At 67.4% G+C, this 52,320-nt stretch carries 41 protein-coding genes; 17 read left to right on the top strand and 24 right to left on the bottom strand.

The window, feature by feature from the left end:
* Positions 1 to 729: formate--tetrahydrofolate ligase (locus OXF11_17540; GenBank protein MCY4488903.1), on the top strand; the 729-nt coding region annotated here is incomplete at its 5' end.
* 40 nt (positions 730 to 769) lie between these two features.
* Here the strand turns inward: OXF11_17540 and OXF11_17535 are convergent.
* The 12 genes from OXF11_17535 to OXF11_17480 all read right to left on the bottom strand — a co-directional run bounded on the left by OXF11_17535 (position 770) and on the right by OXF11_17480 (position 15,729).
* Complete coding sequence (locus OXF11_17535) at positions 770 to 1,714, bottom strand: hypothetical protein (protein ID MCY4488902.1); 945 nt, start codon at positions 1,712 to 1,714, stop codon at positions 770 to 772.
* Positions 1,711 to 2,812 (bottom strand): peptide chain release factor 2 gene (gene prfB / locus OXF11_17530; GenBank protein ID MCY4488901.1). Its coding sequence is split into 2 segments (ribosomal slippage): positions 1,711 to 2,742 and positions 2,744 to 2,812, totalling 1,101 coding nucleotides; the frame shifts between segments, so codons are not numbered across the junction. Before prfB ends, OXF11_17535 begins: the two co-directional genes overlap by 4 nt.
* Before the next feature lie 162 nt (positions 2,813 to 2,974).
* Complete coding sequence (gene ybeY / locus OXF11_17525) at positions 2,975 to 3,448, bottom strand: rRNA maturation RNase YbeY (GenBank protein ID MCY4488900.1); 474 nt, start codon at positions 3,446 to 3,448, stop codon at positions 2,975 to 2,977.
* Positions 3,449 to 3,518: 70 nt separating this feature from the next.
* Positions 3,519 to 4,502, bottom strand: a complete 984-nt coding sequence (locus tag OXF11_17520) for a PhoH family protein (GenBank protein MCY4488899.1) — start codon at positions 4,500 to 4,502, stop codon at positions 3,519 to 3,521.
* A 25-nt stretch (positions 4,503 to 4,527) separates the two neighbouring features.
* Positions 4,528 to 7,176, bottom strand: a complete 2,649-nt coding sequence (gene alaS / locus OXF11_17515) for an alanine--tRNA ligase (GenBank protein MCY4488898.1) — start codon at positions 7,174 to 7,176, stop codon at positions 4,528 to 4,530.
* A gap of 84 nt (positions 7,177 to 7,260) precedes the next feature.
* Positions 7,261 to 8,286 carry a recombinase RecA gene (gene recA / locus OXF11_17510; GenBank protein MCY4488897.1) on the bottom strand — a complete coding sequence of 342 codons (1,026 nt, stop codon included), beginning with the start codon at positions 8,284 to 8,286 and terminating at the stop codon, positions 7,261 to 7,263.
* A 31-nt stretch (positions 8,287 to 8,317) separates the two neighbouring features.
* Positions 8,318 to 8,965 (bottom strand): RNA 2',3'-cyclic phosphodiesterase, encoded by a 648-nt coding sequence (thpR, locus tag OXF11_17505; GenBank protein ID MCY4488896.1) that lies wholly within the window; start codon positions 8,963 to 8,965, stop codon positions 8,318 to 8,320.
* Positions 8,962 to 11,601, bottom strand: a complete 2,640-nt coding sequence (locus OXF11_17500; protein MCY4488895.1) for a peptidoglycan DD-metalloendopeptidase family protein — start codon at positions 11,599 to 11,601, stop codon at positions 8,962 to 8,964. Before OXF11_17500 ends, thpR begins: the two co-directional genes overlap by 4 nt.
* A gap of 177 nt (positions 11,602 to 11,778) precedes the next feature.
* Positions 11,779 to 12,939 carry an acyl-CoA dehydrogenase family protein gene (locus tag OXF11_17495; protein ID MCY4488894.1) on the bottom strand — a complete coding sequence of 387 codons (1,161 nt, stop codon included), beginning with the start codon at positions 12,937 to 12,939 and terminating at the stop codon, positions 11,779 to 11,781.
* Positions 12,940 to 12,974: 35 nt separating this feature from the next.
* Positions 12,975 to 14,120 carry an acyl-CoA dehydrogenase family protein gene (locus OXF11_17490; protein MCY4488893.1) on the bottom strand — a complete coding sequence of 382 codons (1,146 nt, stop codon included), beginning with the start codon at positions 14,118 to 14,120 and terminating at the stop codon, positions 12,975 to 12,977.
* 2 nt (positions 14,121 to 14,122) lie between these two features.
* Positions 14,123 to 14,956, bottom strand: a complete 834-nt coding sequence (locus OXF11_17485; GenBank protein MCY4488892.1) for an enoyl-CoA hydratase family protein — start codon at positions 14,954 to 14,956, stop codon at positions 14,123 to 14,125.
* On the bottom strand, positions 14,953 to 15,729 hold the full coding sequence (locus tag OXF11_17480) for an SDR family NAD(P)-dependent oxidoreductase (GenBank protein MCY4488891.1): 777 nt from the start codon (positions 15,727 to 15,729) through the stop codon (positions 14,953 to 14,955). The genes OXF11_17485 and OXF11_17480 overlap by 4 nt, the downstream gene beginning before the upstream one ends.
* Positions 15,730 to 15,983: 254 nt before the next feature.
* On the opposite strand from OXF11_17480, the gene OXF11_17475 reads away from it, so the two are divergent.
* Positions 15,984 to 17,273, top strand: coding sequence for a TolC family protein (locus tag OXF11_17475; GenBank protein MCY4488890.1), 1,290 nt, complete (start codon positions 15,984 to 15,986; stop codon positions 17,271 to 17,273).
* Between the two features lie 15 nt (positions 17,274 to 17,288).
* On the opposite strand, the gene bamD is transcribed toward OXF11_17475, so the two are convergent.
* Positions 17,289 to 18,773, bottom strand: a complete 1,485-nt coding sequence (bamD, locus tag OXF11_17470; protein ID MCY4488889.1) for an outer membrane protein assembly factor BamD — start codon at positions 18,771 to 18,773, stop codon at positions 17,289 to 17,291.
* 696 nt (positions 18,774 to 19,469) lie between these two features.
* The gene (locus OXF11_17465) at positions 19,470 to 21,557 is read right to left on the bottom strand and encodes a hypothetical protein (protein ID MCY4488888.1); all 2,088 of its coding nucleotides are present in this window, start codon (positions 21,555 to 21,557) and stop codon (positions 19,470 to 19,472) included.
* A 376-nt stretch (positions 21,558 to 21,933) separates the two neighbouring features.
* Here OXF11_17465 and OXF11_17460 point away from each other — a divergent pair, with 376 nt between their 5' ends.
* Positions 21,934 to 23,493, top strand: coding sequence for a response regulator (locus OXF11_17460; GenBank protein ID MCY4488887.1), 1,560 nt, complete (start codon positions 21,934 to 21,936; stop codon positions 23,491 to 23,493).
* A 316-nt stretch (positions 23,494 to 23,809) separates the two neighbouring features.
* Positions 23,810 to 25,639, top strand: a complete 1,830-nt coding sequence (locus OXF11_17455) for a response regulator (protein MCY4488886.1) — start codon at positions 23,810 to 23,812, stop codon at positions 25,637 to 25,639.
* 6 nt (positions 25,640 to 25,645) lie between these two features.
* Here OXF11_17455 and OXF11_17450 read toward each other — a convergent pair whose 3' ends face one another.
* Together OXF11_17450 and OXF11_17445 are read right to left on the bottom strand one after the other, a co-directional pair.
* Positions 25,646 to 27,346 carry an NAD-binding protein gene (locus OXF11_17450; protein ID MCY4488885.1) on the bottom strand — a complete coding sequence of 567 codons (1,701 nt, stop codon included), beginning with the start codon at positions 27,344 to 27,346 and terminating at the stop codon, positions 25,646 to 25,648.
* Positions 27,347 to 27,404: 58 nt separating this feature from the next.
* Entirely contained in the window at positions 27,405 to 28,763 is a 1,359-nt protein-coding gene (locus OXF11_17445) for an amidase (GenBank protein MCY4488884.1), read from the bottom strand.
* 143 nt (positions 28,764 to 28,906) lie between these two features.
* On the opposite strand from OXF11_17445, the gene modA reads away from it, so the two are divergent.
* The 7 genes from modA (at position 28,907) to OXF11_17410 (ending at position 35,269) form a co-directional block, all read left to right on the top strand.
* Positions 28,907 to 29,683: a molybdate ABC transporter substrate-binding protein gene (modA, locus tag OXF11_17440; protein ID MCY4488883.1), complete on the top strand. Its 777-nt coding sequence runs from the start codon at positions 28,907 to 28,909 to the stop codon at positions 29,681 to 29,683.
* A gap of 46 nt (positions 29,684 to 29,729) precedes the next feature.
* Positions 29,730 to 30,437, top strand: coding sequence for a molybdate ABC transporter permease subunit (gene modB, locus OXF11_17435; GenBank protein ID MCY4488882.1), 708 nt, complete (start codon positions 29,730 to 29,732; stop codon positions 30,435 to 30,437).
* Positions 30,430 to 31,557 carry a molybdenum ABC transporter ATP-binding protein gene (modC, locus tag OXF11_17430; protein MCY4488881.1) on the top strand — a complete coding sequence of 376 codons (1,128 nt, stop codon included), beginning with the start codon at positions 30,430 to 30,432 and terminating at the stop codon, positions 31,555 to 31,557. The genes modB and modC overlap by 8 nt, the downstream gene beginning before the upstream one ends.
* The gene (locus OXF11_17425; protein MCY4488880.1) at positions 31,554 to 32,777 is read left to right on the top strand and encodes an MFS transporter; all 1,224 of its coding nucleotides are present in this window, start codon (positions 31,554 to 31,556) and stop codon (positions 32,775 to 32,777) included. Before modC ends, OXF11_17425 begins: the two co-directional genes overlap by 4 nt.
* Before the next feature lie 82 nt (positions 32,778 to 32,859).
* A complete protein-coding gene (locus OXF11_17420) occupies positions 32,860 to 33,246 on the top strand; it encodes a type II toxin-antitoxin system HicB family antitoxin (GenBank protein MCY4488879.1) in 387 nt (128 codons plus the stop codon).
* 48 nt (positions 33,247 to 33,294) lie between these two features.
* Complete coding sequence (locus tag OXF11_17415; protein MCY4488878.1) at positions 33,295 to 34,635, top strand: aromatic ring-hydroxylating dioxygenase subunit alpha; 1,341 nt, start codon at positions 33,295 to 33,297, stop codon at positions 34,633 to 34,635.
* Entirely contained in the window at positions 34,622 to 35,269 is a 648-nt protein-coding gene (locus OXF11_17410) for a 3-phenylpropionate/cinnamic acid dioxygenase subunit beta (protein MCY4488877.1), read from the top strand. Before OXF11_17415 ends, OXF11_17410 begins: the two co-directional genes overlap by 14 nt.
* A gap of 50 nt (positions 35,270 to 35,319) precedes the next feature.
* On the opposite strand, the gene OXF11_17405 is transcribed toward OXF11_17410, so the two are convergent.
* The 4 genes from OXF11_17405 to OXF11_17390 all read right to left on the bottom strand — a co-directional run bounded on the left by OXF11_17405 (position 35,320) and on the right by OXF11_17390 (position 39,190).
* Entirely contained in the window at positions 35,320 to 36,297 is a 978-nt protein-coding gene (locus tag OXF11_17405) for a PhnD/SsuA/transferrin family substrate-binding protein (GenBank protein ID MCY4488876.1), read from the bottom strand.
* 183 nt (positions 36,298 to 36,480) lie between these two features.
* On the bottom strand, positions 36,481 to 37,080 hold the full coding sequence (locus OXF11_17400) for a hypothetical protein (protein ID MCY4488875.1): 600 nt from the start codon (positions 37,078 to 37,080) through the stop codon (positions 36,481 to 36,483).
* Positions 37,081 to 37,115: 35 nt separating this feature from the next.
* Positions 37,116 to 38,024 carry a site-specific DNA-methyltransferase gene (locus OXF11_17395; GenBank protein MCY4488874.1) on the bottom strand — a complete coding sequence of 303 codons (909 nt, stop codon included), beginning with the start codon at positions 38,022 to 38,024 and terminating at the stop codon, positions 37,116 to 37,118.
* Positions 38,025 to 38,272: 248 nt separating this feature from the next.
* The gene (locus OXF11_17390; GenBank protein MCY4488873.1) at positions 38,273 to 39,190 is read right to left on the bottom strand and encodes an MBL fold metallo-hydrolase; all 918 of its coding nucleotides are present in this window, start codon (positions 39,188 to 39,190) and stop codon (positions 38,273 to 38,275) included.
* Between the two features lie 324 nt (positions 39,191 to 39,514).
* Between OXF11_17390 and OXF11_17385 the strand changes: the two genes are divergently transcribed.
* Positions 39,515 to 39,970 (top strand): hypothetical protein, encoded by a 456-nt coding sequence (locus tag OXF11_17385; GenBank protein ID MCY4488872.1) that lies wholly within the window; start codon positions 39,515 to 39,517, stop codon positions 39,968 to 39,970.
* Positions 39,971 to 40,214: 244 nt separating this feature from the next.
* Here OXF11_17385 and OXF11_17380 read toward each other — a convergent pair whose 3' ends face one another.
* Complete coding sequence (locus OXF11_17380; GenBank protein MCY4488871.1) at positions 40,215 to 41,525, bottom strand: serine hydroxymethyltransferase; 1,311 nt, start codon at positions 41,523 to 41,525, stop codon at positions 40,215 to 40,217.
* 419 nt (positions 41,526 to 41,944) lie between these two features.
* Here OXF11_17380 and hpnC point away from each other — a divergent pair, with 419 nt between their 5' ends.
* The 4 genes from hpnC (at position 41,945) to ispH (ending at position 46,044) form a co-directional block, all read left to right on the top strand.
* Complete coding sequence (hpnC, locus tag OXF11_17375; GenBank protein MCY4488870.1) at positions 41,945 to 42,856, top strand: squalene synthase HpnC; 912 nt, start codon at positions 41,945 to 41,947, stop codon at positions 42,854 to 42,856.
* Positions 42,843 to 43,727, top strand: coding sequence for a presqualene diphosphate synthase HpnD (gene hpnD / locus OXF11_17370; protein ID MCY4488869.1), 885 nt, complete (start codon positions 42,843 to 42,845; stop codon positions 43,725 to 43,727). The genes hpnC and hpnD overlap by 14 nt, the downstream gene beginning before the upstream one ends.
* A gap of 12 nt (positions 43,728 to 43,739) precedes the next feature.
* A complete protein-coding gene (gene hpnE / locus OXF11_17365; protein ID MCY4488868.1) occupies positions 43,740 to 44,999 on the top strand; it encodes a hydroxysqualene dehydroxylase HpnE in 1,260 nt (419 codons plus the stop codon).
* Positions 45,000 to 45,087: 88 nt separating this feature from the next.
* Positions 45,088 to 46,044 (top strand): 4-hydroxy-3-methylbut-2-enyl diphosphate reductase, encoded by a 957-nt coding sequence (ispH, locus tag OXF11_17360; GenBank protein ID MCY4488867.1) that lies wholly within the window; start codon positions 45,088 to 45,090, stop codon positions 46,042 to 46,044.
* 35 nt (positions 46,045 to 46,079) lie between these two features.
* Here the strand turns inward: ispH and OXF11_17355 are convergent, their stop codons facing one another.
* Genes OXF11_17355 through OXF11_17345 form a run of 3 tightly spaced genes read right to left on the bottom strand, consistent with a single transcriptional unit; the run spans position 46,080 to position 50,439 of the window.
* Positions 46,080 to 47,348 (bottom strand): hypothetical protein, encoded by a 1,269-nt coding sequence (locus OXF11_17355; GenBank protein ID MCY4488866.1) that lies wholly within the window; start codon positions 47,346 to 47,348, stop codon positions 46,080 to 46,082.
* Complete coding sequence (locus OXF11_17350; GenBank protein ID MCY4488865.1) at positions 47,348 to 48,151, bottom strand: outer membrane lipoprotein-sorting protein; 804 nt, start codon at positions 48,149 to 48,151, stop codon at positions 47,348 to 47,350. The genes OXF11_17355 and OXF11_17350 overlap by 1 nt, the downstream gene beginning before the upstream one ends.
* Entirely contained in the window at positions 48,148 to 50,439 is a 2,292-nt protein-coding gene (locus OXF11_17345; GenBank protein MCY4488864.1) for an MMPL family transporter, read from the bottom strand. The genes OXF11_17350 and OXF11_17345 overlap by 4 nt, the downstream gene beginning before the upstream one ends.
* Before the next feature lie 297 nt (positions 50,440 to 50,736).
* On the opposite strand from OXF11_17345, the gene OXF11_17340 reads away from it, so the two are divergent.
* Positions 50,737 to 51,906, top strand: a complete 1,170-nt coding sequence (locus tag OXF11_17340; GenBank protein ID MCY4488863.1) for an oxygenase MpaB family protein — start codon at positions 50,737 to 50,739, stop codon at positions 51,904 to 51,906.
* Positions 51,907 to 52,320: the final 414 nt, after the last annotated feature.

The raw sequence follows: 52,320 nt of genomic DNA, 5'->3' as shown, positions 1-52,320 counted from the left end.
TGCCGCAAGGCCGGCCTCGCGCCCGACGCCGTCGTGGTGGTGGCCACCGCGCGGGCGCTGAAGATGCACGGCGGCGTGGCGCTGGCCGCTCTCGGCAACGAGAACGTGGCCGCGGTCAAGGCGGGCGGCGCCAACCTGGCGCGCCATCTCGCCAACGTGCGGCAGTTCGGGGTGCCGGCGCTGGTGGCCGTGAACCGGTTTCCGAGCGACACGGAGGCCGAACTCCAGGCGGTGACGGAGGTCGCGGCCGCGCTGGACGTCCCCGCCCTGGTGTGCACCCACTGGGCCGACGGCGGCGCCGGCACCGAAGCCCTGGCGCGCCGGGTGGTGGAGGTTGTCGAGGCGGGAGAGGCGGACTTCCGCCCCCTGTATCCCGACGATATGCCGCTGTGGGACAAGGTCGAGACGGTGGCGAAGCGCATCTACCACGCTGGCGGGGTCACCGCCACGCCGGCGGTGCGCAACCGCTTCAAGGCGCTACAGGACGGCGGCTACGGCCACTATCCGGTGTGCATGGCCAAGACCCAGTACAGTTTCTCCACCGACCCCGCCCTCAAGGGCGCCCCGGAGGGCCACGAGGTGCAGGTGCGCGAACTGCGCCTGTCCGCGGGCGCGGAGTTCGTGGTGGCCATTTGCGGCGACATGATGACCATGCCGGGCCTGCCCAGGACGCCGGCCGCAGAGAGCATCCACGTCAACGCCCAGGGGCAGGTAGAGGGTCTTTCTTGAGGGTACTGCTCCACGTGGAGCCCGTTAGTGCGGGAACGTATCAGTCGTTACGGTTCGCGCCGAACGCGCCGGCGAGGCCCTCTCGATGGAACAGACCGCCGATTTCCTCGTGGTTGGGCCCGTAGAATTGGCCGAAGACGCCGCCCCCTCGTGAAGCAGGGAATCCTTCCGTGCCGAAGTATCCATCGCCGTGGTTGTGCAGGACATTGCCCGCGGCGAATTGTCCGCCCTCCAATGCCAGATTCTCCCAGGAAATGTTGCTGATTCGCGCCCCCGTGTCTTCACGGGTGATGCTTGCGAATTCGACGTCAACCAGAGCCGCGCGAGAGCCACCGGGGTAGGCAACCGTTACCGTGGCGTCTCCCCGGACGAAGACAGCGTCATCATCGGAAGATGATGCCATGACGCCGGCCATGACCCCCGACCACGTCCCGCTCACCGAAACGGCTGGTTTCGTCGGAGTCGGGCGCCCCATGTAGTAGGTTCTGTAGCTGAAATCGGCGTGTGGGCCTTCGTGCAGCGTCTCCACCAGGAAGAAGCCGTGTTCCATCCAGCCGCCCAGCGTCCGGCGGCTGATGAAGTGGTCTCCCATGCCGGAGCTCCGCGATTTCGTTGCCAGCGACACGGCGCGGCGTCGTTCGATGAAATCGAAACCCGAGAAATCGAGCCGCCCGTGAACGGGGCGCACGTGGTTGACGTGGATCGCGTCGGGAACCGGACAGCCCAATGCCGTGCAGGTAACGACAGCGCCGCCGAAGCTGAACGGTTCGGGAGGTTTCGTCTGTTGCGACAGCCTGTTCAGCGTACCTTCGATTTCCGCCGCGGTGGGCGTCTCCAATTCGGTCGGCCGCTCCAACTCGGCGGAGGAGCCGCCAACGCTGACTCCAGCGCCGCAGCCGCACAGCGCCGCCAGAGAAACCACGGCTATCGCGATCCGCGAGAGCCGGTTTGCTCCGCCAGGCATCTTGGCCGGGCCGATGGTCAACCCTCCTCCCCCTCCATCAGATAGCTCTGGATGAACCGGTCGATGTCGCCGTCGAGGACGGCGTCGGCGTTGCCGACTTCCAGGTTGGTGCGGTGGTCCTTGACCATGCGGTAGGGGTGCAGGACGTAGGAGCGGATCTGGCTGCCCCAGGCGATGTCCTTCTTGGCCTTGGCGTAGCTGTCCATCAACTCGCGCTGCTTCTGCACCTCGAGCTCGTAGAGCCGGGAGCGCAGGATGCGCATGGCCATGGCCTTGTTCTTGTGCTGCGAGCGTTCGTTCTGGCAGGCGGCGACGACGTTGGTGGGGAGGTGGGTGATGCGCACCGCGGAGTCGGTCTTGTTGACGTGCTGGCCGCCGGCGCCGCTGGCGCGGTAGGTGTCGATGCGCAGGTCGGACTCGTTGATCTCCACGTCGATAGTGTCGTCCACCTCGGGATAGACGAACACCGAGGCGAAGGATGTGTGGCGCCGCGAGTTGGCATCGAAGGGGGAGATGCGCACCAGCCGGTGAATGCCGGCCTCGCACTTCATGTAGCCGTAGGCGTAGTCGCCGGCGATGGTGAAGGTGACGCGCTTGACGCCGGCCTCCTCGCCCGGCTGATACTCCATGATTTCGGTCTTGTAGCCGCGCCGGTCGCCCCAGCGAAGATACATGCGCAGCAGCATTTCGGCCCAGTCCTGAGACTCGGTGCCGCCGGCGCCGGGGTGAAGGGTGACGATGGCGTCGCGGCGGTCGTCGGTGCCGCCCAGGAGCCGGCGCAGCTCCATCCCGGCCACGCTGTCGGTGACTTCGCGCAGGCGGGTTTCGGTCTCTTCCAGGGCCTCGGCGTCGTTCTCTTCCTCCGCCAGCTCCAGGAAGAAGCGCGCCTCTTCGATGCTGGTCTGGCACTTGCCGTAGTCGTCCACGGCTTCGCGCAGCAGGGACTGTTCCTTGAGGACCTCCTGGGCCCTGTCGGCGTCGTTCCAGAAGTCGGGCTTGGCGGTGAGGGTTACGAGCTCGTCGATGCGCTTCTGCTTGGTTTCGACGTCAAAGGCGCCTCCGTAGCAGTCTTAGCTTGTCCTCGAGTTGGGTCAGTTGTTCGCGTGCTTCGTCAAACATGGTGGGCTCCTGCAACGGTTGGTTTCGCAACGTCGGGTGATCGATGGTGCTACTCAATATAGCCGATGTTGCGTGGACGGCAATAACGCAGTTCCTGACTCCCGCCTTCCGGGCGGTGTCAAACTCCGCTCGGCCACGTAGCGGCGCCACCACCCCGAGTCGTCATTCCCGCGAAAGCGGGAATCCAGGAGGGGCCTTCAACTCCCTGCGCAGGCGCCGTTCCAGGGCGCGCATCTCGCGTTCGTCCTCGGGCGAGCGCTCGTGGTCGTAGCCCAGGTTGTGCAGGATGCCGTGGATGAGCAGCACTTCCAGTTCGTCTTCGAGGGTGCGGCGGCGTTGCCGCGCCTGGCGGGCGGCCTTCTCCACGGAGATGATGACGTCGCCGATGAGCCGGGGGCCGGAGGGCAACGACTCGTCCACGGGGAAGGAGAGCACGTCGGTGGGCTCGTCGCGCGAGCGATAGCGCCCGTTCAGCTCGCGGATTTCGCCGTCACCTACCAGCGCCACGCTCAACTCGCAGTCGCTTTGCTCCAGCAACCGCAGGATGCGGCGCGCCTTGGCCTTGAATCCGCGTGTCGAGACGCGTCTCGCCGGCCCGCGGCGCACGATGTCGACGGTGAGGACGCTCTCAGCCATGGTGGTCGAGGGAACAGCCCGTGCGCCGGCGGCCAGCCATCGCCGGGCCGCCCGGGTGCGCCCGGTTGCCCTAGGCGTCACCGGCGTCGCGCTCGTACGCGGTGATGATTTCCTGCACCAGGCGGTGCCGGGCCACGTCCTTCTCGGTGAAGGTGCTGAAGCGGATGCCATCGACCCCGCGCAGGATGCGCCAGGCTTCCTTGAGGCCGGAGAGCCGGCCGGCGGGCAGGTCGATCTGGGTGACGTCGCCGGTGATGACCGCCTTGGAGCCGTAGCCCAGTCGGGTGAGGAACATCTTCATCTGCTCGGGAGTGGTGTTCTGCCCTTCGTCGAGGATGACGAAGGAGTCGTTGAGGGTGCGGCCGCGCATGAACGCCAGCGGCGCCACCTCGATGCTGCCCCGCTCCAGCAGGCGCCGCGCCTTGTCGAAATCCACCATGTCGTGCATGGCGTCGTACAGCGGCCGCAGGTAGGGATTCACCTTCTCGGCGAGGTCGCCGGGCAAAAAGCCGAGCCTTTCCCCGGCCTCCACCGCCGGGCGGGTGAGGATGATGCGCGCGTAGTTGTTCTTCATCAGCTCGGACACGGCCATGGCCATGGCGAGGTAGGTCTTGCCGGTGCCCGCCGGGCCGATGCCGAAGACGATGTCGTGGCGCCGGATGGCGTCGATGTAGGCCTTTTGGGCGACGCTCTTGGGGGTGATGGTGCGCTTGTGCGACGAGATGTAGATGGTGTCGAGAAAGATCTCCTGCAGGTTGGCCCTGGCGTTGCTGCTGAGGATGCGGATGGCGTAGTCCACGTCGCTGCCGTACACGGGGTAGCCTCGTTCCAGCAGCCCGTAGAGCTGGCGCATGACCTCCTGTGCCAGCTCCGCGTCGGGCGGGTCGCCGACGATCTCCATCTCCGTGCCGCGCACCTGGAACTTCACGCCCAGCGCCCGCTGCGCGATCTTCAGGTGCTCGTCCTGGTTGCCCAGAAGCTCCCGGAAGAGCCGCGGGTCGTTGAACGCCAAGTGCGGCACCGTCAGCATGCTCTCGACAGTGGCTTGACTCACTCGGTACCTCCCAGAGACTCGCGCATCAAGAAATACCGGACACGATTTCCCGGGCCAGACGCAGCGCCTCATCGGTCTTCTGGGGCTGCTTTCCGCCCGCCTGGGCGAAGTCCGCGCGGCCGCCGCCGCCGCCGCCCACGGCGGGCGCCACCTGCTTGATGATGTTCCCGGCGTGATAGCGTCCGTCGAGTCCGCCGCCGGCCCCCGCCGCCAGCATCACGTTCGTTTCGCCGGGGCACGCGAGGAACACGAAGGCGTCGGGCATCTGCTGGCGGAGCTGGTCCACGGTCTCCCGAAGCTGTTTGGCGTCCATCCCGTCGACCTTCTCGACGATGAAGCTCGCCCCCGCGGCATTCTTTCGGGCCTTGGCGAGCAGGTCCGGCACCCGGTTCTGGCCGAGCTGGCCCTTGAGCTCGGCCACCTGCCGTTCCAGCTCCTTCTGCCGCTCCAGCAGGCGCCGCACCTTCTCCACGGCGTCCTCGTTGGTGCTCCGCAGCAGTCCGGCGATCTCGCCCAGGACCGCGTCGTAGGCGCGCATGACGTCGAAGGCGGTGGCGCCGGTGACGGCCTCGATGCGCCGCACGCCGGCGGAGACGCCGCCCTCGGAACTCAGCCGGAAGAGCCCGATGTCGCCGGCCTGATGGATGTGGGTGCCGCCGCACAGCTCGGTGGAGAAGTCGCCGATGCGCACCACGCGCACGCGGTCGCCGTACTTGTCGCCGAAGAACGCCATGGCGCCGGCGCGGATGGCGTCGTCGTAGGCCATCTCCTCGGTGGAGACGCCCCCGTTGTCACGCACGCGCTCGTTCACTTCGCGTTCGATGCGTTCGAGGATTTCCGGATCCACGGGGCCGTCGTGGGTGAAGTCGAAGCGCAGCCGGTCGGGTGCCACCAGCGAGCCGGCCTGACGCACGTTCATGCCCAGCTCCTCGCGCAGGATCGCGTGCAGGATGTGGGTGGCCGAGTGGTTCAGCATGGCGCGCCGGCGCCGTTCGCCGTCCACCGCCAGCTCCACTTCGTCCCCGGCCGCGACCCGGCCGTTGACGACCTTGCCCCGGTGCACCGACACCGCGGGCGTCGGGTGCCACGTGTCCAGCACCTCCACGATGTCGCCGCGGGCCGTGCGGATGACGCCTCGGTCGCCCACCTGTCCGCCGGACTCGGCGTAGAACGGGGTCTCGGCGACGACGATCTCCACCTCGTCGCCCTCCTGCGCCTCCTCGGCCGGCGCGTCGCCGCGATAGAGGCCGGTCACCCGCGACTCGTGTTCCAGGCGGTCGTAGCCCATGAAATGGCTGGAGGGGAGGCCGTCGGCGACGTTCAGGCTCTCGCCGTGGGCGGTGGTGTCCCGGGCGGCTCGGCCCCGGGTTCGCTGCTCCTCCATCAGCCGTTCGAACCCTTCGTGGTCGACGGTGATGCCCTCGCCCCGGAGGATGTCCTCGGTCAAGTCCACCGGAAACCCGTAGGTGTCGTACAAACGGAACGCCACGTCTCCGGGCAGCGATCCCTCACCGGACTTGCGCAGCTCCGACAGCGAGTCCTCCAGCAGCACAAGCCCCTTGTCCAGGGTCTCGGCGAAGCGTCCCTCCTCGGCCCGGACGGTCCCCACGATACGCTCCGTCTCGGCGCGCAGCTCGGGGTAGGCTTCACCCAGAACGCGGGCCACGGGCTCCACCAGGCGGCACAGGAACGGCTCCTCGAAGCCCAGGAGACGCCCGTGGCGCGCCGCCCGCCGGAGCAGCCGGCGCAGCACGTAGCCGCGGCCGTCGTTGCTCGGCAGCACGCCGTCGGCGATGAGCGAGCTGACCGCGCGCGCGTGGTCGGCGATGACGCGAAACGAGATGTCCGCGTCGTCGTTGTCGCCGTAGGCCTTTCCGGCCAGTTCCTCGGTGGCGCTGATGATGTCGCGGAACAGGTCCACGTCGTAGTTGGAGAAGACGCCCTGGAGCACCGCGGTGATGCGTTCGAGCCCCATGCCGGTGTCCACGTGCTTGGCCGGCAACTCGTGCAGCGTCCCCGCGGCGTCGCGGTTGTACTGGATGAACACCAGGTTCCACAGCTCGATGTAGCGCGCGCAGCCGGCGTTCACGGCGCACACGTGGCCGGGCTCGCCGGTAAGGTCGCAGGCCTCGGCGCCCCGGTCCAGGTGGATCTCGCTGCACGGCCCGCAGGGGCCGGTGTCGCCCATCTCCCAGAAGTTGTCCTTCTCGTCGAAGCGCTGCACCCGCTCCGCCGGCAGGCCGCTGATGCGGTGCCACAGCCCTTCCGCCTCGTCGTCGTCGCGAAACACCGTGGCGTAGAGCCGGTCCTTGGGCAGGCCCCATTCCCGCGTGAGCAGGTTCCAGGCCCAGTCGATGGCCTCTTCCTTGTAGTAGTCGCCGAAGGACCAGTTGCCCAGCATTTCGAAGAACGTGTGGTGGTAGGTGTCCCGTCCCACCGCCTCCAGGTCGTTGTGCTTGCCGCTGATGCGCAGGCACTTCTGGGCGCTGGCGGCGCGCTTGAACGCGGGCCGCTCCACCCCCAGGAAGATGTTCTTGAACTGGACCATCCCCGCGTTGGTGAAGAGCAGGGTGGGGTCCTGTTGCGGCACCAGAGACGAGCTCTGCACCGCCGTGTGGGCCTTGTCCTTGAAGAAGTCGAGGAAGCTGTCGCGAATCGCTTTGCCGGACGTCATGACGCCCCTTGATAGCATTCCCGCGCGCGCGAAGGCAATGTCAAATGCCCCGCGGCGGGGGCGCCGGGCCTGCGCGGCGCATGATCATTCGGCGCCGTTGGCGGCCTCCTGCCCGGGGCGCTTGAGTCCCGCCTTGGCGCGTATCAGCTCGGCCAACTGCTCGGCGATGTCCGTGTGCTCGCGCAGGAACTGCTTGACGTTTTCCCGGCCTTGTCCGATGCGGTCGCCCTCGAACGAGTACCAGGCGCCGCTCTTGCCGAGGATGCCCATGTCGGCGCCGATGTCCACGAGTTCCCCTTCCCGGGAGATGCCGGTGCCGTAGAGGATGTCGAACTCGGCCTCGCGAAAAGGCGGCGCCATCTTGTTCTTCACCACCTTCACGCGCGTGCGTCCGCCGATGACCGAGTCCGCGTCCTTGAGCGCGCCGGTGCGGCGGATCTCCATGCGCAGCGAGGCGTAGAACTTGAGCGCGTTGCCGCCGGTGGTGGTTTCGGGGTTGCCGAACATGACGCCGATCTTCATGCGGATCTGGTTGATGAAGACCACCACCGAGTGGGACCGGGAGATGGTGCCGGTGAGCTTGCGCAGGGCCTGGGACATGAGGCGCGCCTGGAGGCCCATGTGCGAATCGCCCATCTCGCCTTCGATCTCGGCGCGGGGCACCAGCGCCGCCACCGAGTCGACGACCAGCACGTCGATGGCGCCGCTGCGCACCAGGGTCTCGGCGATCTCCAGGGCCTGCTCGCCGTGGTCGGGCTGCGAAATCAGCAACTCGTCGGTCTTGACGCCCAGCTTCTGCGCGTAGCTCAGGTCGAGAGCGTGCTCGGCGTCCACGAACGCGACCATCCCCCCCTGCCGTTGCGCCTCGGCGAGGACGTGCAGCGCCAGGGTGGTTTTGCCGGAAGACTCGGGGCCGTAGATCTCCACCACCCGGCCGCGCGGCACGCCGCCGACGCCCAGGGCGATGTCCAGGCCGATGGAGCCGGTGGAGATGGTCGGGATGTCGCGCGGCTGCACGCCCTCCCCGAGCTTCATGATCGCACCTTTGCCGAACTGTCTCTCGATTTGGCTCACCGCCAGCTCGATGGCCTTTTCCTTGTTCGCGTCCATGGCTCTCCTCGATCGGGTTCTGAAACTTGGTCTAGTGGTTCCGGCTGCCTTCCCTGGCCGAAGGGTTCCCGCCGGGCTTCAACGGGAAGACCTCCAGCGGAGAATAGATCGCGCCGGCGGACCGGAGCGTGCTGCGGAAGAGCGTCACCTCGTCCACCGGGAACTTCCCGAATTCGTGGTCCCGCCAGCGCGCCAGCGCCGGGCGCCGGCGCGGGTCCCGCGGCGCGGGGCGGCGCCAACGTCCTACGGTCACGTGGGGCCGGAACGGGGTCGCCGGCTGTTCGACGCCGAAAGGCGCCAACGCCCGTTCCACGCCGCGGGCCATCGCCGTCAGAGGCGGCGCGTCGAGCCCGATCCACAGGACGCGTGGGCGGTTGGCATCCGGGAAGACCCCCAGGCCCCGCGCCGTGGCCGCGAACCCCTCGGTGCCGGACAGGGCCTCCCCCAAGGCCGAGCCGATGGCGGCAACACGGGTCTCTTCAATGTTGCCCAGGAACTTCAGCGTCACGTGCAGGTTCTCGTCGGGCACCCAGCGAATCGCAGCGCCTTCGAAACCGCCCCGCACGGTCGCCCAGGCCCGAACGACCGCAGCCCCGACGGGGACGCCAACGAAAGCGCGCAAGGTCCGTACACTATCTTTTTCGGCGGGCGGAGAGAGTTCTTTAGCCGCCGTGCTCATGAAGGTCGCGGCGCGGGCGCCGTCGCACGTTTGTGTCCGTTTTCCAAACGGTCGAAGAAGAGATGCTTGGTGCCCTTGAAGATTTCCAGCAACAAGGGGTCGAGCTGGCGGTCCACGGGGATGTTGGCGCGCAACGGGTCCACGTACCGGTCGTCCTGCCACATCTCGAAATGCAGGTGCGGACCGGTGCATAGCCCGGAACAACCCACGTATCCGATGGTCTGCCCTTGTTGCACGGACCTGCCGCGACGGATGCCGGGTCCGTAACGCCTCAAGTGCGCGTAACGCGTCTTCATCGCGCCGCCGTGGCTGATCTCCACCAGACGACCGTAGCCCCCCTTCCAGCCACGGTACGTGATGCGGCCGTCCGCCGCGGCCCTTATGGGGGTCCCCGTCGGAGCGGCGAAGTCCACGCCGTAGTGTGGCCGCCGCACCTTGAGCACGGGATGGAAGCGGCTCAGCGAGAAACGCGAGCTGATGCGCCTGAACTCGACGGGGTAACGTAGAAAGGACCGCGACACCGAGCGCCCCTTGCCGTCGTAGTAATGCCCCTCGCCGTCCGCGTCCTCGAAGTAGACGGCTGAGTGCGTGCGCCCCGCGTTGACGACTTCCGCGGCAAGTACCTGGACCCGATCGGCTTCGGGATGGCCGGGGCGGTACTTTCTTCGGTAGAGCACCCGGTAGCTGTCACCCGGCTGAAGGTCCCTCTGGAAGTTGATGTCCCACCCGAGAATGTCCACCATGCGGGAGATGACGGTCATGTCCGCGCCCGCCTTCTTGGCGTGTTGGTAGAGCGAGCCGTTGGGGATCACCCCGCTGATGGAACGCACCTCCTGCTGGTAGGGGACTTCATCCTTGTAGAACCGGATGCCCTTTTCGTCGCGGTACCAGGTCAGGCGCAGGTCGGAGCGTAGCGCGATCTGGAGGGCCTGGAGCCGTCCGGCCCCGGCCCCGTTGCCGTTGGACGTGTGATTGCCGTTTCCATTGGACCCATGCGCGCCGTTGCCGTTGGCGGGCGTCGCGAAGTAGAGGTTGATGTCGCTGCCGGTGCGCAACCGGCGCACGGCCTTGTGCTGGCGCAGCCCGGTGAGCCACAGCCGCTGTTCCCGCTTGTCATCCTCATAGCGCCGCAGCACGCCCCACAGGTGTTCGCCCCTTCTCAGTGTGTGCGTCACCTGTTCGGTGTCTTCCAGCGACGGCAGCGCGTGGTTGCCGTTGGATTGCTCCTGCGACGGCGGGATGTACTCCAGCAAGCCGTTCCTCTGCTTGATCCGGGCCAGTGCATATTCCGACAGGAAGGCGTCGTCATGTGGCGCGGGCGTCGTTCCGTTGGCCACGGAACCCACGCCCGTCGGGCTTTCTTGTCCGCGCTCCGGTAACCGTCCCTTGGTGAAGCGGATCGCTTTGCCGACCCGTTGCCAACTCAGGTTGCGCCCCTTCTTCACCTCCAGCTCGATGGCCTTCAGTCCGGCGCTCCGGCGTTCCGCGGACACCGCCTCAAAATACAGGTGGAGCCGCTGACCCGGCTTGAGGCGAGTGACGGGATACTGCCGGTCAAAGGCATCGAACCACTCTTCGGCTTCCTTGCCGGAAATCCCGAGAGGCCGGAAGATCCGCCCGAGAGTCTGGCCCGGGCCGATGGTGCGGGTGACCTTGTCCAAGGGCTCGAACGACCGGATGGGCGCGGACGGTTGGGACGTGGGTGCGCTTGGCTCGGACGCGGCCGGTTGGGCGACCGGCTTGGGCGTCGTGGTGGGCGTGGCCTTGGCCGCGGGCTTGGGCGCCGTCACGAGCTCGCCGGGCACCACTTGGTGATTCCTGCCGCGGTAGACGATGCGCCCGTCGGTCCATTGCCACGTCAGCAGGGCGCCGCCTCGCGATTCGATCTGCAAGGCGCGCAAGGTCCGGCCGCCGCCATCGCCGGAAGCCGCGGCGACGAAGTAGAGAACGATCTTGCGGCCCGGATACAACTGTTTCAGCGAATACTGCTTGCGGATGGCGTCGATCCAGGGCTGCTGCGTCTTCAGGGAAACGCCGAGGCGCCGCAGCACGCGGCCGAGTGTCTCGCCCTTGCGCAGCACATGGGTCACCGGCTTCACGGCATCCTCGCCGGCGGTGGATGCCGCGGCCGCCGCCGGGGCACGGGCCGGTTCGGCCTTCGGCTCGGACGAGGCTCGTGCACCGGCTTGTTCGCGGGGCTTTTCGTCCGGCGATGGCGGCTCGGGCGCGGCCAGCGTCGGACGCGGCTTCTTCTCTCTGTGGTAGGCGATCTCGCCGCCCTTGTAGTCCCAGGACCCGCGTCCCAGGCCGGCTCGCTCGATGCGCAGGGCGGTCAACCGTCCGAGTTCCGACGAACCCCACGAGGACGTGAAGTAGAAGTGGACCGTGTCCCCTTCCTTCAGAACATTGTTCACGCCCAGTTCCTTCGCCACCGCGAAATGCCAGCGATAGCGGGCCGCCTCCGGTACGCCGAGGTCCGTCAACAGTCTTGGCAGGGTGTCGCTGGCGCCGGCGAGCTTGGTGATGCGTTGTTCGCGGAGGGTTGTCGCGTCCGGAGCCGTTTGCTGAGCGAGTACGAGCGTGCGGCCCGCCTGGGCCGCGAGGCCCGCGGCCAGCGTTGCGGCGGCGATGGCCAAGGCGTACCGGCGCCACCGCCCGATGCGGGGCTTACCCGACGACGAAGGAGGGTTAGCGGAGGTGGAAACGGGGTCGATCACTTGAAAGCCACTGTCCTAATATTACCTTGTCAGGAGACGGAAACAATAGGTCTTAAAGCGCCGGGGCGTCAAGCGCACGAGCGGGTTTTCGCGTGCCTAATCCGGCGCACGATTCGCCCTCCGGTAACCCAGGGCGTCCTGGGCGATAATCAGCTTGTGGATGTTCGAGGAACCTTCCACGATCTGGTACGACTTGGCGTCCCGCAGGTAGCGCTCCACCGGAAACTCCGTCGAATATCCGTAGGCGCCCAGGATCTTGAAAGCGCCGTCGGCGGCGTGCGCGGCGGCCTCGGCGGCGGCGTACTTGGCCATGGACACTTCCAGGTTGTTGGGCTGCCCGCGGTCCGCCAGGTGGGCCGCCCGGTACACCAGCAAGCGCGCCGCCTCCTCCTCCACGATGATCTGGGCGAGGCTGTCCTGGATCATCTGGAAACGGCCGATGGGCTGGCCGAACTGCTGGCGCTGGTTGGCATAGGCCAGCGCCGCCTCGCGCGCGGCGCGCGCCACTCCGAGGGCGCCGGCGGCGCAGCTCAGGCGCGTCTGGTTGAGCTGCCACATGCACATGGCGAAGCCCTGGCCCTCGGCGCCGACGCGCTGGTCCGCCGGCACCGGCACGTCGGCGAATTCCAGCGTGCCGGTGGGCGAGGCCAGCGCTCCCATCTTGTCCAGGGTCGTGCGCCGGACCCCGGCGCTGTCCAGCTCCACCATGAAGGCGGAAAGGCCGCGGTGCCGCGCGTCCCGATCCGTCACGGCGTAGACCAGCCCCCAGTCGGCGATGGGCGCGTTGGAGATCCAGGTCTTGGTGCCGCTGAGCACGTAGCCGTCGTCCGTGCGCCTGGCCCGGGTGGACATGGCGGCAACGTCCGAGCCGGAATCGGGCTCGGTGATGGCGAAACAGCCCACCCGCGATCCCTCCACCAGACCCGGCACCCAGCGGCGCTGCTGTTCCTCGGTGCCGAACCGGGCCAGCGTCACCGCGGGGGCGAGCTGGGTGTTGATGTGCACGCGCATCGAGCTGTGCACCCGCGCGATCTCCTCGGTGAGAAGCACCATGGCGAGATAGCCCAGGCCCGAGCCCCCGCAACTCTCGGGAACCACGCAGCCGAAGAACCCCAACTGTCCCATCTTCTCGAAGATGTCCCGGCGGAAGCGGTGGTCGCGGTCGTCCGCGGCCGCGGTGGGCGCGATCTCCCTGTCCGCGAAATCGCGCCCCAACTCCCTGACCGCAAGCAGTTCCTCCGAGAGATCGAAATCCATGGTTCCTCCCGAGGGGCGACCCCTCGAACCCCTTATTATGCCCTCCCGAGCACCTCCCGCGCAATGATCAGCCGCTGGATCTCCGAGGTCCCTTCGTAGATGCGCAGCGCGCGCACGTCGCGGTACAGCCGTTCCATGATGCTGCCCTCCACCAGGCCGCGGCCGCCGTGGATCTGCAGCGATTCGTCGACGATGCGCTGGGCCGCCTCGGTGGCGAACAGCTTGGCCATGGAAGATGCCCGCGCCGCATCGGCGGCGCCTTGATCATGGGCACGGGCCGCCCGGTAGACCAGCAAGCGCGCGGCCTCGAGCTCGGTGGCCATGTCCGCGATCTTGAACCGGATGGCCTGGAAACGCGCCAGCGGGCGGCCGAACTGGCGCCGCTCGCGGGCGTGGCGGACCGCCTCCGCCAGCGCCCGGGCGGCCATGCCGCAGGCGGCGGCGCCGACGCTGCAACGAAGCGCCTCCAGGGTCGCCAGGGCGATCTCGAGGCCCTTGCCGGGCGCGCCGAGGAGCTGGCTTTCGGGAACGCGGCAGCCGGCGAAGGTCACGGTGCCGATGGGGTGGGGCGAGACCAGGGCGAGGCGCTCGGTCACGGCCACTCCCGCGCTGCCGGCCTCCACCACGAACGCGCTGAGCCCCTTGCCCTTGCGCGCCGGATGGGTGCTGCCGAATACGATGTAGAGTCGCGCCAGGCCGGCATTGGAGATGAGGCTCTTGACGCCGTCGAGGACGTAGTCCGCGCCGCGCTTGCGCGCTCGCAACCGGACGGAGGCCGGGTCCGAGCCCGCGTCCGGCTCGGTGAGCGCGAAGGCGCCGACGTCGGTGCCCGCCGCCAGCCGCGGCAGATACGCCCGCCGCTGAGCGGGAGTCCCCGCCGCCGCCAGCGGATACGCCGCCAGCGCCTGCACCGCGAACAGGGTGTCGGCCAGCGGGGACACGCCCGCCAGCACTTCCCGGATGACGCACAGGTCACCCGCCTGGACGCGCCGGCGCGCGCCCCCGAACCCGCGTGGCGCCACGTAGCGGAAGAGTCCGCGGCCGGCGAGCTTGCGGAACACGGCGAGCGCGGCCTCGTCGCCGGCGCCGGCGTCGATCCCGTCGAGCTCGGCCTCCACCCATGTGGCCAACGCGCCGCGCAGCCGAAGCTGCGGCGCGGACAGCCACGCTTGCACGCCCATCGCTACTCCTCGCCTCCCTGATTGAAACGCGGCGTCTCCCGCGCCATGAACGCGCGAAAGCCCTCGTGGAAGTCGGCCGTCTGCATGCAGTGGGCCTGGGTCGTGGCTTCCATCTCCAGGGCCGCCTCGACATCCATGCCCGCCTCCAGGTCCAGCAGCTTCTTGGTCACCCCGATGGCGTAGCGCGGCCCGTCCCGCAGCCGCCGGGCCAGGCGCAGGGCTTCGGGCATGAGGTCGTCGTGGGGCACCACCTTGTTGGCCAGGCCGATCCGGTGGGCCTCCGCCGCGTCGATGCGGTCGCCCAGGGAAAGCAGCTCCATGGCCCGCCCCAGGCCCACGATGCGCGGCAGCAGGTGGATGGCGCCCATGTCCGAGCCGGCGAGGCCCACCTTGACGAACAGGAACGCCATGCTCGCCCGGTCCGACAGCAGGCGGAAGTCGCTGGCCAGGGCCAGGGCCGCGCCGGCGCCGGCGGCCACGCCGTTGACCGCCGCGATGATGGGTTTCTCCACGCGGCGCATGTTGCCCACGACCTCGCAGGTGAGCCGGGTGAAGCGGTACAGTCCGGCCGCGTCCATCTTCAGCAGCTCGCCGATGATGTCGTCGACGCTGCCGCCCGAGCAGAAGGCCTTGCCGGCTCCGGTGAGCACCAGCACGTGCACCCGCCGGTCGGCAGCCAGCGAACCGGTGAGTTCCGCCAGCTCTTCGTAGGTGCGGAAGGTCAGGGCGTTGAGCTGCGCGGGATTGTCGAGACGGACCGTGGCAATGCCGCCGTCGAGATCGTAGTCGAAACTGTCGTATGCCATGCTGTCCGTCCTGTTCTCCGCGTCGTTCAGGCCATGACCGCGCCGCCGTCCACGTCGATGGCCTGTCCGGTGACGGCGTCGCCGGCGGGGCTTGCCAGCAAGACCGCCATGTCCGCCACCTCGCCCGCGCCGATCAGCCGCCCTTGCGGGGAGGTCCCGGCGAAGCGCTCCAGCACCGCGGGCGCGGTGCCGCCGATGCGCGCGGCCATCAGGCGCGCGTTCTCGTGCGTGAGCGGCGTGTCCGCATAGCCGGGACAGATGGCGTTGACCGTCACGCCTTTCCGCGCCGTTTCCAGGGCCAGCACGCGGGTGAGGCCCAGCACCGCGTGCTTGGACGCGGTGTAGGCGGCCGTGTGGGGATACCCGGTCTTGGCGGTGGTCGAGGCGATGTTGATGATCCGCCCCCAACCGGCGGCGATCATCGGCTCCAGAAACCGTTTGCAGCAGTAGTACGTGCCCATGAAGTTGACGCGCATCACCTCTTCCAGCAGCGCGTCGTCCATTTCCAGGAAGCCGGCCGCCGGCGCGATGCCCGCGCTGTTCACGAGGACCTGCACCACCCCGGCGCGACGCGCGCTCCGTTTCAGGGCCTCGACGTCCGTCCGGGAACCCACGTCGCAGACCAGCGGGAAAGCGGCGCGGCCGAAAGCGCCCACCTCGGCGGCGACCCGTTCGAGGGGCTCCCGTCTGCGTCCGGCCAGCACCACGCGGCAACCCTCCCGGGCCAGCGCCAGGGCTGTGCTCCGGCCGATGCCGCTGCCGGCGCCCGTGACCAGCGCGGTCTTGTCCGCCAGTGGATCCAATGAGAGTCCAATGAATGAAGAGTTGAATTTATCAGACATCGCACTCGGGACACCAACGTCGTGGACTCTTCGTGGAGGCGGCGGTTCGAGCCCGCGCCGGCGGCCTTTCACCGGTACGTGTTTTGCGTGACTCAAGCTGGAGAGGCCGAGGTGACGAAGGCCCTTGTTGATCGGGGTGAGGCTGATATAGAACGGGCTTGCACGAAAGCGGGTCGGAGCACTTGCGCGCCGAGGCGCGCCACAAGGAGGTTGTTATGCGATGCCGCAAGAATGGCGCCGCGGCGCTGGCGATAGGGGCATTGATGCTGTTGGGGATGCCCCATGCGGCCCAGGGTCAACAATCGGAGCCGGAGGTCCTCACGCTGCGGCAAGCGGAGGAGTTGGCCCGGAAGAACCATCCGGGGATACGTGCCGCGAGCGAGCGGGTCAAGGTGCAGGAGGCGATGCTGCAGAGGGCGCAGGCCGCGTTCTACCCCACGGCCGGGGTGCGCGGCTCCTACGAGAACAGGGCGGGGGTCGAGGGCCCCAACGCGGAGAAGAATCTCTTCAACACGAGCGGCCAGGTGGGTTGGGTCGTGAGCGACTTCGGCCGCCGTGAGGGCACCGTCCGGCGGGAAGAGGAAACGCTGGAGGCCCGCCGTTTCTCAGAGAAGACCTCGGTGGAGGACGTGGTGTTCGGCGTGCGCCGGGCCTTCTTCGACTACCTCCGGGCCGAAGCCCTGGTGCGGGTGGAGCAGGATACGGTCAAGGACCGCGAGACCCTTGTGCGGCAGGCGCGCGGGGTCTTCGAGGGGGGCACGCGGCCCAAGATCGACGTCGCCCGCGCGGAGGCGAGCCTGTTCGCCGCCCAGGCCGGGCTCATCGGGGCCCAGAACGGCGTGCGCATCGCGTGGGCGCGGCTCAAGGGCGCCATGGGCGTCACCGAGTTCGAGGAGCGTCCGGTGGCGTCCGGCGTCAACGTCCGGGGGCCCACGATGACGCTGGAGGAAGCGGTGAAGGCCGCGCGGGAATCGCGCGCGGAGATCATGGAGTTCCAGTCCCGGCTGCGGGCGCAGCAGGAAGCCATCGACGTGGTCAAGCGGGGGCGCATGCCGCGGGTGCGCGTGGACGGGCAATACGGGCGGCGATGGCATAATGACGAGAACGTCATCAATTCGACGGTGACCCTGGAAGTTCCGCTGTTCAGCGGCATTACCCTCAGGCCCGAGATCGAGCGGAGCGTGCGGGATTACGCGGTCATCAGGGCGCAGCTTCAGGCACAGCGGCAGGGCATCGCCCTGGAGGTGGAGGAAAGCTATCTGAATCTCGTGGAAGCGAGTGAGCGGATCAAGGCCAACGAAGCGCAGACGCGGTCGGCCAAGGAGAACCTCGATCTCGCCAACGGGCGTTACCAGGTGGGCGTCGGCTCCATCATCGAGATCACCGAAGCCCAGGTCATCAACACCCGTGCCCAGACGGACCACATCCGGTCCATCTATGACCACAAGGTCGCCGAGGCGCGTCTTGCACGCGCCCTGGGCAGGAGCTCGGATTTCAGTCCGTAACCCGCGGCGCCGGTCTTACGGAGAAGCCGGGGGCGGGGGAAGCTCCCCGCCGCTGTCGACGCCTTCACGCTGGAGCTCGCGGTCGATTCCCTCCAGCAGGCCGGACCGGGGTTTCTCGGGCTCGCGCTTCTTTTCGTCCGTCTTGGGCGTTGTGGCCGAGAAGAGCGCGGGATCGGCGGCCGGGGCCTGGGGGGTGTCGCCCGGCGGGGTGGCGCCACCGAGCCGGGTATCGATCTCGCCCAGGACCACGGCCGGGTCGGTGAGCTCCGGCCCGGTTCCCGCTTGCTCCGGCGGAAGGTCGGCGACCGGGGGCTTCGGCGCGCCGGCCGGCGAAGATCCCGTGCTTCCCAACGTTTCATCGACGCTCTTGACCACCGCCTTGGCGGACGCCGCCTCGGGCGCACCCGGCTTCGTGGGCGGTGCGGTGGCGGCCGGCGCTTCCGGCTCTTCGGAGGACGAGAACGGATTGAGGAAGCTGAAGAACCCCCTCTTCTTTTTCTCCGCCGGCGGGGCGTCCGCCGCGGGCGTCTCTTCGGCGGCGGCCTGCTGCTCCCCGGTGCCGGTTCGCGGCGCGGGCGGTTCCTCGGTTTCTGGCTCGCTACGGCGCCAGGAGAACGGGTTCAGGCGGCTGTACCAACTCCGTCTTGTCGCGTCTTCGTAGTCATAGCCTTGCTTGGTGACGAACCGCGTCGGTTCGGCGGCGGCGGCCCCTGCCTCGGCAGCGGGCGCCGGCGTCGCGGTACTCGCCGAGGGTGCGTTCCCCGCGCCATCCCGCGTGGCCGCCGGCAGCTTGGCGAGTTCGGCCCGCGCCTTGGGGGCGGCGGGCGTGTCGGGATAGGTGCTCAGGACCTTCTCGAAGCGCTCCCGTGCCGCCTGGTAGCGTTGGTCCGTCACGTAATAGTTGCCGATGTAGAGTTCCCGCTCCGCCAGGTGCACCTGCGTTTCCGCCAGTCGCTCGCGCGAGTCGGCAACGTGCTCGGAGTCCGGATGGTCGCGGATCACGGATTCGAAGTGGCGTCTCGCCGCCCGGACCTTGTCAAGGTCCCGGTCGACTCCGGTGAACTGTTCCAGGTTCACCCGGCCAAGCTGGTACTTGACGAAGGAGGCGTTTGCCCCGGTGGGTTGAAAGGTGAGGTAGTTGTTGTACGTCTCCTCGGCCTGCACATATTCCTCGTTCTTGTAATAGGCCTCGGCGATCTTCAACTCGGCGGCTTCGGCTTCCTTGCTGAAGGGATACTCGTCCCGGAGCCTCTGGAAAAACGAGATGGAGCGCGCGTACCGCCCCCTCTCGAAGTAGTCGGTGCCGTCCTTGTAGAGGGCTTCGGCGGTGGGAGTGGCTTTGGACTTGGGATCGGAGCGGAACAGGTCGCCGACCGCGCCGGTAAGGTCCGTCAGCTTCGGGATCCTCGAGGGCTCCCCCGTGGGCGAGGCGCAGCCGCTCAGGGCCAACGCCCCCAGAAGCGCGGCCAGCGCGAAGTTCAGATGGTACCGTGCTTGCATTTGAGTGCCCTCGGCTAGTTGATGAAAAAGCCTATCATGGCCCCGGAGTGGCCTCAAGACATGCGTGCCTTCCCCACTGCCGGATCGTCGTGCCCGCGAAACAGGCTGTGTCAAAACGTAGGCTGTGTCAAAACGTCGCCCGGACAAGAATTGGCACCAACCCCCGAATTGGCACCAACCCCCGAGTCGTCTTTCCCGCGGAAGCGGGAATCCAGGGGTGGCGCGGCGGAGAAACGCCTGTGTAGTGTCCCACCACACAGCCTGCCTCCCGGAATTGATGAAACGGAGCGCGAAAATGACCCGGTTTGCATGCCGCGGGACGATCCTGTCGCATGCTCGCCGCGGGCGGCGGTGTTTGCATTTGCTGAAATTATTGATTGTCAAGAAACGGGTTAGGTGCTATGGGAATCCCTAACCGCCGGTTGTGACCCATCGACGGTGGGAAGCAGCGGCGCGCCAGAGGAGCCGGAGCGGGAAAAAAACCCCGGCCCGAGCCTCGGAAGGCAAGGGCCGGGGTTGCGCCAGAGGAGCCGGAGCGGGAAGTACTTGGACCCCGGCTCTAAGTCTGGATGAAGGTGAAGCCCGAGTGCGCCAGGGGAGCCGGAGCGGGAATGTTAAAGGACCCCGGCCCTGACCTTGGTAAACGGTAAAAAAACCAAGGTGAGGACTCCCTGGCGCACTCGGGTGCGTTAAGAACTACCGCTGCGACGCTCCGAAAGCTCCCAGCACTGCCCCGCCAGGGGTCACTGCATCGAACTTCCCGGCAACGGCTTTCGGGAACCTGTCTTCCGCGTCGATGGTCGCCCGAGTCTCCGCGTCGAAGAACGAGCCGACCCAAGTGCCGGGGTCGCTGCTTGTTTTGCCTCCGCCGAAGTTGATCTCGGTCGTACCACTGAAGTTGGACGCTCCATCCGACAGGTCGGCCTCCTCCAGAGTAACCACCCAAGGGACGGAATCCGTGTCGTTCAGGGTGAAGCCCGAGATGCTTCCTTCAATGCTGCCCGCCGCGGCGGCGTCGTCGAAATCAGCGGTCAGCGTGGCGTTTGCCGTGAAATGCCCCGCCGAAGAGTCCGAGTGGACGCCCGCGGAGAACGTCTTCGTCACGAATTTCCCGGCCGCGGTGCCGGAGTAGGTCGCCGAGCCTTCCAAGGCGGTGGCGACGGTCGCCGCGTGGTTTTCGGTCGAGTTGATGAACACCTCAACGTCCCAAGGGTCGTCTTCGTCCCTGGGCTTGGTGAGCCACCAGCCAAAATACACGTAGCTGGTATCGGGGACCTTGACGGTCGCCAGATTGGAATTGGGCGTGAAGCGCCACATATCGGATATAGCCAAGTCACCCTCTGCGTCGGTCGTGAGCTCACAGCCACCGGCGTCGATACATTCATAGGTGCCGTCGACACCATCGAAGCTACCCGAGAAATTGGCGTCATTGCCGCTGGTACCACCAAACTCCACGGTCTGACTTACACCGGTCGGGAAGCTGCTCGAGCTAGCCTTTCTCAGACGGGCCGCGTCGTTCAGGATATCGCCCCGGACCGCCAGGAGATACACGTCGTTGAACTTCCTGTCGGCGGGGGCGTCGATGTCGGTGTACAGCACTACGGTGTTTCGCCCTTCGGTCAGCATGACCGGCGTCCAATCGCTGGTGCCGGCCTGACCGGTTGTGTCCTCGTAGCTGTCGGTCTCGACCGTTACCTCGCCAGCCGCATCGCGTTCGATCATTACGGCGTTGTTAGCGGTTGTCCCCAAGTCCCGGTTAACGTTCGTGACGTCGACGGGATCGGTCGTGCTGGGGGTGTCGGCCCTGTTCAACAACATTGCCGCGCGGAGCTTCTCTTCGTCGGACATCCGCTGTGCTCTCATCCTATCCGCCTCGGTGTCTCGCTGCTCCTCCTTCAGCATCTCGAGCTCTGTCTGGAGATCCGCGACTTGCTGGCGCAGACCCGGATTCGCGTCGGTGCCGTCGCCGTCTAGTTCCAGATTGGCCGCATCAAGTTGGGTCTGGAGGCCGTCCCTCTCCGTCGTCAGGCCGTCCCTCTCCGTCGTCAGAGTGCCGACCTGACCAGTCAAGTCGGTGACCTGTCCGCCGAGAGTCATGATCTGGGTGTTCAATCCAGTGATCTGGTCATTCAGACCCTGGATCGTCTGCCCGTCCTCGGGACGACCGTTGGCCAGCAGCTCTTCGGCCTGCGCCTTATAAGCATCCCTCATCCCTGTCAGCTCGGTGATCTGACCGTCGAGGCCGTCGATCATTCCGTTCAAGGCCGTGATTTGCCCATTGAGGTTGAGGACCTCTGCGTTCAGGCTCGCCACTTGACCATTGAGGCCCTCGATCTGTGTGGTCATGCTCGTGACTTGGCCATTGAGGTTGCCGACCTGCGAGGTCAAGTCCACAATCTGACCATTGAGACCGTCGATCTGTGTGTTCAGGCCGCCGATCTCAGCATTGAGACCGTCGATCTGTGTGTTCAGGCCGCCGATCTGGGCCGTCAGATCCGCGATCTCCTGCGTATCTTCCGGGCGACCGTTAGCCAACAGTTGATCCAACTGCCCCTGAAGATGGTCCCTCATCCCTGTCAGGTCGTCGACCTGCGTCACCAGCGCGGACTTGTCGCCCTCTAACGTGGCGATCTGACCCCGCGCGGTGCTCAGCATCTCGGTCAGACTATCAACCTGCCCCTGCAAGTCCTCCGCCATCGTCTTGTAATCGTCCCGCTCACTCTTGATGCCGCTGTTGCTGCTGCATGCGGCCATGAACAGCACAAGGGCTGCCGCGATCAGCAACCGGATTACTCCGCTATCCTTACGCACTCCGTTCATTGTGAACTCCTTTCCTGCATGAGTTGTCGCCACTCTTGATTTTTGCGGTTCCATGCCTCACCCGTTTCCGAATCTGTTCCCAGGCACTGTGGTTCGCCTCCCTTCCGATTCTGCAGATCGCACTCCACCCACTAATTCTGCGACATTATAGACATCATCAGTGTATTTTACGTGAACTATAGGGTTTTAAAGGTGGTTTTATCGTGACTATTGCGGTATATTTCCACATTCAAGGACTGGTGCAGGGGTTGTCGGGACAGGCGTCCCCGGCGCGCCGGCGGGCGCTCCCGGACCGGCGAGGTTATTTCAAGGTTTCCGGCGGGTTCGGAGGACCGAGACATTGAAACATCGCGGCGCGGACAAGGCAGGGAAGACGAAGACGATGGTCAACGCCACGCCGATCCGGACCGAGGACGGAGAGGTGGAGGCGGTGGGGGTGTCGCCGCGGGACCTGATGCCGCTGGAGGGGCCGGAACGGGCTCGCGCGGAGTTCCTGGGAATGTTGAACCACGAGCTGCGCGCGCCGCTGGCGTCCATCAAGGGTTCGACGGCGACGGTGCTGGGGGCGCCCTCGGACCTGGACCCGGCCGAGATGCTCCAGTTCTTTCGGATCATCGACGAGCAGGCGGACCACATGCGCGGCCTGATCCGCGATCTTCTGGACGCGGGGCGCATCGACGCCGGCACCCTGCCGGTGGCGGCGGAGCCGTCGGAGGTGGCGGCGCTGGTGGACCAGGCGCGGAGTACGTTCCTGAGCGGCGGCGGCGCGCACGCGCTGCTCATCGACCTGCCGCCGGACCTGCCGCGGGTGATGGCGGACCGGCAGCGCATGGTGCAGGTGCTGAACAACCTGCTCGCCAACGCGGCGCGGTACTCGCCGGGGTCGTCGCCCATCCGGGTGGCGGCGGCGCGGGACGGGATGCACGTGGCGCTCTCGGTCTCGGACGAAGGGCGGGGGGTGGCGGCGGAGTCGCTGCCGCTGCTGTTCCACAAGCACGCGGGGTGGGACGGGGGCAACGGAGAGTCGGAGTCCGGAGGGTCGGGCCTGCGGTTGGGGCTGGCCATCTGCAAGGGGCTGGTGGAGGCCCACGGTGGCCGGATTTGGGCGGAGAGCGGCGGTGTGGGCCAGGGCACCCGGTTCACGTTCACCATCCCCGTGGCCGGCGAGGCCGAGGCGGGCGGCGCCCGGGATCGGTCCCGTCCGTCCGGGGAGCGGCGCGAGCTCACGCCGATCCTGGTGGTGGACGACGACCCGCAGACGCTAAGGCACCTTCGCGAGGCCCTCACGGCCGCCAACTACGCTCCCCTCGTGACCGGCGATCACCGGGAGCTGCCGCGCCTCATCAGGGCGGAGCGACCCGAGCTGGTGCTGCTCGACCTGGTGCTGCCCGCGGCCGACGGCATCGAGTTGATGGAGAGCATCCCCGAGCTGGCCGACCTGCCGGTGATCTTCATCTCCGCCTACGGCCGGGACGAGACCATCGCGAAGGCGCTGGAGGCCGGCGCCGCGGACTACATCGTCAAGCCCTTCTCACCCACGGAGCTGACCGCGAGGATCCGCGCGGCCCTGCGCAAGCGCGCCGTGCCGGAACCGTTCGTGCTGGGAGACCTCGCCATCCACTACGAACAGCGGCGGGTGACCGTGGGCGGCCGCCCCGTGCAGGTCACCGCCACCGAGTACGAGCTGCTGCGCGTGCTCTCGCTCAACGCCGGGCGGGTATCGACGTACGACGCCCTCATCCGCCAGGTGTGGCGCGGACAGGACTCGGGCGACCCCGAGCTCGTGCGCACCTTCGTCAAGAAGCTCCGCCGCAAGCTCGGCGATGACGCGGCGCGGCCCGCCTACATCTTCACCGAACGCGCCGTCGGCTACCGCATGGCGAAACCCGGCGACCTGTAAGGGCACGCCCAGGTATCCTCCCGGTCCGGGCGACGGCCCGCGCGCCGTTGTCGTGCCGCTGTCTTCTCCGGTCTACCCCTACCTGCCCCTTTGTTCCCGAACCGGCTTGCCGGAACGCGTATATTCGTCAAGTTGCTATAAAAACATGGCAACTTCGATAACGATGCGCTATACCGAAAATCGGGCCTGCCATCCTCGACACCGCCGCCCGAAGGGGCCGCGCGGCGCGTCCGGCCGTCTCCGGCGGGCCGCGATGGACAGGGAGGCGGTCCCGGTGAGGCGCCCCGATTTCCCGGAGAGCCCGAAGGGTAGAGCGTTGGAACATCCCGGTGAATTCAAGCCCGAGAAAGGGGCAGCGCGCGACTGTCCCGCGCCGCCGAGCGCGGCGATCGTCGAGGCGCTGATGGATACGTCACCGGTGGGCGTGGTTGTGTTCGATGCGCGCCGCGGAGAGCCGGTGTCGCTCAATCCGGAGGCGAAGCGGATCGTCGAAGGGCTGCGCGCGCCGGGGCGCTCGGCGGCGCAGGTGCTGGAGGCGGTGCGGTGCCGGCGCGCGGACGGGCGCGAAGCGGCGCTGGACGAACTGGGGAGGGCGGAGCCGCTACGCGCCGAGGAGGTCCTGCTGCTGGCCCCCGACGGCCGCAGCGTGAAGACGCTGGTCAACGCCACGCCGATCCGTTCCGCGGGCGAAGAGTTGGAGTCGGTGGTGGTGACGCTGCAGGACCTGACGCCGCTGGAGGACTTGGAGCGGCTGCGGGCGGAGTTCCTGGACATGGTGAGCCACGGACTGCGCGCGCCGCTGACGTCCATCAAGGGCTCGGCGGCCACCGTGCTGGAGGCGCCGGCGGACCTGGACCGGGCCGAGATGCTGCAGTTCTTCCGCATCATCGACGAGCAGGCGGACACCATGCGCGGGCTCATCAGCGACCTGATGGATGCCGGGCGCATGGACGCGGGGACCCTGTCGGTGACGGCGCAACCGTCGGAAGCGCGGGCCCTGGTGGATCAGGCGCGGAACACCTTCCTGAGCGGCGGGAGCCGGCACACGGTGCTCATCGACCTGCCGCCGGACCTGCCGCGGATGATGGCCGACCGGCGGCGCGTCGTGCAGGTGCTGCACAACCTGTTGGCCAACGCGGCGCGGCGCGCGCCGGTGTCGTCGCCGATCCGGGTGGCGGCGGCGCGGGACGGGACGCACGTGGCCATCTCGGTGTCGGACGAAGGGCGCGGCGTGCCGCCGGAGTTGCTGCCGCGGCTGTTCCAGAAGCACCCGGGCGGGGGCAACGGGGAGGGGCTCGGGCTGGTCATCTGCAAGGGGCTGGTGGAGGCCCACGGAGGCCGTATATGGGCGGCGAGCGGCGGCCCGGGCCAGGGCGCGCGCTTCACCTTCACGCTGCCGGTGGCCGAAGGGGAGCCCGCGGGGCCTCCCCGGAGCCGTTCCCGCCCCCCTCGGGAACGCGAGCCGACGCCCGTGCTCGTGGTGGACGACGACCCGCACGTGCTCCGCTACGTCAAGGACGTCCTCGCCAACGCGGGCTATTCCCCCCTCGTCACCGCCGACCATCGGGAGTTGTCCCGCATCATCGGGACGGAACGGCCCCGGTTGGTGCTCCTGGACCTGATCCTGCCCGGGGCCGACGGCATCGAGTTGATGGAAAGCGTCCCCGAACTCGCCGATGTGCCGGTCATCTTCATCTCCGGCTACGGCCGCGACGAGACCATCGCAAGGGCGCTCGAGGCCGGCGCCGCGGACTACATCGTCAAGCCCTTCTCGCCCACGGAACTGACCGCGCGGGTGCGGGCGGCTTTGCGCAGGCACATGGAACCCGAACCCTTCGTGCTGGAGGATCTCGCCATCCATTACGAACAGCGGCGGGTGACGCTGGGCGGCCGCCCCGTGCGCCTCACCGCCACGGAGTACGACATGCTGCGCGTGCTCTCGGCCAACGCGGGACGGGTATCGACGTACGAGGCTCTCATCCGCCAGGTGTGGCGCGGGGAGGATTCGGGCGACCCGGAACTCGTGCGCACCTTCGTCAAGAAGCTCCGCCGCAAGCTCGGCGACAATGCCGCGCGGCCCACCTACATCTTCAACGAACGCGGCGTCGGCTACCGCATGGCGCGGCCGGCGCGCGCGGACGCCTGACGCCCCTCACCCGAAACTGTCCGCAAAGGCCTGCCGCTGCTCGGTGCTGCCGAGCATGATCAGCTCGCTCCCCTTGTGCAGGGACGTGGAGGGCGGCGGGTTGGTGACGACGAGACCGTTCTGCTGGATGCCGACGACGGTGAGGCCGGTGCGCTCGGAGACGGCGCAGCCGCCGAGGTCGCGGCCCACGAGGGAGGACGGCGCGGGCACCACGAACAGCTCCACGCCTTCGCCGATGACCAGCAGTTCCTGGCCGTGGAGTTGAGCGAAGATGTCCTCGACACCCTGGGAGGTGTAGCTGAGGGCGAAGTCGGCGCCGGCGCGGTAGATGGCTTCGAGGTTCCGCGAGTGGGTGATGCGGCTCAGGATGAGGACCTCGGGGTTGAGCCGGCGGCAGTAGACCGCCAGGTAGATGTTCATGGCGTCGTCGCTGCCGGACAGCACCACCGCGGGGGTGTTGCTGAGACCCGCCTCCATGATCAGGTCCCGGTCCGCGGCCTCGCCGAGGAAGAGCCGGCTGGGAATCTCGCCGATGCGCGCCCGCAGGGCCTCGTTGCGCTCGATGAGATGCACGTCCACTTCCTTGCGCCGCAGCGCCCGGGCCGTGGCCCGCCCCACCTTGCCGCCGCCGATGACGAGCACCGGGTTGTAGTTGATGTCGTAGATCACCAGCAGCAGGTTGAGTTCCAGGATCTGCTGCTCGGTGCCCGCCACCATCAGCAGGCTGGAATGGGAGAGGTACGTGTCGGGCCGGGCGGGCAGGAGCTTGCCGCGATCCCACACGCTGACGACCTCCAGGCCGGTGGCTTCGCGGATTTGCGTCTCGCGAATGGTGCGGCCGGCGAACGGCGTGTTGTGCACGGCGAACTCGGCGATTCGCAGGTCGCGGATGCCGCCGATGACGTGCACCTCGGCATGGCCGGCGTTGACGCGGTTGGCGAGCCGTTCCGCGAGTTGCTGGTGCAGCGGCAGCACATGGGTGCAGCCGCTCAGTTCCAGCACGTCGATGGCGTCCTCGGTCTCGGCGGTGGCGATGATGGGGACGTTTGGGGCCATGTCGCGCGCCGTGATGGTGATGTTGGTGTTCACCGCGTCGCCGAGGTTGGCGAGGATGAGACGCGCGCGTGACGCCCGCATGTTGACGTAGGTCTGCCGGCTGTCCACGTCGCCGGCGATGACCGAGAGCCCCTCGCGGTGCTTGCGGGCGGCCTCCGCGGGGTCCGGCTCGATGACGCGGTAGGGGATGTCGTAAAGGGCCAGCCGCTCGATCAGGCCCGTCGCCAGCGCGTCGTAACCGCAGATGATGACGTGGTCCGCGAGGTCATCCGGCACTTGGCGGGGCGCGCGGCCGCGTATCTGGGATTCCAGCCACGGCCCGTAGAACGAACGGATCAGGGTGAAGGGCAGCAGGATGAGCAACAGGATGATGCCCGACAGGAGGACGAGGATGCTGAAGATCCTTCCCAGGTCGCTGTCGAAGACGATGTCGCCGAACCCCAGCGTGCTCATGACCGTCAGGGCCCAGTAGAACCCCGTGACCCAGGAGTGGTCCTTGCCTTCCACGCCGACCATGATGACGTGGAAGAGGACGGAATAGACGGTGATGATGCCCACGAGGATGCCGACGAACTTGAGCAGCACCCCGAGGTTGCGCCGGGTTTCCGGATGCTCCATGAAGGAGACGAGCAGGCTGACGAGGACTTTCACGACAAGACCGTAAGTGCTTCAGGACCTCTTTTGGGGACCACGACAGGGTCGGCCCGGGTCAGCTCTCCGCCAGCCAGCGTCCGATGCCCACGAGCTCCGAATCCTTGCGAAAGTAACCGAGCAATTGAACGCCCAGCGGCATTTCGTCGAGCGCCAGCAGCGGCAGGTTCAGGGTGGGAACGCCCACCACCGACGAGAGCTCGCCGTAGATGGAGTTGCCCACCGGCATGCCCACGGGCGCGGCGTCCACCGAGTTCAGCGTGATGAACGCGTCGGTGCCGCGCGCCATGGCTTCCCATTGCCGGCGGAAGGCATGGCACCAGTCCAGCGCCCGCGCATAGTCCGCGGGTGTGAGGCTCCGGCCCGCCTCCACCCGCTCCCGTACGCGCTCGCTCAAGAGCTCGGGGCAGCGGTCGGCGTAGAGCGCCAGCGGGTAGCGCCCTTCATAGGTGAGCATGAGCAGGATCACCTCGGGCAGTTCCCGGAGCTTCCGCTCCAGCGCCTCCACGTCGGGGTCCTCGGCCCGGCCCGCCACCGCCACGCCCCTGGACCGCAACGTCTCCACGTAACCTTCGAAGACCGCCCGGGTGTCGTCCGCGGTGACGTCCCATCCGGCGCTTTCCAGCCGGACAACCCGCCCGGGCTTGCGCGCGGGCGGCAGCGTGGGCTCGCCGTTGAGACTCGGATGGCCCGGGTCGCCGCCGGCGCCGTGGGAGATGTACCAGGCCGTGCCCCACATGTCCTCCAGGGTGCCCGCGAGAATCCCCAGATGGGCCAGGCTTGGGGCCGACGGGAATCCCCCCAGGGTGTTGATGGCGCCGTAGGAGGCCTTGATGGCGTAGGTGCCGCAGTAGGCCGCCGGCCGCAGCACCGAGCCGCGCACCTGGGTGCCGGTGGCCGCCGGCACCATGCCCGCGCCCACCGCGGCGGCGCTGCCGCTGGAGGAGCCCCCGGGCGTGCGCGACACGTCCCACGGGTTGCGGGTGGGTCCGGGGGCGGCAAAGGCGAACTCGGTGGTTACCGTCTTGCCCAGGATGAGCGCGCCGCCCTTGCGCAGGGCGTGGACCGCGGCGCCGTCCCAGCCGGTGTGGAAGTCCTTGAGCACCGGGCTGCCCACTTCCATGGGCATGTCCTCGGTTTCGTGGACGTCCTTGATGGCCAGGGGCATGCCGTCCACTACCGAGAGCGGCCGTCCGTCCTTGTAGCGCGCGCCGGCGGCGTCGGCCGCCTTGCGGGCGCCGTCCACGTTCATCCGCACGAAGGCTTTGACTTCCGGCTCCAGCGCGTCGATGGTCTCCAGGCAGCGCTCGAGATACGCCCGCGGGGTGTCGCCGCCGTCGAGAAAGGAAGGGACCGCGGACGCGTAGCACAAGAGCTTCGCGGTCGCGGGGTCGTAGGGAACTTTCCGTCCAGCCATGGGCTCCTTTCGGGGTTGCGCGCGCCGCGTCGTCGCGGCGGCCTGTCCACGGGCCGTCACGGGCGCGTGAATACTTGGCATTATAGACAACAAAATGCCAAGACAAAACGATGAACAACCCATGGATTCCCGCTTCCGCGGGAATGACGGTTCGGGGGGTCCGTGTGCTCGCGGGAGTCCTCCTCCTGGCGACGGTCTGCGCCGCCCCGGCCGCGGCGTCGGAGCGCCTGCTGGTTTTCGCCGCCGCCAGCCTTCAGGGCGCGGTGGACGCCGTCGCGCAAGGCTTCGAGCGCGCGGGCGGCGCACGGGTCGCGCTCTCCTTCGCCGCCAGTTCCACCCTGGCCCGGCAGATCGAGCAGGGCGCCGCCGCGGACGTCTACGTGTCGGCGAGTCCCAAGTGGATGGACCGGCTGGAGCGCCGGCGCTGGCTGCGGCCGGGCACCCGCGGCGACCTGCTCGGCAACCGGCTGGTGTTGGTGGCGCCGGCGGGGAGCGCCGCGCCCGTGACCATTCATTCCGGGTTTCCGCTGGTCCGCCTCCTGGAGGGAGGGCGGCTCGCCATGGGTGATCCGAGCTACGTCCCCGCGGGAGTGTACGCCAAGGCCGCGCTCCAGACCTACGGGGTGTGGAAGGCGGTGGCGGGCCGGGTGGCCGGCACCGCGGACGTGCGCCGGGCGTTGGCCCTGGTGGCGCGCGGCGAGGCGCCCTACGGCATCGTCTACGTCACCGATGCCCTTGCGGACCCGAAGGTGGCGGTGGTGGGCACCTTTCCGGTGCACTCCCACCCGCCCATCCACTATTCGGTGGCCGTGCCCGCCGCCAGCGACCACCCGCAGGCCGAGCGGTTCCTGAGCTTTCTCTGGTCGCCCAAGGCCCGGTCGGTGTTCGAGGCCCACGGCTTCACGGGGCGGGAGCCGTAGTGGCGCGTTCCACCGATCCCTTGACCCTTCCCACGGTGCCGTCCCCATGTGGTCCCTGAGCCCGGCCGAGATCGAGGCCCTGCGCCTGAGCGTGCGCATCGCCGCCTGGAGCACGGTGGTCACCCTGCCCCTGGCGGTGCTGGCCGCGCACGTGCTGGCGCGCTACCGCTTCTGGGGCAAGGAGATTCTCAACGGCCTGTTGCACATGCCGCTGGTGCTGCCGCCGGTGGTCACCGGGTACCTCTTGCTGCTGCTGCTGGGGCGCCGCGGCCTGGTGGGGGCGTGGCTGGAAGAGACCTTCGGACTGGTCTTCGCCTTCCGCTGGACCGGGGCCGTGGTGGCGGCGGCGGTGGTGGCCTTTCCCTTGATGGTGCGGCCCATCCGGCTCTCCCTGGAAGCCGTCGACCAGCGCCTGGAGTCCGCCGCAAGGACCTTGGGAGCGAACCGTGTCTGGACCTGGCTCACGGTGACGCTGCCGTTGAGCCTGCCGGGCATGGTGGCGGGCGCGATCCTGGGCTTCACGCGGAGCCTGGGGGAGTTCGGCGCCACCATCACGTTCGTCTCCAACATCCCCGGAGAGACGCAGACGTTGTCGCTGGCGGTCCATTCCGCGCTGCAGGTGCCCGGCGGCGAGACCGGTGCCCTGCGTCTCACCCTAGTCATCGTGGCGGTCACCATCGTCGCGCTGGTGGCCTCGGAGATGCTCGGCCGTTATGTTGCCCGGAAGACGCGGGGGTACACGGCAAATGCTTGAAGTGGACGTGGAGCGCCGCCTCGGGGACTTCCGCATCGAGGCCCGGTTCCGCAGCGACCGTGGCGTCACCGCCTTGTTCGGCCGTTCCGGCGCGGGCAAGACCTCTATCGTGAACATGGTGAGCGGGCTCCTGAAGCCCGATCGCGGGCGGATCGAGGTGGACGGCCACGTGCTGTTCGACAGCGCCGGCGGCATCGACCTGCCGCCCTGGAAGCGGCGCATCGGCTACGTGTTCCAGGAGGGCCGCCTGTTCCCCCACCTGACGGTACGGCGGAACTTGTTGTACGGCCTGCGCTTCGCCCCCGCCGCCGAGCGCTACCTGACCATCGAACAGGTGGTCGCGCTGCTGGACCTGAGCGCGCTGCTGCCGCGCCGGCCGTGGTCCCTCTCCGGCGGCGAGAAGCAGCGCGTGGCCGTGGGCCGGGCGCTCCTGAGCAACCCACGGGTGCTGTTGATGGACGAGCCGCTGGCGTCTCTCGACGTCCTCATGAAGCGGGAGATCCTTCCCTACGTCGAGCGGCTCGACGAAATGGGCATTCCGATTCTCTACGTGAGCCACTCGCTGGACGAGGTGTCGCGCCTGGCGCGCAACCTGGTCCTCGTGTCCGCGGGGCGGGTTGCGGCCGCGGGCGAAGTGGACGAGATCCTGAACCGGCTGGAGCTGTGGTCGCCGGAGGACGAAACCGAGACCGGCACCATGTTGACCACCCGGGTCGCGCGCCACGACGCCGAGGCCGGCATCACGCATCTCGAATTCCGCGGCGGCGAGTTGCGCGTGCCGCTGGCGGAGATCCCCGAAGGGGTGGCCGTGCGCGTGTGGATCCGCGCGCGCGACGTCGGCGTGGCCACGGAGCGGCCGCGCGGGCTGAGCCTGCGCAACGTGCTCAGGGGGACCCTGGTGGAGATCGGTGGGGACCGTGCCGACGCCGGCCCCGTGACCGAGCTCAGGGTGCGCATCGGCGACACGACGCTCACCGCGCTGGTGACGCGGGGGGCGGTGCGCGAGTTGGCGCTGGCGCCGGGCCAGGAGGTCTACGCCCTCATCAAGAGCGCCAACCTCGACCGCCGGCAACTCAGCCTGGTGGCGGCCATGGCCGGCCCGGATCGGACACTCGTGTGAATACCGGATCTCGAAGCACCTTCTCGTCGCTGCGCAACCGGGATTTCCGCTACCTGTGGGCCGGCACCTGTTTCCTGAGCGGCGGGTTGTGGATTCAGCAAGTGACCCTGGGCTGGGCCACGTACGAGATGACGGGGTCATCCATATTGCTGGGGGCGATCAACGGCCTGCGTTTCGTGCCGTTCCTGTTCTTCAGTCCGCTGGCCGGCGTGGCAGCGGACCGCACGGACCGGCGCCGGCTCATGATGAGCACCCAGTGGTGTGTGCTGCTCACCGCGCTGAGCATGGGCGTGGTGGTGAGCCTGGGCCTGTTGCAGGTGTGGCACCTGTTCGCCTTCACGCTGGTGACCGGCGTGGTGTGGTCCTTCAGCGAGCCGGTGCGGCAGGCGCTCATCCCCGACGTGGTGCCGCGGGCGGAGCTGATGAACGCCGTGGCGCTCAACTCCGCGGCCTTCAACCTCACCAAGGTCATCGGCCCCAGCGTGGGTGGCGTGCTCATCGTCGCGTTCGGGCTGGCGGGCAACTTCTACATCCAGAGCGCCACGTACCTCTTCGTGCTGTGGATGATCTACCGGATGCATGTGCCCGAGCGGATCAGCGAGGCGGCGGCTTCTTCGGTTCTGAGCAACCTGCGCGAGGGCATCCGCTACGTGTGGTCCGACCCGGTGGTGTTCGCGGTCATGGCCACGGCCATGATCCCGCGCCTCTTCGCCATGCCCTACCAGGCGCTCTTGCCCATCTTCCAGAAGGACGTGCTGCAGGTGGGCGCGGACGGCCTTGGCCTCATGATGGCCGCGCCGGGCCTGGGCGCCATGCTGGCCATGCTGAGCGTCGCCCACTACGCCAGCCGGGTGAACCGGCCCGGGCTGCTGATGCTTGCGGCGCTGGTGCTCCAGGGGGTCTTCCTCGCCCTGTTCGCCCTGGTCCGTACGCTGACGCTGGCGCTGGCGACCTTGGTCGTCGTGGGCGGATTCCAGGTGCTGTTCATGTCCGTCTCCAACATGGTGCTGCACATGACCGTGCCGGACCAACTGCGCGGCCGGGTCATGAGCATCTACATGCTCGACCGCGGCATCACCCCCGCCGGAGCCCTGCTCGCCGGCGTCAGCGCCCACTTCATCGGCGCCCCTTACACCGTCCTGGGCATGGGCGCCCTCGTACTCGCGCTGGCCGCCGTGGTGATCCTGTTCCTGCCGGGCCTGAGGAAGGTGCGCGCCTGAACGGACAACGTTTCTCAAGAGGAGGAGGCGACGAGAATCATTGCGATCGGTGAAAAAAGGTGCAAAACGGAGAGTCTGAGTCATGTCGCGATACCCTGCATTGATCGACGGGAGAAAAGGGGCCTATGGCGTTACGTTCCCCGACCTCCCAGGCATTGTCGCCATGGGGAAGTCCATAGACGAGGCGATGCTCAATGCCGAAGAAGCGCTCCGCGACTACGCGATCGAAACGGAGAAGGATGACGGGGCGCTCATTACGCCGAGCGATCCGGAGCGGGTGGAACCGGAAGGCGGGCAGACCTTGGTGTCCATCCCACTGATCCGACTCTCGGGACGGAGCGTTCGCAGGCATATGACCCTCGACGAGGGAGTCGCCGCGTTCATCGACAGTGAGGCGCGAAGGCGCGGTATGACCCGTACCGCCTATGTCGAGTGGATGGCGCGCCGCGTTGCCGAGATGGGCGGCTGATCCGCCCAAGCGCTTGCGCTGCGCCATGGGCCGAGGATGAATAGAAGAATGACGCCACACAATGGCACATGGGTCGATCTCGACCGGGGCATCGTCAGCCGGGAGATCTTCGTTGACGAGGGCATCTATCGCTCCGAGCTGGAGCGGATCTTCGCGCGCGCGTGGCTCTTCGTGGGGCACGAGAGCCAGATCCCCGAGGCCGGCGACTTCTTTCTTTCCCGCATGGGGGACGAGTCGGTCATCCTGACGCGCGATCCGCAGAGCCGGATCCACGTGCTGCTCAACACCTGCCGGCACAGGGGCATGAAGGTGTGCCGTTACGACCAGGGCAACACCTCGGTGTTCACCTGCCCGTACCACGGTTGGAGCTACTCCACCGACGGCGGCCTGGTGAAGACGCCCGGGGACCTCTATGGCGTGCCGCAGTACCGCGCGGGCTACGGCGAACAGCTCGACAAGTCCGAGTGGGGGCTGATCCACGCGGCGCGGATAGAGCTGTACAAGGGGACCGTCTGGGCCGCCTGGGACGCGTCCGCGCCGTCCTTCGAAGAGTACCTGGGAGGAATGCGCCTGTACCTGGACGCGCTTCTGGACGCGCGGGACGGCGGCGAGGGCGGCTCGGAGGTGCTCGGCGGGGTGGTCAAGTGGCGCATGCCGTGCAACTGGAAGTTCGCCGCCGAGAACTTCGCCTGGGACACCTATCACAGCCCCACCACGCACAAGTCGGCGGAGATCGCCGGGGTCGGGCCGGGGGGCGAGGGCCAGGAGCGACACGGCTCGGCGCACCGCAACCAGGCCAGGCGGTTCACCAGCGGGCTGATGGCGTTTCCCGCCCTGGGGCATGCCACCATCACGGGGCCGCCGGAGGTGGGCGCCGAGGCGTGGTTCCCCGAGTTCCCCAACGACCCGGCGGTGGCGGAGTACTTCGAGGCGGTGGAGGCCAGGCGGCGCGAGCGGCAGAAGGGCAAGGTCACCGTCACCCCCGGCAACGGCAGCATCTTTCCCAACACCTCGTTCCATCCCTGGTTCCCGCGCACCATGGTGGTGTGGCATCCGCTGGGCGCGGGGCGGACCGAGGCGTGGCGCTGGTACCTCGTGGACCGGGACGCCCCCTGGGAGGTCAAGGACCTGCTGCGCCGCTACTACATGCGCTTTTCCGGCCCCGCGGGCATGGTGGAGTCCGACGACATGGACAACTGGGTCTACGCCACCGAGGCCAGCCGGGGCACGATCGCGCGCCGCTACCCCTACAACTACGGCATGGGGCTGGGGTTCGCGCAGCCCGTGGAGAACCTGCCGGACGCGGTGACCGTCAAGGCGTCCTTTTCCGAGGAAGGCGCCCGGGCGTTCTACCGGCGCTGGTCGGAGCTGATGAATGACCGGCCGTAGGATCAAATCGGCGGGAGAGACGGCTCCGCGCGGGTTGCCGCCGGCGACGCCGCCGGGCAATGCGTCGCCGGACGGCGGAACTCCGGCCGCGGACCGTGCCGGGAAAGGCCTCGCCTACCTGCTGCTTGCTCAGGAGGTACACGAGTTCCTGTGCGCCGAGGCGGACCTGCTGGACGAGCGCCGCTACGAGGAGTGGCTCGACCTCCTGACCGAGGATGTCTCCTACTGGGCGCCCATGCGCCGGAACGTCCAGTTCGGCCACTGGGACACGGAGAACACCCGCCAGGGCCGGGACATGAACTGGTTCGACGAGGGCAAGAGCACCCTGCGGCTGCGCATCAAGCAGATCGCCACCGGAGTGCACTGGGTGGAGGAGCCCGCGCCGCGGGTCTCCCGGCTGATCACCAACGTCCACGGCATCCGCGCCACCCCGAGCCTGGAAGACCCCGAGGAGGTCGGCGTCAAGTACCGCGTGCTGATCTACCGCAACAAGCTCGAGGACAGCACCGACGTCTTCGCCGGCAAGCGCGAGGACGTGCTGTGCAAGGTGGACGGCCGGTGGAGGATCCGCAAGCGCGTCATGCTGCTGGACCAGAGCGTGCTGCTGGCCGCCACCATGCCGTTCGTGCTGTGAGGAGCTGACCGCCGGCCCATCCACGGGAACGGGCAGGGCACGACACTAGGTCAGACGTCGATGAAAAGCTCGCGCAGGTCGGGCCGGCGCGAGATCAGCCCCTGGGCCATGGAGTAGTCCAGGAACTTCTCCAACCCCTTGCGGTTGGCGTCGAGGCCGTGGGGCCAGGGATCGGGGCCGAGAACCTCCGCGGTGCCGTCCACGTACTCGGAGAACCACGGCAGCACCCCGGCCGTGCTCACTCTCTCGAGCCGCTTGAAGAAGGCTTCCTTCTCCTTCCTGAGCACCCGCTCCACCTTGCGCGCGATCCCGGGCCCCTTCTCCAGGTGCTTCTCCCCGAGGGCCATCAGGTGCATGAGCGGGATGACGCCGTGCTTGCGGTAGTATTTCCGCTCCCGCTCCACGGCGTCGGGAAAGAGGCAGCGCACGGCGCCGTCGGGCACCGGCGGCCTGGTCAGGTGCGCGTAGATCACCGCGTCGAGCTTCTTCTCCAGGAGCCAGTCGAAGAGCCGCGCTTCCCCGCCCGCGTTCTCCACCTTGCCGGCGAGTTCCCGGGGCAGCCTGACCCGCTCCACCCGTCCGGTGACCCAGTGGATGTCCTCCGGCTTGACGCCGTAGTCGTCCTGCAGGATGCCGCGAATCCACACCGCCGCGGTCATGTGATAGTCCGGCACCCCCACGCGCTTGCCCTTGAGCTGCTCTCCGCTCACCAGCCTGCTGCCCCGGCGCACGAACAGCGCCGAGTGGCGGAAGCGCCGGGAGGTGAAGATCGGCAACGCCTTGTAGGCGCGCCAGCCCTGCTCCCGCATCATCGTGTAACTCGACAGCGAAAGCTCGGTGACGTCGTAGCGCGGCGACTTCAGCACCCGCCGGAACAGCTTGTTCGGCGGGTCCACGTAGTGCCAGCGAATGTCCAGCCCGTACGCTTGGTGGCGCCCGCTCGTGAGCGCGCCGAAGAACGGGTAGTCGTTGCTGGCCACGGTGAGGGGGGTGAGACCGGGATCGTTCGTTGATGGTTTGTCGGCCAAGTCCTTCTCCTTCCGGGGCGGGCTAGTGTGGTGTCTCACAAATACGCTTATGAATCTGCGGGTCCTTTTGGCCGTCGGCTGCGTTGCTCTTCCTCGCGTGGTACCCGCCACTGCTCGTCATCGCGCCTTGCCGACGACCAAAATGCCCTCGCAGATTCATAAGCGTATTTGTGAGACACCACACTAGCGGATCGCATTCGGGTTTCGGTGAGCGACTTGCGTCACCAGTGTGTCAAAGAAGTCCCCGAACGGGCGTGAGGTCCCAACGATTGCCGGCGATGAACCGAAGTTGACCTTGACGAGTACGAAATCTTCGATGGTCCCGGTAGTCCAGGACGGCGGTCTCCTGCCGGACAGGGATGTCAGCCGGTCGAAAATGATGTCGGACCACTTCGCGTGATGTTTGGTGGATACCGTGTCCTGTCCAATATCGAAGACCATGACATAGCCGATGGCTATTTCGGGAGAATGAAGTTGCGCGTTCGCCGCTTCTCCAATCAGATCGTCGACCCTGTTCGGAACCGTCCCGGGAATGTTTTTGAGGATGGATTTCAGGGAAATGCCGAGGCGAAACTTCCCGTCGTACTCCCACGCGACATCCCATTGCTTTTCTCTTCCCGCACCGGGTATAGCCACTTCCTTCTCGACATCTTTCAAACCGCGGCGTTCGAGTTCCTGAACGCAATAGTCGGCGAGCGTTTGGAGCCGGAGGGTGGACGTGGTCCTGCCTTCGACAACCGCAATACGGTAAAGGTCCTGGACCGCCTCGTCGAGGGAGATCATGCTCGCGGTTCGTCTTGGCAGGTGGCAGGGCAGTGTTATCCCATCACGGCTTTCTTCCTTGACGGGACGGCTTCGGTGGGGATTTCGCCGGACGTAACCCTTACGTCCTTCAACAGGTCACTGGTCTGATTCCGGAGCCGGCTCAGAGCAGCCTTCATGTATACAGGATCGATTTCGATACCTATGCTGTTCCGGCCGCAACCGGCGGCCGCAATCTGGGTCGAGGCTGTTCCTGTAAACGGATCGAGCACTGTATCCCCTACAAAGCTGAACATGCGGATCAACCGCTCGGCCAGCTCCACCGGGTAGGGTGCCGGGTGGGTCCGTGTCGAGGTGCCTTGAACATCGGTCCAGACCTGACGGAAGAGCTTCTGGAAGTAATCCTTGGGAAGCAGACTCAGGATCCTCGCCGCTGTCGAAGGTTTGCGATAGCCCCCGGGCTTCCTCTGCATGAGGATGAACTCGACGTCGTTCTTGAGGACCGCGTTGGGCTCGTAGGGCTTTCCCAGAAATCCGCCCCCGCCCCGATCGACCTCGTAGGCTGCGTTGGCGATCTTGCTCCAGATTATAGGCGCCAGATTGTCGAATCCGAGTCTGCGACAGCGCTCTTGTATGGAGGCGTGCAGGGGCACCACCGTATGCCGCCCGGAGTTCTTGCGTCTGGAGAGACACACATCGCCCACGACGCAGACGAGACGTCCACCGGGAATCAACGCCCGGTGGCAGATACGCCAAACTGCGTCCAGTTGGTCGAGAAATTCGTCATAGTCCTCGATCCAACCCAATTGGCCCGCGGTGCGGCGGTATTCCTTGAGCGTCCAGTAAGGCGGCGACGTCACTACCAAATGGACCGATTCGGCCGGAAAATCGGCGGCGCGGGCGTCGCCCAACAATAGCTCGTGGCGCGTGGGGACACGGCGCATCGCGGCTTCGAGCGCCGTCATGGAGGCGGAGTCTTTCGCAAGCCGCGGGAGGTCCCGTGCAGGATCCTTCAGGATACGAAGTGCATCGGGAATAAAGGCGTCGAGATGGTCTTGGGGGGACATTAGGCCTCTCCTGGCGACCAGAATATCCTACCTGATCTCACGGCAAAGGCAACGGCCTGAGCATGGGGGCGCTGTACGAGAGTTCTTGTCAGCAGGAAGTCGATCCCTCCACGTATCTCACGGGAAGTGTTGGTTAGAGGTTGGGTTCACGCGGGCGGGCTGGTCGACGCCGTGTTTGTATCTGATGAAGAAGGGAACCCGCTGCAGCGCACCTCGTCGCCGATGTCGAACCGCATCAGGTCTTCGCCCAGTACCAGCGGCCCGCTGTAGGCGGTGCGGGTGGCCGGGATCAGGTCGGCGTCGGTGGCTTCGCCGAAGAGGAGGATGTGGTTGTAGACGGCGAGCCGGGGGCGGGTGCGCGTGAACACCTTGCCGGCGTCTTCCGGCGTCGTGTGGTTGCGGCGGATGCGTTCCAGGTTGGAGCGCTCCAGGCCCTCGCCCATGCCGTGGGTGACCTCGTGGACCAACAGGTCCACGTCCTGCGAGTGGGCCATGAGGTTCTCGTTGAAGGTGGTGTCGCCGGACAGCACCGCGGAGCGGCTGTTGCAGTCGATGCGGTAGCCGAAGGCGTCGAGCTGCTCGCCGCCGTGATCGACCCTGAAAGCGGTGACGCGGACGCCGCCCGACTCGAAGACCACGCCCTCTTCGATCTCGGTGGATTCGAGCTTCACGCCGTCGGCGTTGTAGCTGTGGCTGCGCACGCGGATGTCGGTGGCGAACGCCAGGGGCAGGTGTTCGGCCATCTGGTTCGTGCCCTCGGGTCCCCACACCTTGAGCGGCACGGTGCGCCGGCCCCAGGGCCGTCCGATCCAGCCGGTGAGCCATAGATCGGTGAAACCCACCACGTGGTCCGAGTGATGATGGGTCAGGAACATGCCCGTGATGTCGCCGAAGGGAATCCCGAGTTGGTGCAGCCGTTGCAACGCGCCGCGCCCCGCGTCGAACAGGAACTTCTCGCCCCCTGCCTCCACGAGCGTGCTCGGCCCGAAGCGGTGGAGCACGGGCGGCGGCGCCCCGGTGCCCAGAAGGGTCACGCGAAAGACATCGTTGGATTTATCTTCCATGCCGGCTCCCTACCGATCCGCCCGGATGCGGCTTAGTGGGCACTTCCGATCCGGCCCGTAGGCTCCTCGTCTCAGGAGGTAGTGACATGGCCAAAACCGAGTACCTTAGCCTCTCGAAACGCATTATCGACCGTCTGTCGGTCGATGACAAGGACACCGTGTTCTGGGACCGTGACCTTCCCGGATTCGGCATCCGGGTCCATCCCTCGGGCGCCAAGGTCTACGTCGTGCAGACGCGTGTCTTCGGCCGCTCCAAGCGCGTCACCGTGGGCCGCCACGGCGAGCTTTCCGCCGACCAGGCCCGCAAGGAAGCCGCCCGGATCATTGGCCGCATCAAGGCGGGCGAGTCTGCACCCTTGGCGGAACCTTCCGCCGCCCCCGACGGTCGCAGACCTGGCCGAACGCTACCAGCGCGAGTACGTGGCCATGCACTGCAAGCCCTTGACCGTGTCCCACTACGGTCTCATGCTCCGCAAGCACATCGTGCCGACGCTGGGAAAGCTTCTGGTTTCAGAGGTCGAGCGCAAGCACATCATGGCGTTTCAGGACGGTCTGAGGGACATGCCCACGGTGGCGAACCGGGCCGTGGAAATCCTTGTCAAGATGTTCAACCTGGCCGATGCGTGGGGATGGCGTCCTTCGGGCAAGAACCCGTGCCGTTTCGTACGCCGCTACAAGGTCGAGAAGCACCACGAGCGGTTCCTGACCCCCGAGGAACTCTACCGGCTCGGTCGGGCGCTGGCGACGCGCTCGCCGCCTCGGACTATGTCCCAGTGGTGACCAAGAGCTGCGCACGTTCGGCGACGACGCGGCGCGCCCCGCCTACATCGTCAACGAGCGCGGCGTCGGCTACCGCATGGCCCGGCCCGGCGAGAACGACTGAGTCGCCGGTCCGGACAGGGATGACCGCGAGGCCCTCGCGGCGGCAATCCATCGCCGCCCCAGCGATGGCATCGCGATGCCCGCCGGGCCCCGACACCGGCTGGGACAGGGGCAGCTTTCAGAGTTCCGGCAGGGGCCGACCCTACTCGGCCGGGCCTTCGCGCGCGGGTGTGTCTTCGAACCCGTCAAGCTCCCGTGCGAGCCGCGCGACCGCGGGTCCCGCCCGCGCAAGGGCCGGTCCGGGATCGGCGCGGGATTCGGCGTGAATGAGTTCCGCGATGCACGCGCCAAGAACCGCCATGCCGGCGGCGTCGAGACCCCGCGTGGTCGCCGCGGCGACGCCCAGGCGCAGCCCGGTCCACTTCGAGGGATTGCGCGCGTCGAACGGCACCGGGTTCCGGTTGGAGGTGATGCCGGCCCTGGCGAGCGCGGTCTCCGCTTGGCTTCCGAGGAGCCCCACCGAGGCAAGATCGAGCAGCACCATGTGGGTGTCGGTGCCGCCGCCGACGATACCGAGGCCGCGGTCGGCGAGCGCGGCGGCAAGAGTCCGCGCGTTCTCGACGACGCGCCGCCCGTAGTCCCTGAACTCCGGGCGAAGCGCCTCGCCCAGGCACACCGCCTTGGCGGCGAGCACGTTCGAATGGAGGCTCCCCTGGACGCCGGGGAACACGGCGGACTGGATGCGCTTGGCGAACGCGTCCGAGTGCGCGAGGATGACGCCGCCCCTGGGGCCGCGCAGGGTCTTGGTCGTGGTGCAGGTCACGATGTCGGCGTGCGGCAGGGGCGAGGCGTGCACGCCCGCCGCAACCAGACCCGCGATATGGGCCATGTCGACCAAGAGCCGGGCTTCGACGGCTTCGGCGATTCGGCCCATGCGTTCGAAGTCGATCGCCCGCGGATAGGCCGAGCCGCCGGCGATCAGCAGCGCCGGGCGCACCTCGCGGGCGCGGGCCTTTATCGCGTCGTAGTCGAGCAGACCAGTCTCCCGGTCCACGCCGTAGTGATGGGAGTCGAACCAGCGCCCCGAGAGGTTGGCTCCGGCGCCGTGGCTGAGATGCCCGCCCGCCGCCAGGTCCAGGCTCAGGATACGGTCTCCGGGGCGCAGCAACACGAAGAACACGGCCTGGTTCGCCTGCGTGCCGGAGTGTGGCTGAACGTTGGCATAGGCTGCGCCGAAGAGGTCCTTTGCGCGCTCGACGGCGAGGCGCTCGACAATGTCGACATGCTCGCCGCCGCCGTGGAAGCGGTTTCCAGGATAGCCCTCCAGCGTCTTGTTCCCGATCTCGTGGCCGAGCGCCTCGCGCACTGCCCGGCTCATGACGTTCTCGGATGCGATGAGCTCGATCTGTTCGCGCTGGCGGCGCGTCTCGCCGTCGAGCGCTTCCGCCACCGCCGGATCGGTGTCGGCAAGGGAACGCCGGGCATGGGCGGCGGGACTGTCGTTCGCGTGCATGGGCGATCTCATCCGGTACCGGAACGCAGGCATGGCCGCCTTGCCGCGAGGGTCAAGACAACCATGAGTGTATTATCCCGAGACCTGCAGGGACGCAACCGCCAGATATTCCAGCGAGACAGTCTCAGGATGTCTTCTTCCAGAGGTTCTGCGAACACCTGATGGAGGCCGACGGGATCGACGCTGCGGATCTCGATCCTCCCCTTGTCGATGCCGGTTCGGCAAGGGCGAAGTTTCGCCTCCGGGCGTGATGGGGCCTGAATCTCGGTCGCGTGACGCCGGAAGGCGAGGGAACCGCGGTATTCGTTTCTTCGTATGGTCCGGGACGGCGGTTTCGTGGTAGCCTCACCATGAGGGTGAACGGGATCGAAGGGGTCGTTCGCCGGAATCAGCACCTTACGATGAATACGTCGGTGTCCATGGAAACGCCGTCCGGCAAGGCCGCGGCGGATGAGAATTTCCCGGTGGGCTCGTGGCTCTTGCCGGCGCGCCTGCGCCCGCATATCGCCATCTTCTACGCCTACGCCCGTGCCATCGACGACATCGCCGACAACCCGGCCCTGTCGCCCGCCGACAAGATCGCGCGGCTCGAGTGTTTCGCCGACGCGGTTACCGGCGCCGGTGCGCCGGACCCGGCTTTCCGCAAGGCGCACGCGATCCGGCGCAGCTTGGCCGAGACCGGTGTGACGCCCCGGCACTGCGTGGACCTGACCCGGGCGTTCAAGCAGGACGCGGTCAAGCTGCGCTACGACGACTGGGACGATCTCATGGGTTACTGCGACCTGTCGGCGGCGCCGGTGGGCCGCTACCTGGTGGATCTGCACGGCGAGTCGCCCGCGGCTTACCCGGCCTCCGATGCCCTGTGCAACGCCCTGCAGGTGCTCAACCATCTGCAGGACTGCGGTGACGATTACAGGACATTGAACCGTGTCTACCTGCCGCGGGAGTGGATGTCGTCGGCGGGCGCGGATGTCGAAGCTCTCGCTCATGGGGCGGCCGGCGCGCCGCTGCGGCGGGTGCTGGACCGCTGCCTCGACTACACGGACCGCCTCCTGGAAACCGCGGACGCGCTGCCGGGGCACCTGCGCAACCTGCGTTTCGCCATGGAGGCCGCGGTCATCGTCGCCATCGCATGGAGGCTCGGCGCGGAACTGCGCCGGCGCGATCCGCTGGCCGAAAGGGTGGTGTTGACCAAGGCCCAGTACGCGGCGTGTTGCGCGCGCGGCATCGGCCGGGTGCTGTTCGAACGGGCCTTGCGGCGGCACCGCGCGCCGAAGCCGCCTCGTTCCGGCACGCGCGGGGGTGAGGATTCGTCGGATGCCGGAGGGTAGACCCACGGCGGGCGTGGCGGCCGCGGCGGAACGGCCCGCGGAGCCGTGGACCCATGTCCACCGGGTGGTGGCACGCTCGGGCACGTCGTTCCTGTGGGGCATGCGCGTGCTGCCGGCGGAGCGCCGTCGCGCCATGTACGCCATCTACGCGTTCTGCCGCGAGGTGGACGACGTGGCCGACGAACCGGGGGACAGCGCGGAGAAGAGGCGCGGATTGGCGGCGTGGCGGGAAGAGATCGCGCGGCTCTACGCGGGCGAACCGCGGTGGCTGACGACCAGGGCGCTGCTGCAACCCGTGCAACGCTACGACCTGCCGCGGGAGGAGTTCCTCGCCGTCATCGACGGCGTGGAGACCGACACGGCGCCGGCGGTCCGGATGGGGACCCTGGAGGACCTGCTGCGCTATTGCCGCAAGGTGGCCGGCGCCGTGGGGATGCTCTCCATCCACGCGTTCGGCGTGCCTCGGGACCCGGGATACCAGATCGCCGAGACCCTCGGGAACGCCGTGCAGATCACCAACATCCTGCGCGACGTGAAGGAAGACGCGGCCGAGGAGCGCCTCTACGTCCCCCTGGACCTGATGGAGCGGCACGGCGTGCCGGAGAGTCCCCTGAGCGCGGTGTGCGACCAGCCGGGTTTCGCGGCGGCGTGCGCGGAGCTGGCGGGGATCGCGCGCGACCACTACGCCGGCACCGAGCGGTTGCTGGCCCGCCTCGGGCGCCGCCAGATCCGCCCCATCGTGCTCATGATGGCGGTCTATCGAGAGACGCTCCGGCGCCTGGAGGTGCGGGGCTGGACACACCTGGAGCGGCCCGTGCGGCTGGGCAAGCCGCGCAAGCTGTGGCTCGCGTTGCGCTACGGCCTTCTCTGACCCGCCTTCTTCGTGGCTCTGACCTATGTCATCGGCGCCGGCGTGGCCGGCCTTTCCGCCGCCGTTTCGCTGGCCCGGGCGGGGCGCGCCGTGACCCTGTACGAAGCCAGCGGGCAGGCCGGCGGCCGCTGCCGTTCCTACTTCGACGACAGGCTCGGGTGCGCCATCGACAACGGCAACCATCTCCTGCTCACCGGCAACCGCTCCACCATGGGTTACCTGGCGGACATCGGTGCCGCCGATGAGCTGGTGGGGCCGGCGCAGGCGTGTTTCCCGTTCCTGGACCTGCGCACCGGCGAGCGCTGGCGCCTGCGCCCCAACGCCGGGCGGCTGCCCTGGTGGATTCTCGACCCGCGCCGGCGCGTGCCCGGCACGCGCGCGTCCGAGTACCTTTCCGGCCTCCGTATCGCGCTGGCGGGCGCGGAGCGTACCGTGACCGACTGCCTGGGCGACCACGGTCCCCTGTTCGAACGGTTCTGGGAACCGTTGGCCGTGGCCGCGCTCAACAGCCCGGCACGGACCGGCGCCGCGCGCCTGCTGTGGCCGGTGTTGCGCGAGACCTTCGCCAAGGGAGAGGCCGCCTGCCGGCCGCGCATCGCCCGCACCGGCCTCTCCGGAACGTTCGTGGGCCCGGCGCTGGAGCTGTTGCGCCGGCGCGGCGCCGCTGTCCGGTTCGGCACCCGGTTGCGCGCCATAGCCGGCGAGGGCGGCGCGGCGCACAGCCTGGACTTCGGCACCGAGGCGGTGGCCTTGAAGGACGGCGACAGCGTGGTCCTGGCGCTGCCGCCCCACGCCGCGGCGAACCTGATACCGGGCCTCGCCGTCCCCGACGAGAGCCACGCCATCGTCAACGCCCACTTCCGATTGCCCGAGGGCGGCGGCCTCCCCTCTGACCTGCCGTTCCTCGGGCTCGTCGGCGGGACGGCGCAATGGCTGTTCGTCCGCGGCGACGTCGCGTCCATCACCATCAGCGCGGCCGACGGCATGGTCGACGAGGACGCCGACGCCATCGCCCGCAAGACATGGCGCGACGTCGCCGCCGCCCTGGGGCGCCCCTTGTGGCCGCTGCCGCCGTACAGGGTCGTCAAGGAGAAACGCGCGACGTTCGCGCAGACGCCCGCGCAGGTGAAGCTCCGCCCGGGGACCCGGAGCCGGTTCCCGAATGTGTATCTGGCGGGGGACTGGATCGACACCGGACTGCCCGCCACCATCGAAAGCGCCGTGCGCGCGGGCCACATGGCCGCGCGTGCCATCGGCGGCGCCGTTCCGTAGCGACCGGAAGATTGACCCTCGGGTGCCGGTGCTGCATAGTGAATTCGACATGGGCCAAGAGACTGCACTGCCGGATCGGAGGGAATCAGTGGCCAAACGACCCTTGCGAGTCATCCTGGCGCAGCCTAGAGGCTTCTGCGCCGGCGTGGTCCGGGCGGTGGACATCGTGGAGCGCGCGCTTGAGATCTACGGCGCCCCGGTCTACGTGCGGCACGAGATCGTCCACAACAAGCACGTGGTGGAGGGCTTGCGCGAGAAGGGAGCGCGCTTCGTCGAGAAGGTCTCCGACATTCCGAAGGGCGCGGTCACGGTGTTCAGCGCCCACGGCGTCGCCCGCAAGGTGGAGGATGCGGCGGACGGGCGCGGCCTCCAGGTCATCGACGCCACCTGTCCGCTGGTGAGCAAGGTCCACGTCGAGGCACAGCGCTACGCGCGGCAGGGCCATGAGGTGGTGCTCATCGGCCACGCCGGCCACCCGGAGGTCGAGGGCACCATGGGGCAGGTACCGGGCACGGTGCACCTGGTGTCCAATCTCGAGGACGTGGCGGAGCTGAGCCCCGCCGATTCGGCGAAGCTCTCCTACGTGACGCAGACCACCCTCAGCGTGGATGATACCCGCGAGATCATCGCGGCCCTGAAGTCCCGTTTCCCCGAGATCCGCGGGCCGGACGTGAAGGACATCTGCTACGCGACCCAGAACCGGCAGACCGCCGTGCGGCTCCTGGCGTCGGAGTCCGACGTGATCCTGGTCATCGGCGCGGACTACAGCTCCAACTCGAACCGTCTGCGGGAGATCGGCGAGGAGGTCGGAACCGTCAGCTACCTCATCCCGGACGCCACGGGCCTCGATCCGGCTTGGCTGGAAGGCGTTGAATCCGTGGGGATCACCGCCGGCGCATCGGCGCCCGAGGATCTGGTGCAGGGATTGGTGGACCGGCTCCGCGAAGCGTTCGACGTCACCCTGACGAGCCTCGACGGCATCGAAGAGAACGTGACCTTCAAGCTGCCGCGGGAACTGGCCGTCGAGTCGCCCTCTCCGGCGTGATCACTTCCTGCGAGTGTCAGAGGGGCCGTTACCTGTCAGAAGTGGTAGGTGACGCCCATCTCGACGAAGCTGTCGCGCCGGGTTTCGTAGTAGTTCAAATCGTCCTTGTCCACGGCGACGAAGAAGGTTCCCGCGACCTCCAGGGACCACCGGTCGGTCAGCCGCCGGGTCAGCTCGAGGCCGAGCGAGCGGGTGGCGTGGTCGAGGTCCCATAGTGCGCTCACGGTGATCTGGGTGCCTTCCACGTCGTTCAAGCCCAGCCGGACGGCGGCGAAGGCTTCGTTGTTGAAGACGTGGGGTGCGTCGTCGCCACGGCCGTCGTAGGTCCATTCCACCAGCAGCCCCAGGTCCGCGTTCGAGTCGAAGACCGCGTTGAACGTGTATTCGCCACCCGCCACGAAGGCCGCGTAGTCCTGCTCCCGTCCCATTCCGTTTGATGCGCCGGCGCGGTGAATGACTTCGAGCTTCAGCAGCCAGGATTCGATGGTGAGCTGGGCGTCCAAGCCGAACTGCCGGATCTGCTCGTAGTGCTGGACCAGCAGCAGTTCGCCCCTCTTGTCCAACCGGGGCAACACACAGGCCAGACAGGCCTCCCGGCTGGTGCCGTCGAAGACGGTCAAGCCGAAGTCGAGGAGGCCGGCGCTTCGGCTGTACCGGGCCGCGAGGTCCACGTGCCACTCCTTGGCGGCGCTCTCGTAGGAGACATGCTCGTCGTCCACCACGAACCGGGAACGCAGCCGGCCCGACCGGCCCGGAAAGGTGCGCTCCCGGTGGTACGTCAGGGCGAACAGCTCCAGCGCGCCCCACTCGCCGGCCCAGGTGACATGGGCCATGGGCTGGCCGAGCTTGCTCTCTTCGTTGGGGTGCTCGACCAGGTCGGTCTGGTTGACGATGTCCACCAGGTGGCGCGACTCGGCGACGCCCCAGAACACGCGGTCGACGCCGAGGCGCAGCTCCCATTCGCCTTCACCGGCCTCGCCGAAGATCAGGAAGTAGCCCTCGCGCAGGTCGGCATGGGTACGGCCGGCGTCCCCGGCGTCGTAGCGAAAGAACGGCTTCACGGTGAGGCTGCGGCCCTCGTCGTCCTCGACGTAGAGTTTCGGCTCGACGACGAACCCGGAGTTGTAGGAATCCTGGCCCGCGTGGGCGTTGTCCTGGTAGAACCACCGGCCCTCCGCGGCGATGCGCCCGGACAGTTCGCTGTGGGCGATCTCGAGGGCCCCGGCGGCTCCGGCGGCAAGCACCGTCGCGGCGAACCCGGCGAGGACCAGGGCCGCCGTGAGCCTGCATCGGCCGGCTCGCATCAACGGATCCGTTTCAGCCCCGTGCGGGAGAAGTCGCGGTCATCGAGATCGGTGCCGAACTTGTAATCGGCCCATTCGAGCAGCGTGCTCTTGCCGGTGAGGTGATTGACCATGGTCATCAGGCCGGCCTGCCAGAAACGGCCCAGATACTGCTCGTACTTCTCCAGCGTGAGAGTCTTCAGGTGGGCGTTCTTGCGGTCGAAGTACTCCACCTTCCACACCCGCAGCTCGTCCTTGTCCTGCCACACGAGCTGCCGCTTGTAGCCGGACCGCTTCTCGGTCGGGAACCGCTCGGACACCGTGCAGGTCATGTCGCCGCAGGGCTCGTCGCGCAGGTACTTGTAGGTGAACCGCTCCACCTCCTGGACGCTCATGTCCTCGTAGGCGAACTCGCTGCCCATGAAGGAGCCCGAGCGGTTGGACGAGCTGATGCGCTTCACCCGCTTGAGGGCCGGCAGGTAGAGCCACTGGTCGTCCGCCTTGGTGAGGTGGCCGTGGATCAGGAACGCCGTGCCCTTCACGTCCCGCGGCTCGTCGAACACGAACAGGCTCTTGTCGCCGTCGCCGGGCACTTCGAGGACCTTGATGCGCACCTGACGCACGCTTTGCTGCCCCTGCTTGTTGCGCAGGGTCATGGTCTGGCGCGCCGTGAAGTTGCCGAAGCCCTTCCCGCGCGCGCGCGCTTCGTTGGCGATGCGGAGCCCCTTCTCCTCCGGGGTCTCCGAGTGCGCCGCCGGCGGTCCGGCGAGCGACAGCAGGAAAGCGAAACAGGCCACGGACGACACCCAAGAAACGTGAATCATTGTTCTCTCCTGTCAATAGTCATCAGCAGAGCGGGAAGAAGCAGGAAGTCGCCCACGAGCGCGAACACGAGGGTGATCGTCACCAGAAGGCCAAGGGCCCAACTGAGCTCGAACCCGGATGACGAGAACACCAGCAGCCCCGCGCACAGGACGGCGGTGGTGGTCCACAGCGCGTGACCGACGGTGCGAAAGACCGAGCGCACGGCCTCTGCCGTAGCGAGGCCTTGCCGGCGGGCCTTCAGATACTCGGTCAGAAAGTGAATCGTGTCGTCCACGATGATGCCGAACGAGACGGCAACCACCACCGAGGAGGCAATGCCCACGTAGCCGACGAGATAGCCCCACAGGCCGAAGCTCATGGCCGCGGGAATGAAATTGGGCAAGAGACTGACGAGGCCGAGGCGCACGCTCCTGAAAACCCCCATCAGGATGAACGAGATGAGCGCCATGGCGATGATGGTGCCGCCCAGCATGCTGGTGATGTTTCGTCGGGAAAGGTGTGCGAAGATGATGCTGAGCCCCGTCGCCGGAGTGGCAAACCGAGGGGCATTGGCGCGAAGCCATTCCTGAGCCCGCGCATCGAGCTCGCGTAGCTCCCGAGACGACGTGCTGTCGACCACGACGGTCATGCGGGTGGCGGATTTGGCGACGTCGATGCGGTCGTTGAGGTCGCTGCCGAACGGGAGCGAGAGCTCGTAGAGCAACAGGTATTGCGCGGCGAGCTCCGGATCGTCCGGCAACCGGTGGAAGGCCGGATCGTCGCCATGCAAGTTCTTGTTCAGCCGTTTCATGATGTCCGGAAACGCCTGCACGTGGCTTACCTCCGGCTGCTCCCGGTACCAGTCGGCGAATGCATCCACGGCGCGCAGATATTCCGGTTCGGTGATGCCGCCGTCGCGCTCCGCCTTCAGCGAGTACTCCAGCGTAATCAAGCTGGTCAGATTTTCGATGACGAAGTCCGTATGGCGCCGGAACTCGTAGCGCTCATCGAAATACCGCGTCCAGTTATCGGTCAGCTCGTTGCGGGGAATGCCCGCGGCGAGGGCCACCGCGAGAAGGGTGACGAACCAGAGCAGGAACCTGCGGCGCGCGACAACGAAGGCGCCGAAGCGGTCGAAGAACGCCGGCAGCTCGGAGCGGACCGGGCGCGCGCGCAACGGCAGGATCGAGAGCATTGCCGGCAGGAGGGTCATGGAATAGACGAAGGCGCACGCGACGCCGAACGCCACGAGATTGCCCAGCAGGTGAAATGGTGGCGAATCCGAGGCATTCAGGCTGAGAAACCCGATGGCGGTGGTGATGGCGGTGAGGAACACCGGATAGGCGTTGACGTGGAGCGATTCGGCAATGGCCGCATTCCTGTCCATGCCGCGGCTCATGCCCAACAAGGCGGCGGTGACGACGTGGACCGAATGCGCCACGGCAACCGTCATGACGATGATCGGTACGCCCGAACTGGTCGGGCTCAACACCGCGCCGATCCAGCCCGCGAACCCCATGGTCGTGCCGATGGCGAACACAAGCACGACAACGATGGGCACGGTGCCCCATATCGAGCGCAGGAGAAGGGCCGCCGCGGCCACGATGATCAGAAACACCAGGGGCGTGAGGGTCTCGATATCCTCTTTCGTGGTGTCGGCGAAGGCGCGGTCCATGACGATAAGGCCGGTCAGGTAGTAGGCGATGTCCGGATGGGTCGCCCGGGCCTTGTCGAGGACGGCGTTGAGATAATCGGTGGCTTCCACGAACGCGACGTCCGAATTTTCAGGCAGGACGAAATTGATTACCAACCCGCCCACGCGCCCGTCACGGGAAACCAGACGTCCGGCAATATCGACGGCGTTCAGCGCGGTCTTCTCGACCTGCGCCACGTCGGCATCGCTGAGCGACCGCGCGTCGTCGACCAGCGGCTCGACGATCAGATCGTCGCCTTCCGCTCTACTGTGTGTGTAGTTGGTAAGCGAGTCGACCCGGCTGGAATGGGGCGCTTCCCACCCCGCGGCGGTGAGTTCCTCGATGGCGCCGAGGGCCTCGCGCGTGAACACCGATCCCTCCCTCGGCGCCACGGCGACCAGAGCCGCATGGGATACGGCGTAGGTGCTCTCCAGAGCGTCGAAGGCGGCGAGTTCCGGATTGCCCTCGCCGAACATGATCCGGTAGTCGTTGGTGACGCGGAGGAAGCGGGCGCCCGCGGCCATGGCCAGCATGAGCAGCGTTGCGAGCGCAATCACCCACCATCGATGGCGCAGCACGGCGGCGACGTAGCGGTCCAAAAGTACGGAAATCATCGGCTTAGCTAAACGAGTATGGTGGAAACCGTACTCGTCCTTCTACAAACAGCCTGCCACAGCCGAATATTGATGTGAAGCCTCCAATCCGTTCCACAACTCCTGTGTCCGCCGAGTTTGACATTCCCTTCAAACCGTTTTGGTGGTACGTTACGCTGTTAGCTGTGTTTCGTGTACGAGGTCTTTATACCGGTTGCAGGACGGCCTGCGACAGATGATCGATCGACATTATAGGCGGAAAGTGGGTATGGCAGAACTGGACCTGAGAGCCGACGGCGGCGGGAGAAGGCCACCGAAGTGCTGAACCCCCCGTCAGCATATGTCGACGGCTACGCCAAAGCGTGCGCCGTCGACCGCGAGGCTGCGGACAACTACATCGCCCACACCCGTATAGGCGACCCGGTCATGGACGAGGTCGTGGAAGAGATGGCGTCGTTGCCTCCGGAACAGATCCACGAGTTGATTCGAGCGGGGATGGAGGAGGATCGCGACGGTTTGCGCAATGCGCCGCGATCGTTGCGCGACTTCTTCATTGACGCACCGCAGCCTGACCCGGACTGGCTTGATCGCGACGCTTTCGGCCCGGGCATCCGTGCCTTTCAAAAAAACTCGGTGCTCGTCCTTTCGGCTTTCGTCACGGGTGTGCTGATTGACGGGTTTTCCACCCTGATAAGCAAGTCTTTCGTGGAGACCGGGCGCATATTCGATAACGGGGTGTGGCGGCTCAAGCAGAACAACCGTCACCAGATGGAGATATTCCTTCCCGGCGGGCTGGAACGGTACGGCGAGGGCTGGAAACTGTCGGTTCGCATCCGGTTCGTGCACGCGCAGGTCCGGCGGCTGCTGGGACAGACCGCGGAATGGGACCACGACGTCTGCGGCGTGCCGATCAGCGCCGCGCACCTGGGCTACGCGGTCGCGTGTTTCGCGGCGCGCACCGTCAAACACTCGGAGTCGCTGGGAGCCCGTTACACCACCGAGGAGCGCGCCGGTTTCCACGATGTCTGGCGCTACTCCGGTTATCTCATGGGGATCCCCGAGACCATCCTCTTTGCCGACGAGAGCCACGCACTGCACCTGTACCGGATCGGTTCCCTTTGCGAGCCTCCTCCTACCGAGGATGCGATCATCATGACCAATGCGTTGATCAACTCCGCGCCGCTGGTGGCGAACATCACTGATCCGGAAGAACGGCGTCAGTTGGTGACGAACGTCATCTACCCCATTTCGCGGGCGCTGGTGGGCAACAAGCTCGCCGATCAGTTGAACTTCCCCAGGAAGGGTGGAATGCCTTTCCCTCTGCTCGCTTACCGCATCGACCAGCGCCTTCAGAGGTTGAAGGCGTGGTACCGAAAGGAAAGGGCCCGAAATTTCTCGACGCTTCTTGAGGCCTCGGCCTATGACGACGCCGGCGTGAGCTACCGGCTGCCCGACCACCCCCACGACGAGCGGTCCAGCAAGTGGTGAGCGGTGGCTCCACCGGACCGGCTCGTGTCGATCAGCCCGCCATCTTCCTCCGGCAACCGCGGCTTCGCCGGAGGCCCGCGCGGCCCACCCCCTCCCCCGCCCCTGGAGCCCCCCCAGCCGCCGGCGCCCGCCGCGCGCGGGGCGGGTCGTTTGTTTTTTTTTTTCTGTTGATATGCATAAGGGTGGGGGGGGGGGGGGGGGAGAGGGGTTGGGGGGGGCCCCCCCACTTGGTACATCGAGCAGGGTCCCCAGGATCTGCTTCGCGAGAAGTACGGCCTGACCGCGGACGGGATCCATCGGCAGGGGGAGGGGGTGGGCGCGCCGGGCTCCGGGGGAGCCGCGGGTGGCCGGGGGAGATTGGGGGGGGGTGGGCACCAGGCCGGGCCGGGGGGGCCCCGGCCACCCCCTCGCCGG

Source organism: Deltaproteobacteria bacterium (genome assembly GCA_026712905.1).
In the GTDB taxonomy this organism is placed as follows: Bacteria; Desulfobacterota; Binatia; order UBA9968; family JAJDTQ01; genus JAJDTQ01.
This window is presented reverse-complemented; position numbering and strand designations above follow the sequence as displayed.

Excerpts from the sequence above, each read along its gene's own strand:
- modA (MCY4488883.1), top strand. The coding sequence starts at position 28,907 with ATGACGGTTCGGGGGGTCCGTGTGCTCGCGGGAGTCCTCCTCCTGGCG.
- bamD (MCY4488889.1), bottom strand. The coding sequence starts at position 18,773 with ATGCAAGCACGGTACCATCTGAACTTCGCGCTGGCCGCGCTTCTGGGG.
- OXF11_17400 (MCY4488875.1), bottom strand. The coding sequence starts at position 37,080 with ATGATCTCCCTCGACGAGGCGGTCCAGGACCTTTACCGTATTGCGGTT.
- modB (MCY4488882.1), top strand. The coding sequence starts at position 29,730 with ATGTGGTCCCTGAGCCCGGCCGAGATCGAGGCCCTGCGCCTGAGCGTG.
- OXF11_17390 (MCY4488873.1), bottom strand. The coding sequence starts at position 39,190 with ATGGAAGATAAATCCAACGATGTCTTTCGCGTGACCCTTCTGGGCACC.
- OXF11_17415 (MCY4488878.1), top strand. The coding sequence starts at position 33,295 with ATGACGCCACACAATGGCACATGGGTCGATCTCGACCGGGGCATCGTC.
- OXF11_17495 (MCY4488894.1), bottom strand. The coding sequence starts at position 12,939 with ATGGATTTCGATCTCTCGGAGGAACTGCTTGCGGTCAGGGAGTTGGGG.
- OXF11_17380 (MCY4488871.1), bottom strand. The coding sequence starts at position 41,525 with ATGCACGCGAACGACAGTCCCGCCGCCCATGCCCGGCGTTCCCTTGCC.
- alaS (MCY4488898.1), bottom strand. The coding sequence starts at position 7,176 with ATGACGTCCGGCAAAGCGATTCGCGACAGCTTCCTCGACTTCTTCAAG.
- OXF11_17490 (MCY4488893.1), bottom strand. The coding sequence starts at position 14,120 with ATGGGCGTGCAAGCGTGGCTGTCCGCGCCGCAGCTTCGGCTGCGCGGC.
- thpR (MCY4488896.1), bottom strand. The coding sequence starts at position 8,965 with ATGAGCACGGCGGCTAAAGAACTCTCTCCGCCCGCCGAAAAAGATAGT.
- OXF11_17350 (MCY4488865.1), bottom strand. The coding sequence starts at position 48,151 with ATGATTCACGTTTCTTGGGTGTCGTCCGTGGCCTGTTTCGCTTTCCTG.
- OXF11_17445 (MCY4488884.1), bottom strand. The coding sequence starts at position 28,763 with ATGGCTGGACGGAAAGTTCCCTACGACCCCGCGACCGCGAAGCTCTTG.
- recA (MCY4488897.1), bottom strand. The coding sequence starts at position 8,286 with ATGGACGCGAACAAGGAAAAGGCCATCGAGCTGGCGGTGAGCCAAATC.
- OXF11_17345 (MCY4488864.1), bottom strand. The coding sequence starts at position 50,439 with ATGATTTCCGTACTTTTGGACCGCTACGTCGCCGCCGTGCTGCGCCAT.
- OXF11_17410 (MCY4488877.1), top strand. The coding sequence starts at position 34,622 with ATGACCGGCCGTAGGATCAAATCGGCGGGAGAGACGGCTCCGCGCGGG.
- ybeY (MCY4488900.1), bottom strand. The coding sequence starts at position 3,448 with ATGGCTGAGAGCGTCCTCACCGTCGACATCGTGCGCCGCGGGCCGGCG.
- hpnD (MCY4488869.1), top strand. The coding sequence starts at position 42,843 with ATGCCGGAGGGTAGACCCACGGCGGGCGTGGCGGCCGCGGCGGAACGG.
- hpnC (MCY4488870.1), top strand. The coding sequence starts at position 41,945 with ATGGAAACGCCGTCCGGCAAGGCCGCGGCGGATGAGAATTTCCCGGTG.
- OXF11_17355 (MCY4488866.1), bottom strand. The coding sequence starts at position 47,348 with ATGCGAGCCGGCCGATGCAGGCTCACGGCGGCCCTGGTCCTCGCCGGG.
- OXF11_17395 (MCY4488874.1), bottom strand. The coding sequence starts at position 38,024 with ATGACGGCGCTCGAAGCCGCGATGCGCCGTGTCCCCACGCGCCACGAG.
- OXF11_17420 (MCY4488879.1), top strand. The coding sequence starts at position 32,860 with ATGTCGCGATACCCTGCATTGATCGACGGGAGAAAAGGGGCCTATGGC.
- modC (MCY4488881.1), top strand. The coding sequence starts at position 30,430 with ATGCTTGAAGTGGACGTGGAGCGCCGCCTCGGGGACTTCCGCATCGAG.
- OXF11_17475 (MCY4488890.1), top strand. The coding sequence starts at position 15,984 with ATGCGATGCCGCAAGAATGGCGCCGCGGCGCTGGCGATAGGGGCATTG.